The sequence below is a fragment of the Flavobacterium swingsii genome, from assembly GCF_900111965.1.
In the GTDB taxonomy this organism is placed as follows: Bacteria; Bacteroidota; Bacteroidia; order Flavobacteriales; family Flavobacteriaceae; genus Flavobacterium; species Flavobacterium swingsii.
In genome coordinates this window covers 519043-576713 of the sequence record NZ_FOJT01000001.1, presented here as the reverse complement: position 1 = coordinate 576713, position 57671 = coordinate 519043, and the positions used below count along the sequence as shown (strand labels likewise).

The 57671-nt window shown below is 33.3% G+C and carries 53 protein-coding genes (2 of these 53 only partly in view); 28 read left to right on the top strand and 25 right to left on the bottom strand.

Annotated features, from left to right (window positions below; all coding sequences use genetic code 11):
* Positions 1-54: the 3' end of a DUF6702 family protein gene (locus BM053_RS02650; protein WP_091473693.1), read on the top strand. It extends 450 nt beyond the left edge of the window; only the last 54 of its 504 coding nucleotides appear in the window; the start codon falls outside the window, past its left edge; the stop codon is at positions 52-54.
* 59 nt (positions 55-113) lie between these two features.
* Positions 114-2357 (top strand): M1 family metallopeptidase, encoded by a 2244-nt coding sequence (locus BM053_RS02645; RefSeq protein ID WP_091473691.1) that lies wholly within the window; start codon positions 114-116, stop codon positions 2355-2357.
* A gap of 91 nt (positions 2358-2448) precedes the next feature.
* Here the strand turns inward: BM053_RS02645 and BM053_RS02640 are convergent, their stop codons facing one another.
* Entirely contained in the window at positions 2449-3894 is a 1446-nt protein-coding gene (locus BM053_RS02640) for an APC family permease (protein ID WP_091473689.1), read from the bottom strand.
* A 101-nt stretch (positions 3895-3995) separates the two neighbouring features.
* Between BM053_RS02640 and ruvB the strand changes: the two genes are divergently transcribed.
* From ruvB to BM053_RS02595, 9 genes are all read left to right on the top strand, one after another.
* The gene (gene ruvB / locus BM053_RS02635; RefSeq protein ID WP_091473687.1) at positions 3996-5018 is read left to right on the top strand and encodes a Holliday junction branch migration DNA helicase RuvB; all 1023 of its coding nucleotides are present in this window, start codon (positions 3996-3998) and stop codon (positions 5016-5018) included.
* An 81-nt stretch (positions 5019-5099) separates the two neighbouring features.
* On the top strand, positions 5100-6026 hold the full coding sequence (gene queG, locus BM053_RS02630) for a tRNA epoxyqueuosine(34) reductase QueG (RefSeq protein ID WP_091473685.1): 927 nt from the start codon (positions 5100-5102) through the stop codon (positions 6024-6026).
* Positions 6027-6089: 63 nt separating this feature from the next.
* A complete protein-coding gene (locus tag BM053_RS02625; protein ID WP_091473683.1) occupies positions 6090-8405 on the top strand; it encodes an NADP-dependent malic enzyme in 2316 nt (771 codons plus the stop codon).
* A 72-nt stretch (positions 8406-8477) separates the two neighbouring features.
* Entirely contained in the window at positions 8478-9059 is a 582-nt protein-coding gene (gene ruvA / locus BM053_RS02620; RefSeq protein ID WP_091473681.1) for a Holliday junction branch migration protein RuvA, read from the top strand.
* Positions 9060-9062: 3 nt separating this feature from the next.
* Positions 9063-16286: a T9SS outer membrane translocon Sov/SprA gene (sov, locus tag BM053_RS02615; protein WP_091473679.1), complete on the top strand. Its 7224-nt coding sequence runs from the start codon at positions 9063-9065 to the stop codon at positions 16284-16286.
* A 68-nt stretch (positions 16287-16354) separates the two neighbouring features.
* The gene (gcvH, locus tag BM053_RS02610; RefSeq protein ID WP_091473677.1) at positions 16355-16735 is read left to right on the top strand and encodes a glycine cleavage system protein GcvH; all 381 of its coding nucleotides are present in this window, start codon (positions 16355-16357) and stop codon (positions 16733-16735) included.
* A complete protein-coding gene (locus BM053_RS02605) occupies positions 16707-17111 on the top strand; it encodes a VanZ family protein (protein ID WP_167357269.1) in 405 nt (134 codons plus the stop codon). The genes gcvH and BM053_RS02605 overlap by 29 nt, the downstream gene beginning before the upstream one ends.
* A gap of 74 nt (positions 17112-17185) precedes the next feature.
* Complete coding sequence (deoC, locus tag BM053_RS02600) at positions 17186-17929, top strand: deoxyribose-phosphate aldolase (protein ID WP_091473675.1); 744 nt, start codon at positions 17186-17188, stop codon at positions 17927-17929.
* A gap of 10 nt (positions 17930-17939) precedes the next feature.
* The gene (locus BM053_RS02595) at positions 17940-20057 is read left to right on the top strand and encodes a gliding motility protein RemB (protein WP_091473759.1); all 2118 of its coding nucleotides are present in this window, start codon (positions 17940-17942) and stop codon (positions 20055-20057) included.
* Positions 20058-20110: 53 nt separating this feature from the next.
* Here the strand turns inward: BM053_RS02595 and BM053_RS02590 are convergent, their stop codons facing one another.
* Together BM053_RS02590 and BM053_RS02585 are read right to left on the bottom strand one after the other, a co-directional pair.
* A complete protein-coding gene (locus BM053_RS02590; protein WP_091473673.1) occupies positions 20111-21448 on the bottom strand; it encodes an efflux RND transporter periplasmic adaptor subunit in 1338 nt (445 codons plus the stop codon).
* Positions 21449-21454: 6 nt separating this feature from the next.
* Positions 21455-22897: a TolC family protein gene (locus BM053_RS02585; protein ID WP_091473671.1), complete on the bottom strand. Its 1443-nt coding sequence runs from the start codon at positions 22895-22897 to the stop codon at positions 21455-21457.
* 147 nt (positions 22898-23044) lie between these two features.
* Here BM053_RS02585 and BM053_RS02580 point away from each other — a divergent pair, with 147 nt between their 5' ends.
* Positions 23045-24439: a DUF4403 family protein gene (locus tag BM053_RS02580; protein ID WP_091473669.1), complete on the top strand. Its 1395-nt coding sequence runs from the start codon at positions 23045-23047 to the stop codon at positions 24437-24439.
* Here the strand turns inward: BM053_RS02580 and BM053_RS02575 are convergent, their stop codons facing one another.
* The 8 genes from BM053_RS02575 to cyoE form a co-directional block, all read right to left on the bottom strand.
* A complete protein-coding gene (locus BM053_RS02575; RefSeq protein WP_317040199.1) occupies positions 24440-24733 on the bottom strand; it encodes a hypothetical protein in 294 nt (97 codons plus the stop codon).
* Positions 24723-25262, bottom strand: a complete 540-nt coding sequence (locus BM053_RS02570; RefSeq protein WP_091473667.1) for a DUF420 domain-containing protein — start codon at positions 25260-25262, stop codon at positions 24723-24725. Before BM053_RS02570 ends, BM053_RS02575 begins: the two co-directional genes overlap by 11 nt.
* A 2-nt stretch (positions 25263-25264) precedes the next feature.
* Positions 25265-25948, bottom strand: coding sequence for an SCO family protein (locus BM053_RS02565; RefSeq protein WP_091473663.1), 684 nt, complete (start codon positions 25946-25948; stop codon positions 25265-25267).
* A 3-nt stretch (positions 25949-25951) separates the two neighbouring features.
* A complete protein-coding gene (locus BM053_RS02560; protein WP_091473661.1) occupies positions 25952-26626 on the bottom strand; it encodes a hypothetical protein in 675 nt (224 codons plus the stop codon).
* 78 nt (positions 26627-26704) lie between these two features.
* Complete coding sequence (locus tag BM053_RS02555) at positions 26705-27055, bottom strand: cytochrome C oxidase subunit IV family protein (protein WP_091473659.1); 351 nt, start codon at positions 27053-27055, stop codon at positions 26705-26707.
* Positions 27056-27085: 30 nt separating this feature from the next.
* Entirely contained in the window at positions 27086-28063 is a 978-nt protein-coding gene (locus tag BM053_RS02550; RefSeq protein ID WP_091473656.1) for a cytochrome c oxidase subunit 3, read from the bottom strand.
* A 40-nt stretch (positions 28064-28103) separates the two neighbouring features.
* The gene (locus BM053_RS02545) at positions 28104-28688 is read right to left on the bottom strand and encodes a cytochrome c oxidase subunit 3 (RefSeq protein ID WP_091473654.1); all 585 of its coding nucleotides are present in this window, start codon (positions 28686-28688) and stop codon (positions 28104-28106) included.
* Positions 28689-28693: 5 nt separating this feature from the next.
* On the bottom strand, positions 28694-29596 hold the full coding sequence (gene cyoE / locus BM053_RS02540; protein WP_091473651.1) for a heme o synthase: 903 nt from the start codon (positions 29594-29596) through the stop codon (positions 28694-28696).
* A gap of 180 nt (positions 29597-29776) precedes the next feature.
* On the opposite strand from cyoE, the gene tsaB reads away from it, so the two are divergent.
* Complete coding sequence (gene tsaB, locus BM053_RS02535) at positions 29777-30445, top strand: tRNA (adenosine(37)-N6)-threonylcarbamoyltransferase complex dimerization subunit type 1 TsaB (RefSeq protein WP_091473648.1); 669 nt, start codon at positions 29777-29779, stop codon at positions 30443-30445.
* Here tsaB and BM053_RS02530 read toward each other — a convergent pair whose 3' ends face one another.
* The 4 genes from BM053_RS02530 to BM053_RS02515 form a co-directional block, all read right to left on the bottom strand.
* A complete protein-coding gene (locus tag BM053_RS02530) occupies positions 30446-30799 on the bottom strand; it encodes a YtxH domain-containing protein (RefSeq protein ID WP_091473645.1) in 354 nt (117 codons plus the stop codon). It lies immediately after the preceding gene.
* 50 nt (positions 30800-30849) lie between these two features.
* Positions 30850-32970 (bottom strand): thioredoxin domain-containing protein, encoded by a 2121-nt coding sequence (locus tag BM053_RS02525; RefSeq protein WP_317040198.1) that lies wholly within the window; start codon positions 32968-32970, stop codon positions 30850-30852.
* A 51-nt stretch (positions 32971-33021) separates the two neighbouring features.
* The gene (locus BM053_RS02520) at positions 33022-33222 is read right to left on the bottom strand and encodes a dodecin family protein (RefSeq protein WP_091473641.1); all 201 of its coding nucleotides are present in this window, start codon (positions 33220-33222) and stop codon (positions 33022-33024) included.
* 66 nt (positions 33223-33288) lie between these two features.
* Positions 33289-34185: a NifU family protein gene (locus tag BM053_RS02515; RefSeq protein WP_091473639.1), complete on the bottom strand. Its 897-nt coding sequence runs from the start codon at positions 34183-34185 to the stop codon at positions 33289-33291.
* Positions 34186-34431: 246 nt separating this feature from the next.
* Here BM053_RS02515 and BM053_RS02510 point away from each other — a divergent pair, with 246 nt between their 5' ends.
* Together BM053_RS02510 and BM053_RS02505 are read left to right on the top strand one after the other, a co-directional pair.
* A complete protein-coding gene (locus tag BM053_RS02510; RefSeq protein WP_091473636.1) occupies positions 34432-35430 on the top strand; it encodes a PorP/SprF family type IX secretion system membrane protein in 999 nt (332 codons plus the stop codon).
* Positions 35431-35475: 45 nt separating this feature from the next.
* Positions 35476-35991: a gamma carbonic anhydrase family protein gene (locus tag BM053_RS02505; protein ID WP_091473634.1), complete on the top strand. Its 516-nt coding sequence runs from the start codon at positions 35476-35478 to the stop codon at positions 35989-35991.
* A gap of 4 nt (positions 35992-35995) precedes the next feature.
* Here the strand turns inward: BM053_RS02505 and murI are convergent, their stop codons facing one another.
* The 8 genes from murI to BM053_RS02465 form a co-directional block, all read right to left on the bottom strand.
* Positions 35996-36775, bottom strand: coding sequence for a glutamate racemase (gene murI / locus BM053_RS02500; protein WP_091473633.1), 780 nt, complete (start codon positions 36773-36775; stop codon positions 35996-35998).
* Between the two features lie 69 nt (positions 36776-36844).
* Positions 36845-37342 (bottom strand): OmpH/Skp family outer membrane protein, encoded by a 498-nt coding sequence (locus tag BM053_RS02495; protein WP_167357274.1) that lies wholly within the window; start codon positions 37340-37342, stop codon positions 36845-36847.
* Between the two features lie 48 nt (positions 37343-37390).
* Positions 37391-38368 (bottom strand): OmpH/Skp family outer membrane protein, encoded by a 978-nt coding sequence (locus BM053_RS02490; RefSeq protein ID WP_091473629.1) that lies wholly within the window; start codon positions 38366-38368, stop codon positions 37391-37393.
* A gap of 40 nt (positions 38369-38408) precedes the next feature.
* Positions 38409-41126: an outer membrane protein assembly factor BamA gene (gene bamA / locus BM053_RS02485; protein WP_167357268.1), complete on the bottom strand. Its 2718-nt coding sequence runs from the start codon at positions 41124-41126 to the stop codon at positions 38409-38411.
* Positions 41059-41799 (bottom strand): isoprenyl transferase, encoded by a 741-nt coding sequence (locus BM053_RS02480; protein ID WP_091473627.1) that lies wholly within the window; start codon positions 41797-41799, stop codon positions 41059-41061. Before BM053_RS02480 ends, bamA begins: the two co-directional genes overlap by 68 nt.
* Before the next feature lie 6 nt (positions 41800-41805).
* A complete protein-coding gene (gene porG, locus BM053_RS02475; RefSeq protein WP_091473625.1) occupies positions 41806-42489 on the bottom strand; it encodes a type IX secretion system protein PorG in 684 nt (227 codons plus the stop codon).
* 135 nt (positions 42490-42624) lie between these two features.
* Positions 42625-43509, bottom strand: a complete 885-nt coding sequence (locus BM053_RS02470; protein ID WP_091473623.1) for an NAD kinase — start codon at positions 43507-43509, stop codon at positions 42625-42627.
* Between the two features lie 76 nt (positions 43510-43585).
* Positions 43586-44245: a CBS domain-containing protein gene (locus BM053_RS02465; protein WP_091473622.1), complete on the bottom strand. Its 660-nt coding sequence runs from the start codon at positions 44243-44245 to the stop codon at positions 43586-43588.
* 94 nt (positions 44246-44339) lie between these two features.
* Here BM053_RS02465 and BM053_RS02460 point away from each other — a divergent pair, with 94 nt between their 5' ends.
* The 9 genes from BM053_RS02460 to BM053_RS02420 all read left to right on the top strand — a co-directional run bounded on the left by BM053_RS02460 (position 44340) and on the right by BM053_RS02420 (position 51703).
* The gene (locus BM053_RS02460; protein ID WP_091473620.1) at positions 44340-45068 is read left to right on the top strand and encodes a pyridoxine 5'-phosphate synthase; all 729 of its coding nucleotides are present in this window, start codon (positions 44340-44342) and stop codon (positions 45066-45068) included.
* Positions 45069-45084: 16 nt separating this feature from the next.
* Entirely contained in the window at positions 45085-45630 is a 546-nt protein-coding gene (locus BM053_RS02455; RefSeq protein WP_091473618.1) for a LemA family protein, read from the top strand.
* Between the two features lie 101 nt (positions 45631-45731).
* Positions 45732-46496 (top strand): alpha/beta fold hydrolase, encoded by a 765-nt coding sequence (locus tag BM053_RS02450; RefSeq protein WP_091473614.1) that lies wholly within the window; start codon positions 45732-45734, stop codon positions 46494-46496.
* A gap of 157 nt (positions 46497-46653) precedes the next feature.
* A complete protein-coding gene (locus BM053_RS02445; protein WP_091473612.1) occupies positions 46654-46998 on the top strand; it encodes a phage holin family protein in 345 nt (114 codons plus the stop codon).
* 85 nt (positions 46999-47083) lie between these two features.
* Entirely contained in the window at positions 47084-48409 is a 1326-nt protein-coding gene (locus BM053_RS02440) for a trigger factor (RefSeq protein ID WP_091473610.1), read from the top strand.
* Positions 48410-48675: 266 nt separating this feature from the next.
* Entirely contained in the window at positions 48676-49350 is a 675-nt protein-coding gene (gene clpP, locus BM053_RS02435; protein ID WP_091473607.1) for an ATP-dependent Clp endopeptidase proteolytic subunit ClpP, read from the top strand.
* Between the two features lie 46 nt (positions 49351-49396).
* Positions 49397-50629, top strand: coding sequence for an ATP-dependent Clp protease ATP-binding subunit ClpX (gene clpX, locus BM053_RS02430; protein ID WP_091473605.1), 1233 nt, complete (start codon positions 49397-49399; stop codon positions 50627-50629).
* Between the two features lie 136 nt (positions 50630-50765).
* On the top strand, positions 50766-51134 hold the full coding sequence (locus tag BM053_RS02425; RefSeq protein ID WP_091473603.1) for a Sec-independent protein translocase subunit TatA/TatB: 369 nt from the start codon (positions 50766-50768) through the stop codon (positions 51132-51134).
* The gene (locus BM053_RS02420) at positions 51134-51703 is read left to right on the top strand and encodes a phosphatase PAP2 family protein (protein WP_091473601.1); all 570 of its coding nucleotides are present in this window, start codon (positions 51134-51136) and stop codon (positions 51701-51703) included. The genes BM053_RS02425 and BM053_RS02420 overlap by 1 nt, the downstream gene beginning before the upstream one ends.
* Before the next feature lie 74 nt (positions 51704-51777).
* Here BM053_RS02420 and BM053_RS02415 read toward each other — a convergent pair whose 3' ends face one another.
* Positions 51778-52419, bottom strand: a complete 642-nt coding sequence (locus BM053_RS02415; RefSeq protein ID WP_091473599.1) for an O-methyltransferase — start codon at positions 52417-52419, stop codon at positions 51778-51780.
* A 77-nt stretch (positions 52420-52496) separates the two neighbouring features.
* Here BM053_RS02415 and rlmN point away from each other — a divergent pair, with 77 nt between their 5' ends.
* A complete protein-coding gene (gene rlmN, locus BM053_RS02410; protein WP_091473597.1) occupies positions 52497-53540 on the top strand; it encodes a dual-specificity RNA methyltransferase RlmN in 1044 nt (347 codons plus the stop codon).
* A 56-nt stretch (positions 53541-53596) separates the two neighbouring features.
* Here the strand turns inward: rlmN and BM053_RS02405 are convergent, their stop codons facing one another.
* A complete protein-coding gene (locus tag BM053_RS02405) occupies positions 53597-54478 on the bottom strand; it encodes a hypothetical protein (RefSeq protein WP_091473595.1) in 882 nt (293 codons plus the stop codon).
* A 122-nt stretch (positions 54479-54600) separates the two neighbouring features.
* Between BM053_RS02405 and BM053_RS02400 the strand changes: the two genes are divergently transcribed.
* From BM053_RS02400 to BM053_RS02390, 3 genes are all read left to right on the top strand, one after another.
* Entirely contained in the window at positions 54601-55578 is a 978-nt protein-coding gene (locus BM053_RS02400; protein WP_091473593.1) for a polyprenyl synthetase family protein, read from the top strand.
* A 173-nt stretch (positions 55579-55751) separates the two neighbouring features.
* A complete protein-coding gene (locus BM053_RS02395; RefSeq protein WP_091473591.1) occupies positions 55752-56993 on the top strand; it encodes a hypothetical protein in 1242 nt (413 codons plus the stop codon).
* A gap of 169 nt (positions 56994-57162) precedes the next feature.
* On the top strand, positions 57163-57671 hold the 5' portion of the coding sequence (locus BM053_RS02390; RefSeq protein WP_091473589.1) for a hypothetical protein. It continues 772 nt past the right edge of the window; the window shows 509 of its 1281 coding nt (coding positions 1-509); the start codon lies at positions 57163-57165; its stop codon lies beyond the right edge, outside the window.

The window sequence follows — 57671 nt, the reverse complement described above, 5'->3', positions numbered from 1 at the left end:
AAGCAAAGTTTGTTGTTAACGCCTGATAATGTGAAAGCTATGTTAAAACCTTAAGATTTCTCTTTTCTGTAATAAAAATAATTACTTTTATAACTTGAAAATTAAATCAGGTTATGAAAAAAATCACTACTTTTTTACTGTTTTTTATCACTTTTTCTTCGGCAATATTAGCTCAAGAAACGGCAAAAGCTAAAGAACAAGGGCATGAAGACAAAAACAAATTTCGTCAAATGTACGATTTGTTAGCAACTCCAAATATGTACCGTACCGCATCTGGTGCGCCTGGACCAGAATATTTTCAGCAGCAAGCGGATTATAAAATGGATATTGAATTAGATGATAAAAACACCAAATTATTTGGTACAGAAACCATCACTTATACAAATAATGCTAAAGAATCTTTAGATTATTTATGGATTCAATTAGATCAAAATTTGATGGCAAGAACATCAAAAACACCATTGGTCGAAAATTCTAAAATAGACCCAGCCATTAGTGCAGCTGGTTTTTCAAGAAAATATTTAGAAGAAAAATTTGATGGCGGTTTCAAAATCGATTATGTAAAAGATATAAAAGGAGCGCCAATTTCTTATACTATCAATGAAACCATGATGCGTATCAATTTGGCAAAACCATTAGCACATGGCGAAAAATATGTCATGAATATCAAATGGAATTACAACATTAATAATTATATGATTGATGGTGGTCGTTCTGGTTATGAGCATTTCAAAGACGGAAATAATCTATACGTTTTAGCGCAATTTTATCCAAGAATGGCGGTTTATAACGATGTAGAAGGCTGGCAAAATATGCAGTTTTGGGGAAGCGGAGAGTTTGCTTTGCCTTTCGGAAATTTTGAAGTAAACATTACAGTTCCAGCCGATCACGTGATGGAAGCAACAGGGAATCTTTTAAATAGAGCCGAAGTTTTCACGCCAGAACAAGTAAAAAGATATGCATTGGCACAAAATTCTTTCGACAAACCAGTCGTAATTGTTACACAAGCCGAAGCAACTGAAGCCGAAAAAGGTTTTTCTGATAAGAAAAAAACTTGGAAGTTTAAAGCAGAAAATGTTCGTGATTTTGGAATTTCAACTTCAAGAAAATTCATCTTAGACATGATGGCTGTAAAGTTGGATACAAAAACTGTGATGGCCGTTTCTTTATATCCAAAAGAGGGAAATCCGCTTTGGGAACAATATTCTACAAAAGCTGTGGCGCATACTTTAAAGAGTTATTCGAGTTATACTTTCGATTATCCTTATCCAAAAGCAGTTTCTGTAAATGCGCAAGATCAAGGAATGGAATATCCGATGATTTGTTGGAATTTTGGTCGTCCAGAAGCTGATGGAACATTTTCTGACAGAGTAAAATACGGAATGTTAGGAGTGGTTATTCACGAAGTGGGACACAACTTTTTCCCAATGATTGTTAATTCGGACGAGCGTCAATGGACTTGGATGGACGAAGGTTTGAATACATTTATGGAATATCTTGCAGAAATTACTTTCGATAAAAATTTCCCAATAGACCGCGGACCAGCAAACTTAATTGTTCCTTATATGAGTGGTGACCAGTCAGGTATCGAGCCAATTATGACTAATTCTGAAGCAATAAAACAATTTGGAAATAATGCTTACGGAAAACCAGCAACGGGTTTAAATATGCTGAGAGAAACAATTATGGGACACGAATTGTTTGATTATGCTTTCAAAACCTATGCAAATCGTTGGAAATTTAAACACCCAACTCCAGAAGACTTCTTTAGAACTATGGAAGATGCATCGGGAACCGATTTAGATTGGTTTATTCGTGGTTGGTTTTACACTACAGACTTTACGGATATTGGGATTAAAGAAGTAACTCAATATTACGTGAGTAATGACGCACCAAAAGAGTTTAAAGCTCCTGATGTAACTAGAAGAAATCGACGCAAAATGTCTGGACCATTAGTATATATGATTTCTAGTACAAGTCAGGATTTGTCAGCAAAAAACAAAAAAGCATTAAATACAAAAGATATTACAACTTTAGATGAGTTTGTGCAAACGAATTTCAAACCAGAAGAAATTGCAAAATTAGCTTCTCCAAAATATTTTTACGAAGTAACGTTTAACAAACCCGGAGGATTAGTAATGCCAATTATTGTAGAGCTAACTTTTGAAGACGGAACCACCGAAAATCAGACATTTCCAGCACAAATTTGGAGAATGAATGATGCTGAGGTTGTAAGAACATTTGCTACACAAAAAGCAATTTCTAAAATTGTAGTAGATCCGAAATTAGAAACTGCCGATATTGATGTAACCAATAATACTTGGCCAGTAATAGTTGAGAAATCTAAATTTGATTAATTTTTTTTAATCAATTAAGTATAAAAAAAAGAGAAGAAACTTGTCATGTTTCTTCTCTTTTTTTTATTTTAATAAAGGAAATGGTTTAAAATTACACTTCTCTTTTAGTCAAATAATAAACAGGAACTCCCAAACCAACTATCAATAATCCCAAGCCAGTACTTTTAGTATCATAAATTAATAAAGTGATACATATTAAAGCTGTAAGAATAATATAAATTGCAGGAATTATAGGATAACCAAAAGCTTTATAAGGACGTTCAGCATTAGGTTCTTTTTTTCTAAGAATAAAAATTCCGTAAATAGTCAGAATATAAAATAACAAAGAAGCAAAAGTAGAATAGGTTAATAAATCGCCATATTTTCCAGAAATACACAATACACAAGCCCAAATACATTGAAACCATAGTGCTTTTGCAGGAACATCATTGTTGTTTAATTCGCCAGCTTTTTTAAAGAACAAACCATCTTTAGACATCGCATAAAACAACCTTCCGCCAGAAAGTACCAATCCTGAATTACAACCAAAAGTTGAAACCATAATTAGTCCAGCCATAACAAAAACACCAATATTTCCCATAATTACATTGGCTGCCGCCGCACCAACTCGATCTTGACTGGCAAACATAATCCCGTTATTCATCACCGATTCTCCAACTGGAGTTCCTTGCATAGGCAATAATGCTAAATAAGCGATATTTGCCAAAATATAAATGATAGTCACAATCAGCGTTCCTAAAAATAAACTTCTCGGAATATTTTTCTTAGGATCTTTTATTTCTCCAGCAATAAATGTCACATTATTCCAAGCATCACTCGAAAATAAAGAATTAATAATTGTGGCTCCCATAGCGCCAAGTAAAGCAACTCCGGCTAATTTTGTTACAGTTACCGTTCCGTCAGTATTCAAAACTGTTTTGGAAGCTTCCCACATATGGGAAAAATTATTCGACAAAACATCGGTTTGTAAACCAACATACAATCCTAAAATAATCAATGCAAAAAGAGCAAACATTTTGGCCATTGTAAATATCAACTGAATGGTTTTTCCGCTCTGAACGCCTTTGGTATTAATATAAGTAAGCAAAACAATACTTGCCATCGCCAGAATTTGCTTGTTCGAAAAAGCATAGCTTTCGCCAATGGTGAATAATTTATTTTCTAAAACAGGAAAAAACACTGCCGAATAATTAGCAAAAGCAACTGCAACTGCAGCAATAACTCCTGTTTGAATCACTGTAAAAACCGTCCAACCGTACAAAAATGACATTAATTTTCCGTAAGCACGCTGAATGTATACAAATTGTCCGCCCGCATTAGGCATCATTCCTGCTAATTCGCCATAACTTAAAGCCGCCGACATCGTTAATAATCCTGTTACCAACCAAATTACCAAAAGCCAAGCTGCAGAACCTACATCTCGAGCCATCTGGGCTGTAACTATAAAAATTCCCGAACCAATCATAGAGCCAGCAACTATGCTTGTCGCATTAACCAGCCCTAATTCGCGCTTAAAAGTGTGTTTTTCTTCTTGCATAAAAGTGTTTTTTGAAGGCTAATATAACATTTTTATTAAATATTGTGAGTTACAAATGAACAAAGCCTCAAATCCACGAATAAACTTTTTATATTTGTAAAATGAATGAAAATTTAGATCCTACCAATCAAAACTACAATCCAGAAGAACTCGATTTAGAAAAAAAATTGAGACCACTCTCGTTTGATGATTTTACAGGACAAGAACAAGTTTTAGAAAATCTAAAAATATTTGTACAAGCAGCAAATCAGCGTGGCGAAGCACTCGATCATACACTTTTTCATGGTCCTCCGGGATTAGGAAAAACCACTTTAGCAAATATTTTGGCAAACGAATTGGGAGTAGGAATCAAAATTACTTCGGGTCCAGTTTTAGACAAGCCGGGGGATTTAGCGGGTTTGTTAACGAATCTTGACGAACGTGATGTTTTGTTTATTGATGAAATACACCGATTAAGTCCTATTGTCGAAGAGTATTTATATTCTGCAATGGAAGATTTCAAAATTGATATTATGATCGAATCTGGGCCAAATGCCCGTTCGGTTCAAATTAATCTGAATCCATTTACATTAGTAGGAGCAACCACACGTTCAGGATTGTTAACCGCGCCAATGCGTGCTCGTTTTGGAATTCAAAGCCGTTTGCAATATTATAACACAGAACTTTTAACGACCATTGTTCAACGAAGTTCATCGATTTTAAAAATGCCCATTACTATGGAAGCCGCTATCGAAATTGCTGGTCGTAGCCGTGGAACGCCACGTATTGCCAATGCAATGTTGCGTCGTGTTCGTGATTTTGCCCAAATAAAAGGAAACGGAAGTATAGATATCGAAATCGCAAAATTTGCTTTAAATGCTTTAAATGTTGATGCTCACGGTTTGGATGAAATGGATAACAAAATTCTAACGACAATTATCGATAAATTCAAAGGTGGACCGGTAGGATTATCCACTTTGGCGACAGCCGTATCCGAAAGCAGCGAAACTATTGAAGAGGTTTATGAACCATTTTTAATCCAAGAAGGATTCATCATGCGAACGCCTCGTGGTCGTGAAGTTACCGAAAAAGCGTACAAACATTTAGGTAAAGTAAAAACGAATATTCAAGGAGGTTTGTTTTAGGGCATTTCCCTTCGGGTCGGGCTTTCCGCTTTATCTTTTTTCGTGCCTCAAAAAGGATATCGCTTCAATCCCTAATGCAAAATGATAAACAACAAATCAAAATATACGCAACTCATAAAAACCGAAGCACAACGCCTCGGTTTTTTGTCTTGCGGTATATCCAAAGCAGGATTTTTAGAAGAAGAAGCGCCACGTTTGGAAAATTGGCTCAACAAGCAAATGCATGGTGAGATGTCCTACATGGAAAATAATTTTGATAAAAGATTAAATCCAACCTTACTCGTCGATGATGCTAAAAGTGTGATTTCATTATTGTTGAATTATTATCCATCGGAAATTCAAAACTCAGACTCTTATAATATCTCAAAATATGCCTACGGACAAGATTATCATTTTGTCATCAAAGAAAAATTAAAAGAATTATTACATTTTATTCAAACAGAAATCGGTGAAGTTTCTGGTCGTGCTTTTGTAGATTCGGCACCAGTTCTCGACAAAGCATGGGCAGCAAAATCAGGATTGGGTTGGATTGGAAAAAACAGCAATTTATTAACCAAACAAGTCGGCTCTTTCTACTTTATTGCTGAACTCATCGTCGATTTAGATTTAGAATATGATTATGCGACGACCGACCACTGCGGAAGCTGTACCGCTTGTATCGATGCTTGTCCTACAGAAGCCATTGTGGCGCCTTATGTTGTAGATGGGAGTAAATGCATTTCTTATTTCACCATCGAACTCAAAGAAAATCTTCCAATAGAAATGAAAGGAAAATTCGATGATTGGGCTTTCGGTTGTGATGTTTGTCAAGATGTTTGCCCTTGGAATAAATTTTCGAAACCACACAACGAACCACTTTTTAATCCAAACCCTGAAATTTTATTATTCACAAATAAAGACTGGGAAGAAATTACTGATGAAACCTTCAAAAAAGTATTCAAAAATTCAGCAGTAAAAAGAACAAAACTGGAAGGATTGAAAAGAAACATAAACTTTCTAAAAGAATAGCAATAAAAATTTCATTGTTCCAATGCATATTTTAACTTTGTAAATTCATAGTAATTTTAAAATATGCCAAAAGATAACAAAAGAAGAGAAGCATTACTATATCACGCTAAACCTACACCAGGAAAAATTCAGGTTGTTCCTACAAAAAAATACGCAACGCAACGTGATCTGTCATTGGCTTATTCGCCAGGGGTGGCAGAACCTTGTCTTGAAATCGCAAAAGACGTTAATAATGTTTATAAATATACAGCTAAAGGAAATCTAGTTGCCGTAATTACCAATGGAACGGCCGTTTTAGGGCTCGGAAATATTGGTCCAGAAGCTTCGAAACCAGTAATGGAAGGAAAAGCTTTATTGTTTAAAATTTTCTCAGATATTGATGTTTTTGATATCGAAGTTGATGCTACAGATATTGATAAGTTTGTAGAAACAGTAAAAGCTATTGCGCCAACATTTGGAGGAATTAATTTAGAAGATATCAAAGCGCCGGAATCTTTCGAGATAGAGAGACGATTGGTCGAAGAACTCAATATTCCGGTCATGCACGATGACCAGCACGGAACGGCTATTATCTCATCAGCAGCTTTGTTAAACGCATTAGAACTTGCCGATAAAAAAATTGAAACAGTTAAATTAGTTGTTTCTGGAGCAGGTTCCGCTGCATTGGCTTGCGCTAATTTATACGTGCTTTTAGGAGTAAATCCAGACAATATTATCATGTTCGACAAAGATGGCGTGCTTTCTTCGGAAAGAACCGATTTGTCTGATTTGCAAAAAAGATATTCTAAAGCAAAACCAAATATCAATTTGCATCAAGCATTAATTGGTGCTGATGTTTTCTTGGGACTTTCTGCAGGAAATATTCTTACGCCAGAAATGTTGTTAGGAATGGCAAACGATCCAATCGTTTTTGCCATGGCAAATCCAACACCAGAAATCGATTATAATCTTGCCATTGCTACTCGTAAAGACATTATCATGGCAACGGGTCGTTCTGATTTTCCTAATCAAGTAAATAACGTTTTAGGATTTCCTTATATTTTTCGTGGCGCACTCGATGTGAGAGCTACAAAAATTAATGAAGCTATGAAAATGGCTGCTGTAAAAGCTTTGGCTTGTCTAGCAAAACAATCGGTTCCGGAGCAAGTAAATATCGCTTACGGAGAAACCAAATTGAATTTTGGTAGAGATTATATTATTCCAAAGCCTTTCGATCCAAGATTAATAACTGAAGTAGCGCCAGCCGTAGCAAAAGCTGCAATGGAAAGCGGTGTTGCCCAAATAGAAATCACCGATTGGGAAAAATACAAAGAAGATTTATTAGAACGATTGGGATCTGATAATAAAATGGTTCGTTTGTTGGCCAATAGAGCTAAAACCGATAAAAAACGAATTATTTTTGCCGAAGCAGATCATCTAGATGTGTTGAAAGCAGCTCAAATTGTACACGAAGAAGGCATAGGAATTCCAATTTTATTAGGAAACAAAGAAATTATTTTAGAGTTAAAAGAAGAAATAGGTTTTGATGCCGAAGTCGCTATTTTTGATCCAAAAACAAAAGAAGAAGACGCCAGAAGATTGCATTTTGCCGAAATATACTGGAAATCTCGTCGTCGCAGAGGAATATCATTATTAGACGCTCAAAAATGGATGCGAGAACGCAACTATTTTGCCGCAATGATGGTCAAGGAAGGCGAAGCAGACGCATTGGTTACAGGTTATTCTCGAAGTTATCCAACCGTAGTAAAACCTATGATGGAACTCATCGGAAAAGCACCTGGAGTTACCCGAATTGCTACTACAAATATGATGATGACCGCTCGTGGGCCTATGTTTTTGTCGGACACAGCGATAAATCCAAATCCAAGTTCTGACGATTTAGCAAAAATTGCTTTAATGACTGCGAAAACGGTAAAGATGTTTGGTATGGAACCAATAATCGCAATGGTTTCTTTTTCAAATTTTGGTTCTTCAAATAACGAAAGCGCAGCAAAAGTCCGTGAAGCAGTTTCGTATCTTCATAACGAATATCCAGATTTGATTGTTGATGGTGAGATCCAGACAGATTTTGCCTTAAATCCAGATATGCTAAAAAGTAAATTTCCGTTTTCTAAATTAGTGGGACACAAAGTAAATACACTTATTTTTCCAAATTTAGAATCGGCAAACATTACCTATAAAATGCTAAAAGAATTGTACAAAGTAGATTCAATAGGACCTATAATGTTAGGAATGGACAAACCAGTTCACATTTTTCAATTAGGCGCAAGCGTAGAAGAAATGGTAAATATGGCTGCTGTTGCCGCTGTTGATGCACAAGAAAAAGAGAAGAAATTGAAATCTAACAAGAAAAATGAAAATAATAGTTTAATCGAATAATCAAGTAGTTGGTCTGAAAAGTTAATTAAAATTCGAGAAAATTAGTATATTTGAAGGTTTACGATTTTATTTATGATAGCACACATTCAAGGGAAATTAGTCGAAAAATCACCAACCGAAGTTGTAATAGACTGTAACGGTGTTGGTTATATTGTAAATATTTCGCTACACACTTATGGATTATTGCCTGCGACAGATTTCATCAAACTTTTTACCCACCTAATAATAAAGGAAGACAGTCATTCGTTATACGGTTTTGTCGAAAAATCTGAAAAAGAAATTTTTAAATTACTCATTTCGGTTTCGGGAATAGGAGCTAATATTGCACGTACAATGTTATCATCAATCGAGCCAAAACAAATTATCAATGCCATTGGTTCTGGCGATGTAGGAACGATTCAATCGATTAAAGGAATTGGCGCAAAAACTGCCCAACGAACCATTCTCGATTTGAAAGAAAAAGTGTTAAAACTGTATGATTTAGACGAAGTTTCTATGTCACAAAACAATACAAATAAAGATGAAGCGTTATCTGCATTAGAAGTATTAGGATTTGTCAGAAAATCGGCAGAAAAAGTTGTCGAAAAAATCGTCGCAACAATGCCAGATGCAACTGTAGAAACTATTATCAAACAAGCCTTAAAAAATTTATAATCGTTGAAACAATTTAGTTCATATTATTCGGGTTTATTCATTAAAAACAGTATTTTTCTACTGCTTTTTTTCGTTTCAATTACTGTTAATGCGCAAATAACTCCAGAAGTTCAAGATACCGTAAAAGGATATAATACAGGAAGTTTGCAACTCCAAAATCCGAATAGTATTCTAGAAGCTTACACTTACGATCCAATTACCGATAGGTATATTTATACCAAAACATTTGAAGGATTTAACATAAATTATCCGATTGTTTTAACACCAAAAGAATATCAAGAATTAATCTCGAGAGAAGCCATGCGAGATTATTTTCAAAAAAAATCTGATGCAATTGATGGTAAAAAGGCAGCAAGTAAAGATGCTCAAAAAGATTTATTACCAAGATATTATATAAAATCAGGATTGTTCGAATCTATTTTTGGAAGTAATACCATCGATGTAAAACCAACTGGAACTGTCGAAATCGATTTAGGAATGCGTTATTCTAAACAAGATAATCCGTCATTTTCGCCAAGAAACAGAAAAAGTACCACGTTCGATTTCGACCAACGAATTAGTTTAAGCTTATTAGGGAAAATAGGAACAAGATTAAAAGTAAATGCAAATTATGATACCGAATCTACTTTTGCCTTTCAAAATTTAATAAAATTAGAATACACGCCAACGGAAGATGATATTCTTCAAAAAATAGAAGTTGGTAACGTAAGTATGCCACTAAACAGTACGTTAATTCGTGGTGCACAAAGTTTATTTGGTGTAAAAGCACAGTTTCAATTCGGAAAAACAACTGTTACAGGTATTTTTTCTGAACAAAAATCTCAAACAAAAACTGTTGTTTCTGAAGGAGGCGGAGCAATCTCAGAATTTAATCTTTTTGGATTAGATTATGATGCCGACAGACACTTTTTCTTATCACAATATTTTAGAAGCAAATATGATGATGCATTAAAAAATTATCCAGTTATCGATTCGAGAGTGCAAATTACCCGAATGGAAGTCTGGATTACCAACAGGCAAAATCGAGTAAATACATCGTCTGACGGGAATAATTTAAGAAATGTTGTTGCCTTACAAGATTTAGGAGAAGCTAGACTTACAGGATTTACAGATGCTCAGATTGTTGGAATAACACCGCCAGTCACATTTTTTAACGCCACACCAGACACACCATCAAATAATGCAAATAATAATTTCGACCCCTCAAAAATAGGCATTGGAAATAGTAATTTAAACTCATTAATTAGAGAAATTGCAACCGCTGGTCAGGGTTTTAATGGTGTTTCGCCATCGCCATCTGAAGGAACAGACTATGCTAAATTAGAAAATGCAAGAAAATTAACACCCAACGAATATACGTTCAATACACAATTGGGTTATGTGTCGTTAAACCAAAGATTGTCTAACGATGAGGTTCTTGCCGTGGCGTACCAATATACGATTGGCGACAAAGTATATCAAGTAGGGGAATTTGGAACCGATGGTGTAGATGCAACAAATGTAAGCGGAACAGGAGTTCCTACCACGAAAAGTTTGATTCTTAAAATGCTAAAAGGAAATTTAGCCAGTGTAACCAAACCAGCTTGGAACTTGATGATGAAAAATATTTATCAAATACCAGGGGCATATCAGTTAGATGCGAAAGATTTTAAATTCAATATCTTATATTCTGATCCATCACCGTTAAATTATATTTCTGAAGTAGCCGGAAATCCTTTTCCCGCAAATCCATTACCGGAAAATGAGGTTACAAGAACGCCTTTGTTAAGGGTTTTTAATATGGATAGATTAGATTATAATAACGATCCTCAGAAAAAAGGAGATGGTTTTTTCGATTTTGTATCTGGTCTAACGGTCGATGCTCAAAACGGTCGAATCATTTTTACAACCAAAGAACCATTTGGAGAACTTCTTTTTGATAAATTAAAAAATCCAGCTTCTTTAGAAGACTATACAGATGTAAATACTTATAATGCCAATCAAAAAAAGTATGTTTTCTCAAGTTTGTATCGCAAAACGCAAACACAAGCTTTGCAAGAAAGTGATAAAAACAAATTCCAGCTTAAAGGAAAATACAAATCTAGTGGTGGGGAAGGAATTTCTCTTGGTGCTGCAAATGTGCCTCGTGGTTCTGTAGTAGTTACTGCTGGCGGAAGAGTCTTACAAGAAGGAGTCGATTATAGTGTTAATTATCAGGCGGGACGTGTGCAAATTCTCGACCCATCATTACAGGCTTCAGGAACGCCTATCAGTGTTTCGGTCGAAAATAATGCAGTTTTTGGTCAGCAAACCCGAAGATTTATGGGGATTAATGTAGAACATAAATTTTCTGATAAGTTTCAAATTGGTGCCACATATTTAAAAATGACCGAAAGGCCATTCACCCAAAAAACAAATTATGGTCAAGAATCTATAAACAATACTATTTTTGGAGCTAACGGGAATTTTTCAACCGAAATTCCGTTTTTTACCAGATTAGTTAATAAATTACCTAATTTAGATACCGATGTTCCTTCTAATTTATCCTTCAGAGGAGAGGTTGCTTTCCTAAAACCAGGAACACCAAAAACAGATCAGTTTGAAGGAGAAGCAACCGTATATGTTGATGATTTTGAAGGTTCGCAATCTACAATAGACATGAAGTCGCCTTTTGCTTGGAGTTTGTCCAGTTCGCCAGTAGGATTTGGTGGAGAAATACCAGAAAATAATTTGACATACAATGACAAGAGAGCAAGAATGTCCTGGTATTCTATCGATCCTACTTTTTATACAGGAGAGCGACCAGCAGGATTAGATGATAATGATATTTCTAGAAATAATACCAGAAGAATTTATAGTACAGAATTGTATCCAAATACCGATATTGCAGTTGGAGAAACCACCGTCGTTTCTACATTAGATATGACTTATTATCCTGCCGAACGTGGACCATACAACTTTAATGCATCAGCAACAGGAAATACTTTGCCAACACCACAAGATAACTTTGGGGGAATTATGCGTTCTATTTCTTCAACAAATTTCGAACAAGCAAATGTAGAGTACATTCAGTTTTGGATGCTAGATCCTTATTTTGGTACAGCAAGCGATACAAATCCTGCTAATGTGGGAAAACTAACGTTTAATTTAGGTGAAATCTCTGAAGACGTTCTTAAAGATGGACGAAAATTATACGAAAACGGATTGCCAGCCGGCGGAGCTAACCCAAATGTAATCGATACAAATTGGGGTAAAGTTCCAGCATCACAATCATTAATTTATGCTTTCGATACAAACGAAGCCAATAGAGCACAACAAGATGTAGGTCTTAACGGATTGTCAGATGCCGAAGAAAATGCAAAATATCCAACTTTTGCAGGGCCAGATCCAGCACAAGACAATTACCAATATTTCCTAAGTGCTTCGGGTTCTATTACCGATAGATATAAAAGTTATAACGGATTAGAAGGCAATTCGCCAGTAAATGTTTCGGATACCAATAGAGGTTCTACCACCGCGCCCGACGTAGAAGATATTAACAGAGATAATACCATGAATACGATTGATGCGTATTATAAATTTTCGGTAGATATTAAACCAAATATTCAAGTTGGAGATACTTATGTTGTTGATGAAAGAGTAACACAAGTTGCACTTCCAAACGGAAACACTACAGAAGCAAGATGGATACAATTTAAAATTCCTATTCTAGAAGCAACGGCAGCAAATATTGAAGGCGGTATTTCAGATTTTAGATCGATACGTTTTATGCGTATGTTTATGTCAGAATTTGCGGATAATGTTACTGTTCGTTTGGGTGCCTTAGATTTAGTTCGTGGCGAATGGAGAAGATATAATAATACACTTCAAGCTTCTGATATTGATCTCGCAGACGACCCAACAGGTTTCGATGTGACGGCTGTAAATATCGAAGAAAATAGTAGCAGATTGCCTATAAGATATGTTTCACCTCCAGCAGTAGAGCGTGAAGAATTATACAATAACAATTCAGTACTCAAACAAAATGAGCAATCACTTTCGTTAAAAGTTTATAACAAAGCATCTGCACAAACACTAAGCGACGGATTAGAAGCAGAAGATTCTAGAGCAGTTTTCAAAAATGTCGATGTAGATATGCGTCAGTACAAAAAACTAAAAATGTTCTTACACGCAGAATCTTTACCCGGAAATTCTGCCGATTTAAAAGACAATGACATGGTGGCTTTTATTCGTTTTGGAAACGATTTTACAAATAATTTCTATCAAATAGAAATGCCTCTAAAAGTAACACAACACGGAAGTTCATCACCAACGGATATTTGGCCAGCGATTAATGAAATAGACATACAAACTGCTTTGTTAACCCAACTTAAAATTTTAAAAATAAACGGGGGTGTTAATTCGCCACCAGATCCTAACGGAATTTTTTATCAAGATGTAGTTGGTGATGGACTTGTAAATCCTTCTTTGGTAGAAGATAAAATGCGAATAGGTATCAAAGGAAATCCAAACTTTGGTTATGTAAGAACATTAATGATGGGTATCAAAAACCCAAGTACAACCGATTATGCACGTGGTGAAGTTTGGTTTAACGAACTTCGTCTTGCCGATGTAGATAACAAAGGAGGTATGGCCGCTATTGCAAGTCTAGATACCAATTTTGCCGATTTTATGACGCTTTCTGCAACAGGAAGAATGAATACGATAGGTTTTGGCTCGCTAGAACAAAGTCCGAATGAGCGTAGTCGCGAAGATACCAAGCAGTATGATATTGTTACAAACATAAATTTAGGTAAATTGTTGCCTAAAAAATGGGGTATAAACTTACCATTTAATTATGGTATTGGCGAAGAAATAATTACGCCAGAATATGACCCTTTTAACCAAGATATTAAGCTAAAACAACTGCTAGATGTAACCACTGATGCTGAAGACAAAGCAGAATACAAAAACAGAGCAATTGATTTTACAAAAAGAAAAAGCATCAACTTTATTGGGGTAAGAAAAGACCGTGGAGCCGAACAAAAACAGCACGTTTATGATCCAGAAAACTTAACTGTTTCCTATTCGTTTAACGAAATCGAACACCATGATTTTGAAATAGAAGGATTGTTAGACCAACAAGTAAGAACCTCTGCCGATTATGCGTATACGTTTCAACCAAAAGCAGTAGAGCCATTCAAAAATAAAAAATTCGTAAAGAAAAGCACTTATTGGAAAATGCTAAGCGATTTTAATTTTAATTATTTACCAACAAGTATCAACTTTAGTTCTACTATTTTACGACAATATAATAAGCAACAATACCGACAAATTGAGGTGCAAGGAATCGAACTTTCGCCATTGTACAAACGTAATAATATGTTCAATTATAATTATGGATTCAATTATAATTTGACTAAAAGTTTGCGAGTTAATTATACGGCAACGACAGCAAATTTGGTTAGAAATTATTTAGATGCAAATAATGATCCTATCGATAGTTTTACCATTTGGGACGATTATTGGAATATTGGAGAACCAAACCAACATTCGCAACAGCTAACAGCTAATTACGAATTGCCTATAAATAAAATTCCAGCTTTAGCATTTATAAAATCTGATTATACTTATACCGGAGATTATTCTTGGCAAAGAGCAACATTGGCATTACAATCATTTCAGGCGAGTGATGGTAATACTTACGATTTAGGAAATACAATCCAAAATGCAAGTTCACACAAACTGAATACAGCGTTCAATATGGATACATTTTATAAATATATTGGATTTACAAAAAGAGGTGATAAAAAGAAAGCTTCAAAAGCAATAGCTCCACCACCAGCTACTCCGAAACCAGGAGAAAAAGTAGTAGCAAAACCAAAGGTTAAAGAAATAAAACCTAATGTTTTTGTAGATGGATTAATAGGATTGGCTACAAGTATCAAAAATATTCAGATAAATTATAGTGAAACCAGCGGAACAATGCTGCCAGGTTATTTACCATCGGTAGGATTCTTGGGTTCATCTAGACCAACATTAGGATTCGTATTCGGGATGCAAGATGATGTGCGTTTCGAAGCAGCTAAAAACGGATGGTTAACAAATTATGGTGAGTTCAACCAGAATTTTACACAAGTAAAAAGCAAGCAAATCACTGCAAATGCAAATATCGAATTGTTTCCAGATTTAAAAATAGATTTAATTGCCGACAGAACTCATGCCGATAATTTCTCAGAACAGTTTGATGCAGTTGGTGGTGTTTACAACTCACATTCGCCATATAATTCTGGAAATTTCTCAATCTCGACTGTTCTAATAAAAACGGCATTTTCCGCAAGTGACGAAATAACATCGTCAGCATTTGATAATTTCAGAGAAAACCGACTTGTAGTAGCTGATAGATTGGCTACGATTTCTTACGGAACTCCAGATTTTCCTAGGGTTACAGATGTTAATAATCCAAATTATGGTTATCCAGTAGGTTTCGGAAAAAATAATCAGGCCGTTTTATTACCATCATTCTTGGCAGCTTATTCAGGAAGTGATGCTTCTGGAGTGTCGTTGGGAGCGTTCAAAAACATTCCAATTCCTAACTGGACTGTAAAATATACGGGTCTTATGAGATATAAATTTTTTAAAGACAAGTTCAAAAGATTCTCATTGCAACACGCATACAAAGCAGCTTATACAATAAATTCGTACCGTTCTAATTTCAAATATACAGATCCCGCATCTACCGATACTGGAGGGAATTTTGAAAACAAAAATATTATTGGTAACGTAAATCTATCAGAACAATTTAGTCCATTGGTTAGATTGGATTTCGAAATGAAAAGTTCTATAAAAATTCTTGCCGAAATGAAAAAAGACCGAACCATGTCGTTAAGTTTCGATAATAATTTGCTAACCGAACTAAAAGGTGTCGAGTATGTTGTTGGACTAGGATATCGTATAAAGGATGTAAGGATAAAATCACGATTGGCAGACAATCCGACGGGAGAAATAAAAAGTGATGTAAATATAAGAGGAGATGTGGCTTTTAGAAACAACAAAACAATAGTTAGAAATTTAGATTACAATAACAACCAATTAGCAGGCGGACAAAACATTGTTTCGGCTAAGCTAACTGCCGATTATTCTTTTAGCAAAAATCTAACAACACTTTTCTTTTTCGATTATTCGTTCTCGAAAGCGGTTATTTCGACTTCATTTCCATTAACAACAATTCGTGCCGGATTTACAATTAGATATAACTTTGGAAATTAATTATTAAAAAAATAAGATTATTACAGTAATAATTTTACTTTTGTTTCAAATTAAAATTAAACAACAAAATGAACATACCAGCTAACTTAAAGTACACAAAAGACCACGAATGGATAAGCATTGATGGAGACATCGCTACGGTAGGAATTACCGATTTTGCTCAAAAAGAATTAGGAGATATCGTATATGTTGAAGTAGAAACATTAGATCAAACTTTAGCACAAGACGAAGTTTTTGGAACAGTGGAAGCTGTAAAAACAGTATCGGATTTATTCTTACCACTTTCTGGCGAAATTATCGAATTTAACGAAGAACTTGAAGTAACTCCAGAAGTTGTAAATGCAGATCCTTATGGAAAAGCTTGGATGATTAAGGTGAAAATTTCAAATCCATCTGAAATCGAAAACCTACTTTCTAGTGATGACTATAAAAAACTTATTGGCGCCTAATAAAAACGCTATTTGGATTGCTCTTCTTTGGACGTTTTTGATACTTTATCTGAGTTTAAAAACTACGGTAAATGCTCCAAAATTTAATTTTCCAAATGCAGATAAAGTAGTTCATTTTACTTTCTATTTTGGTTTTGTTATTTTGTGGTATCGCTATTTAGTATTTAAAAATAGTGTGTTGTTGAATAATAAAATCGTTTTAGTACTCATTTCGATAGGGTTAGGAATAGCCATCGAGTTTGCCCAAAAAAGTATAACAACAACTCGACAAGCAGATTTTTGGGACGTTGTTGCTAACAGTACAGGAACTTTAGTAGGGATTTTTGTAGCAACAAAATTCTTTAAAGAAAATAAAAACATCGGAAGTATTCGATAAATAAATATTATAAGAAAAACATCCCATTTCGGTGGGATTTTTCTATTTTTATACTTTAATCTGTCATTCATATTATGAATATTAAGCAATATCTAGATTCTACTTACCTAAAAACAGCATTGCAAGCCAATTTGTCTGAAATTGAAAACACAAAAGTGGTCGAAAATTTCATTCATGAAGCCATTAGCGAGGAATTTAAGTTGGTTATGATTCGTCCTGATAAAGTACAATTGGCTAAAAAAATGATAGAAAAAGCCAATTCGAAAGTGTTAATAGGAACAGTTATCGATTTTCCTGAAGGAAATTCTAGTTTAGACAAAAAACTGGAAGAAGCACAGGAAGCGATAAACAATCACGCAGATGAACTTGATTATGTAATAAACTATGAAGCCTTCAAAAGAGGAGAAACAACATTAATAAAACAAGAAATTATTGCTTGCACACAATTGGGATTGTCGCATAAAAAAGCAGTCAAATTTATTATCGAAGTGGCGGCGCTTACAAACCATCAGATTATTCAGGTTTCGGCATTGATAAAAAATACAATTATTGCCAATTTCAAAGAAGAGAATTTTGTGCATATATTTGTAAAATCATCGACAGGTTTTTATAAAACAGAAGATAATTTGCCAAACGGAGCTACAATTCCTACCATTATTTTAATGTTGGAAAACTCAAATCCGCTTCCTGTAAAAGCAGCTGGTGGTGTAAGAACGCTAGAGGAGGCTTTGGCAATGATTAGATTGGGTGTGAAAAGAATAGGAACATCGGCAGCAAAAACCATTGCAGACGGAAATGTTTCTACAGGAAATTATTAAAAAATATACAATGAAAAAATACCTTTTACTAATTATAGTTTTTTTCTTCGTGCAAAATTCATTTTCGCAAGTGAGTAATCAAGAAAAATTCCCAGTTTTTCCGGCTTGTGAAAACACAATGAATCAAGAATTAGAAACTTGTTTTAACAATCAATTACAAGATTTTGTTTATAATAATTTTCAATTGCCAGAAGTTGTAAAGCAAGATAATTTCAAGGGAAAAATCATCACATTGTTTGAAGTAGATAGCACAGGAACATTCAAAGTATTGTACGCAGATGCAATGTACTCGGAGCTAATAACCGAAACAAAAAGGGTTTTTTCGGCTTTTCCAAAAATTACGCCACCAACTTATAACGGAAAACCAACCTATGCAAAATATACATTTACAATAGCCATTCCGTTGCAAAGTGCTGCCGAAATTGCTGCCGAAAAATTATTACTAGAAAATAAAATTGCAAATTCACCTTCGGTTTTAGCAAATAAAGAAAATCCAGAATTCGAATCTGTAAAATTAAATTATAAAGAATTTAAGAATCCACAATTCAAAAGTCATCTTAATATTCCTTTCTCACATAATTTATACACCAATTTTGATGGTGAGATGAACCAAGTTGGTACTAATAATCATACGGCATCAAAACCATATACTTACTCCGAAGTTGCAAAATATCATAATTTTGATGCGGCTTATGATGCAATCAAAATTAAGAAAGAAGGTTGGTGGGGACGAAAATTGTTTAACGAAAACTTAGTTGCCATACAAGGAGAAGATTATTGGTTTGCACTAAATCCTATTTTCGATTTACGAATGGGAAAAAGTAATCCAAGCACCGAAGATTATACTTATGTAAATACGCGTGGTTTGCAAATACAAGGAGGATTGGGCGAACAATTAGACTTTACCACAACCATTTACGAAAGTCAAGGTGTTTTTGCTGATTATTATAATAGATACGCAAATTCTATTCAGCCATCAGGCGGAAATCCAGCAATAATTCCAGGAATTGGTATTGCAAAAGATTTTAAAACTACAAAATACGATTTCCCTTCTGCCGATGCAAATATTACTTACACGCCAAGCAAACACCTTAACTTGCAGTTGGGTTACAGCCGAAATTTTATAGGAGATGGTTATCGTTCTTTGTTGGAAGGCGATGGTGCGAGTCCGTATCCGTTTGTTAAAATAAACACCACATTCTGGAAAATAAAATACACCAATACGTATATGTGGCTCAAAGATGTTCGCAAAGACGTAACTTTAGATAGAACGTATGCTACAAAATATATGGCAAACCATTATTTGAGTTGGAATGCTTCAAAGAGGTTGAATATTGGTTTTTTCGAATCGGTAATTTGGACAAATGACAACAATCGTGGTTTTGATCTTAATTTTGTAAACCCAATTATTTTTTATCGTTCGGTCGAATTTTCTTCATCAGCAAGAAGCGGAAACGCAGTTTTAGGAATTACTTCAAAATACAAATGGAATAATAATATTAATTTATACGGACAATTCTTGCTCGACGAATTCTCACTTGGTGATATGAAATCTGGCGAGAAAAGTTGGAAAAACAAATACGGTTACCAATTGGGAGCCAAATATTTTAATGCTTTTGGGATGAAAAATCTATACCTGCAAGCAGAATATAATCATGTGCGCCCTTATGTTTACGGACATAGCAACGCAATTACAAATTACGGTCACAACAACCAAAGCATGGGTCACAATTGGGGTTCTAACTTTAAAGAGCTAACAGGAATTGCGCGTTTTCATAAAAACAGATTGTTTGCCGATGCAAAAATAAGCATGGGAGTTCGTGGTTTCGATTTTGATACAGCAACCGATGCAAAAAACTATGGTTCTAATATTTACAAAGACTACGACGATTCAAGAGCTTATGAAAAAGGTGTTGCAATAGGACAAGGGAATAAAACCAATGTTTTTATTGCGGATATTCAGGCGGGATATTTACTAAACCCGAGTACAAATCTGAAACTTTTTGGAAATTTAATTTACAGAGATTTTTCGCCACAAGAAAATACTACTGCAATATTCAAAGAAAGCACTACTTGGTTTTCGATAGGATTGCGTGCCGATGTGTTTAACTGGTATTTAGATTATTAAAAAAGTGTTCAAAGTATAGTAATAAAAAAAGCTCCTAAACGGAGCTTTTTTTATTAATCGTCTTTACGATCTCTTTCTTTTTTCTTTTCGGCAGCAATTTCTTCCTTGGTTTTTACATAAACTACATCGTCAGGATTTAGTTCTTTGGTAACCGTTGTATAAGGTCCAGTTACAATAGTTTCTCCTTTTTTTAGACCAGATAGCACTTCTATATAAGTATCATCTTGGATTCCTGTCGTTACGATGCGAAGTTTTACTTTATCACCCACTTTTACAAAAACGCATTCGTATCTTTTTTCATTTTTTACTTCTGGTGTTTCATCTGAATTGTCTGAGTTTTCGCCTTCAATAATAAGTTCTTTACGTGAAGAAGTCGTATCGGTTCTCATAACAACGGCGCTAATTGGGATTGCAATAACGTTTTCTTTACGAGTGGTAATAATATCGACAGTTGCTGTCATTCCTGGACGAAAAGGAGAAAAACTAGTTGGTTTTCCTACCATTAAATCTTGGTAAGATTCTTTAAGAATTCTAACTTTCACTTTAAAATTAGTTACTTGATCGGCAGAAAGTGTTGCGCTGGCAGAATTTGAAATACTCGTTACAATTCCTTGAAATTCTTTCTTCAAATAAGCATCTACTTCAACTTTTGCGGCATCTCCAATAGCAATTTTTACAATATCATTTTCATTTACATCTACTTCAACTTCCATATTATTTAGGTCGGCAACACGCATCATTTCGGTTCCTGTCATTTGTTGCGTACCTAAAACACGTTCGCCTAATTCTACGTCTAATTTAGAAATCGTTCCATCAATAGGTGCATAAATTGCAGTTTTTCCTAAGTTTTCTCTAGACTCATTTACCGTTGCCGAGGCACTTTGTACGTTATAATACGCTCCTTGTTTGGCCGCTTGTGCACCTTCGTAAGTAGCTACAGTTTTGTCCCATTCTGCTCTAGAAATTATACCTTTATCATATAATTTTTTACTTCTCTCATAACTTGCTTTTGCTTCTTTAAACTGAGCATCGGTTTGACTCAAACCAGCTTTAGTATTAGACAAACCAGCTTGCGAACGATTTAATCCTTGTGTATATAATTTTGGATTTACTCTTACTAATAAATCTCCTTTTTTGACAATTTGGCCTTCTTTTATAGGAAGTGCAATAATTTCTCCCGAAACTTCCGATGAAATTTTGACTTCAATTTCTGGCTGAATTTTTCCAGTTCCAGAAACGGTTTCAGTTACAGTTCGTTGTGCTATTGTTGCAATTTCGACTTCTTTACCTTTATTATTGCTGCCTATAACACCTGAATTTATAAGATAATATGCTCCTATAGCTGCGGTAACAACTAATCCTAATAAAATATATTTTGTCTTTTTTGTCATGATAACTTATTGTTTTTTAATAATTGGAATTCCGAAATAAAACTCTAAAATTTTAGTTCTAAAAATATAATCGTATTTGGTTCTTAAAGCTTCCGATTGGGCATTTACAAATAAAGTTTGAGCTTGATTGAAATCGAAAACATTCATGAGTCCTACTTCATATCTTTCTTTTGCATAGTTGAATGATTGTTGTCTTGCTTCTAATGTTGAAACGGCTGCTTCATGAGTTTTTTGTGCACCTTTTGTGTCGGTATAAGCTGTAAAAACGGTTCTTTCTAAATCTAATTCTTGTTGTTGCAAAGTTATTTTCGAACGATCTAGCGCAATTTTAGAACGAGCCACATTATTTCTTACTGAAAATCCGTTAAAAATCGGAACATTCAAATTTAATCCAAAACTTTGTCCTTTATTATCACTAAACTGATTAAAAACTGCATCTGGTTTACCTAAAATGGTAGAGAAATTAGGCTGCAAAACTTTTTGGCCTGTACCATCTACATAACCAATTGCCGATGTCGGATTACTAGTATTTGGCTCAAACCCCACGACTCTATCCGAATATCCTGCGCGTGTACTAAAACTGTAAAAACCTTGTAATGTTGGCTGATAAGCACCACGAGCAATTTTGACATCTTTTTCAGCAATCTGTACATTCGTTTGGGCGATTTTTAAATCGGTCCTAGTTTCTTTTGCTTTGTCTAAAATCACTTTTGGATCTTGCATCAAAACGGTGCTTTCTTGAACAGGAATTTCTGCATCAGCAATATCAAATTCTTGAAAATCATCAATTTGCAACAACTGTGCTAAACTTAATTTAGATAAAAACAATGCGTTTTCGGCAGCAATCAATCGCTGATTATCTGTAGCAACAGTCGCTTTCACATCGAGTAAATCGCCACGAGGTGTTACTCCAGCATCAACCAGTTCGTTGGTTCTTTCTAATTGTTTGTTATCGTAAGCCAATTGTTGCTGTTGCACTTTTAGATTTTCTTTGTTAAAAAGTATTTGCAAATAAGCATTTACAACATTTAACGAAACATCTTCTTGCATTTTTGTTAGCTGATATTGAGAAGCAATTCTAGTAAGATTTGCTTTTCGCAACTGATTTTGGTTTTGCAGTCCTTTATAAATATCAATCCCAACATTTAATCCTGCTGAAGTAAATTGTGTTGTCTGGTTTTCTAACAAACCTGTGGTAATATTCTGATTTAAACCAATATTCCAAGAATGAGAACCTTGTGCATTTACCGAAGGTAGAAATTTCCCTATGGCATCTTTTTTAGAAATATCGGACAATTCTTTGTCTAAAGTAGATTGTTTTATCGAAATATTATGCTCGACAGCATAAGTCACACATTCTTCGAGTGTCCATTTTTTGGCTTGACCAAAGGAAACAAAAGAACAGAATAATGTTGTGGTTATTAAAAATAAGTATTTTATATTTTGCATTTTATATAATATGGGAATTTTATGTTTAGCGAATTTAATTCTTTTCTAATTAAATTTACAATAAGACTCTTGCTTTAACAATTTGTTACAATTAATGAATGAAAGTTTCTAAAAAATAATTTTACATTTGCTCAAATTATTTTTTTGATGAAAAACATTTTTTGGATTATTGGATTATTTGCGATGGCGATTTTTTATACTGGTTGTTCGTCAACTCAAAAAATAGAACTCATGAAGCCAGAACCAGATGAGGCGACGCCTATAAACTATTCTGTAACTTCTTCATATATTAGTTTCCCTGTAAATTTGACATTAAAAGATATTGAAAATCAAACCAATAAAGCTTTGGTCGGATTAATTTATGATGATCATAATATTGATGATGATAAAACCGAAATGAAAATCTGGAAAAATGCTTCCATACTAATTTCGGAAGAAGACAACAAACTAAAAACAATTGTTCCGCTAAAAATTTGGGCAAAAGTCAGATATGGAACGTCGGCTTTAGGAATGAATTTATATGACACTCGCGAATTAAACCTAAACGGAACTGTTACTTTCTTGAGTGATGTAAAAATGAGTAATTGGAAAATTACCACTACAACCGAACTGCAAGATTTTGAATGGCAAGAAAGTCCAACGATTATCATTGCTGGAAAAGAAATCCCCATTACTTATTTAGTAAATCCGACGATTCGGATTTTTAAAAGTAAAATCGAAAAAACTATTGATGAATCATTAGAAAAATCACTCGATTTTAAATCTAATATTCTCGAAATGATGCAAAAAGCAAGCGAACCATTCGAGATGAGTCCAACGTATCAGACTTGGCTAAAAGTAACGCCGCAAGAAATATATGCTACCGAAGCTACTCTAGAAAAAAAAGCCGTTTCAATGACTGTTGGTCTTAAATGTTTAATGGAATCCTATATAGGTCAGAAGCCAAAGCCTAATTTTACCAAAGAAAAAATGGTGCTAAAACCCATTTCAAATTTACCCGAAAAAGTAGTGGCAAACATTGCAGCAGTTTCTACTTATCAAGATGCTTCGAGAGTAATGACAGCTAATTTTAAAGGAAAAGAATTTGGTTCAGGAAAACGAAAAGTAACCATACAAAATGTAGAAATTTGGCACAAACAAGGCAAAATGGTTATTGCATTAGACATGCTCGGAAGCTTAAACGGACGCATTTATTTATCCGGTTTCCCGCAATATAATGCAGAAACAAAAGAATTGTTTTTTGATGATTTAGATTATGCCTTAGAAACCAAAAGTAAACTTATGAAAACTGCCAATTGGTTTGCACAAAGTTTAATATTAAACAAAATAAGAGCCACTTGTCGTTACTCGATACAGCCTAATTTAGAAGAAGGAAAACAAAATATCCTAAAATATTTGAATAACTATTCGCCTATGACTGGCGTTTTTGTAAACGGAAAACTAAACGATATTGTTTTCGAGAAAGTGCAATTGACTAATAATGCTATCGTTGCTTTTTTGAATATAACTGGAAATGTGAAAGTAAATATAAATGGAATGTAATTATTTTTTCTTCCTATACATTCTATAAACTGCAAAGGCAATAAGAGCCACAAGAACATACGGAATAATCATTAAGTATACAATCCCATCATTTACCGCTTCTGCTTGCGATACGTTTCCTGTGCTTTCTAGCGAAGCGCGACACATGGCGCATTGCGCATTTGAAGCAATAGGCAATAGGCAATAAGCAATAAGCAAAAGAAACATAATGCTTCTATTTTGCCTTTCGACTTTCGACTTTGCTTCGCCAGTTCGCTTTTCAAGCTCGGGTCGACTTTCGACTCTATTTAACATAGTAAGGGGAAATCATTAGATAAACAATAACTCCAGTAACGGCAACATACAACCAAATAGGAAAAGTAATTTTTGCTATTTTCTTGTGTTTGTCAAATTTTTCTGCCAATGCACGAACATAAGTTACTAAAACCAAAGGAATAGTAACAATAGATAGTGTAATGTGGGTGATTAATATAAAAAAGTAAATTGCTTTCAAAGTACCTTCGCCACCATATTTTGTAGCTTCCGATGTCATGTGATAAGCAACATACATTGCTAAAAATGCTACCGAAAGTGCAATAGCCGTTTTCATTAAATTCTCGTGCAATTTTCGTTTTCCATTTTTGATAGAAATAACCGCCCAAACTAATACTACGGCTGTAATCCCATTGATTGTTGCGTAAATAGGTGGCAAGAACGATAATGGTTTTACATCGAAACCTAAATCTCTTAGTTTTACTTTAAATAAAATGGCTACCACAAGCGGAATCGCAATTGATAATATCGTAATCCAAACGTTGTACTTTTTTTCGATGTTATTTTCCATTTTTATTCTGCTAATAATTTAGTGATATCTTGTTTTATTGCTGTTACGCCTTCTTCTTTTAATCCGTCATAATAAATAATCGGATTGCCAAATTCATCTTTTCTAGAACGAATATTTCCGCTTTTATCGATTAATGCAAAGAATCCTGAATGTTCGAATCCTCCATTTACTTTTTTATTTTCGCCAGCAAATAAATTATAACCTTTATTGGCTATCTCGAAAATTTTAGTTTTATCACCAGTAAGAAAGTTCCAATTTACTCCTTTTGCACTTATTAATTCAGCGTGTTTTTTTAGTACTTCGGGCGTATCGTTTTCTGGATTGATTGTTATTGATGCAATTCCGAAATTAGAATTTGAAGCAAATGCTTCCTGAACCAACTTCATATTTCTATTCATAATTGGACAAATAGACGGGCATGTAGAAAAGAAAAATTCGACAACATATACTTTACCTTTATAGCTTTCGTCAGAAATTGTTGCTTTGTCTTGATTTGTTAATGAAAATTTAGGTGCTTTTCCAATAGTCATCAAATCGCTTTTAGTCGATGTTGTTGTTCCTTCAATATTTAATCTGTCGCCTTTTACAATATCATTATTTTTTATTCTATCGATAATTTTTGGAACAAAATAAATCCCAAAAACTAGAATAATAAAAGCCGTACCTATGTATGATTTATTTTTCATTATTTATTTTTTAACGTGTAAACGAAAATCTTCTTGATTCTTGTTTCGCTTCAAAGCCAATCGATATTCTCGAAGTATAATTTTCACATCGTCGGACATATCATTATGCAAATCGGCAGCCGAGTTTGTGTTGTAACTTTCTTTATATTCGTTTTTACCTTCTTTATTTTTTCCTTTTCGTCCGCGATGATTTTTATCTTTATCTATAATAATAACCTTTGTTGTGCTTAAGTTTTCATTAAGATTGTCATGCAATTTAAATGCATCATAATAAGATTGAATCTCATTTGGTTTTGCAAAAACAAACTTCCAGCCAGATAAATTGTCAGAAAATCTAGTTAGCTTTTCTAATAAATTTTTTACTTGTGCCTCGGATCCTTCTTGAGCTATCATTACCAATTGGAAATCATCAAAACCTTCGTATTTCCCGTATATTTTTTGGTTCAGATTAAATAGATTCTCTTCATTTTTTAAAATGTCATTGCCTACAAATCCCAAAACTGTAATTTTATTGATAAGAGAAACTGGTTTTCCATCAAGACTTTTCCATTTAGGCAATTCCTTATTATTTCTAGAAATTGTTGGTAGAAAAAGTGAGTTATGCGTTGCCGTTGCAAATATTAAATAAATTAAAACAGGAAGTATTAGAAGGGCAATTAGGACTAATTTATTTCTCATAAGAAGAAGTGTAATTTATTTGAGTACAAAAATAAAAAAAGCTCCTGTAATAGGAGCTTTTTTTTGAATTAATATGTTTTAAAAATTCCATTTTATGGTAGAATTTTTAAAAATCTCGAATATATAATCAGCTTCAACCAGCAAAATAAATACTAAATAAATAATTAAGAACACCAATGTTCCTACAACTGCCCAACGCAAAGAGGCAGCTTCTCCCTCAAGGTGCATAAAAGCCCACATAATCCAGTATGCTTTATATACAGTTAAGATGATGAAAATCCAGTTTAACAATCCCATACTTAAGAAAGTATTAAATTGTAAAACTTCGGGCTTAACAATTCCTAAAATAACCTCAACTATTGTAATTATTGATAACAATCCGAAAACTTTCCAGATTCTACCTACGTTTGATGCGTGTTCGTGTGACATAACAATATATGTTTATTTATTAAAAAAAAATTAAACTAAATAGAAGAATGTAAATACAAACACCCAAACTAAATCGACAAAGTGCCAATATAATCCCACTTTTTCGACCATTTCGTAACTTTTTCTCTTGTCGTAAGTTCCTAAAAGGATATTGAAGAAGATTAAAACGTTAATCATTACTCCAGAAAATACGTGAAAACCGTGAAATCCTGTGATAAAGAAGAAGAAATCGGCAAATAATTTTTGTCCGTATTCGTTACGAATTAAGTTTGCTCCTTCCACAACATATTGTGTTCCTTCTATTCTTTTTAGAGATTCTTCACGAGATAAAGTGATTTTTTTCTTTGTTTTCGGGTCAATAACTTCAGTACGAATTAGTACTTCTGGATGCGCTTTGAATCCTTCTACCACTTCTTCTACTGAATAAGTTGGTAATGTTTCGTTTCCAAAGAACCAAATTCCTTTGCTTTTTGTATCAGCTACTCTTTCGCTAGGAATATCGGCAGCAAATTCGCCAAGTGCAATTCTTTTTCCATCTTTATCAATAAATTGTAAGATAGAACCACCTTTAGTTTCTACAGCTCCATATTCTCCTTTGATGAAGTTTTTCCATTCCCAAGCTTGTGAGCCTACGAATATAAAACCACCAATAATGGTTAGAAACATATAAAGGATTACTTTATTTTTTTTCATTTGATGACCAGCATCAACTGCTAGAACCATTGTTACCGATGAAAAAATCAGTACAAATGTCATAAATGCCACATAATACATAGGTGCTGAAACACCATGCATAAACGGAAAGTGGGTAAAAACCTCATCGGCCAAAGGCCAAGTTTCGATAAATTTAAATCTTGAAAAACCGTATGCTGCCAAGAATCCTGAGAATGTTAGCGCATCGGAAACGATGAAAAACCACATCATCATTTTTCCGTAGCTTATGCCCATTGGCTCTTTTCCGCCTCCCCAAGTTTTGCCTTCAGCACTAGTAGTAACTGTCGTTGCCATAGAATTGTGTTTATAAAGTTGTCAAATTTACAATATTTTATTATTTTACGAAATATAAAAATAAAAACAAATATACCCAAAGAATATCTAAAAAATGCCAAAACATCGCACCAAGCTCAATACCAGTGCTTTGAGTGGAATTGTATTTTTGTTTAAAATGATTATAAATTATAATTAATAGCGAAATTAATCCTGCTACGAGATGTGCAAGGTGCAAAATCGTTAAAACATACAAGAAAGAAGAGGTAACTGTACTCTCGCTACCTGTAAAAAAATAGCCCATTTCGACTACTTGACTAAATCCTTTAAATTGAAAGAAAATAAATGCAATTCCTAAGACTAATGTCCCCAAAAGGAATAGAGTTGTATTTTTTCTATCATCTCTTTGTATAGCTTTTTTTGCCAAATGAATCGTGATACTGCTCAAAACTATCAGAATAGTACTTATTGTAAATGCTGATGGCAAAACCATAGTGTGTATCCAATCTTTTCGAGAAGAACTTACCAAGTAAGCGCTCGTTAATCCTGCAAACATCATAAACATACTAATCATAGCAAAAAGAAGCAGTAATTTGTATGATCTTGCTTTTCTTTCGTTATGTTCCTGAATAGTCATTCCTTCCATAATTATTATCTTAAAAATTTATCTGAAATATATACCACCTGTATGAGTGATATGTAGGCAACGCTTACCAACATTAATGTTTTTGCAGATTTATCGGTTTTATTTTTGTACAATTTGATTGCATAGAAAAGCATCCATATGCCTAGTAAGCCAACAATTACTGTCGAAACAGTCGTTAAATAAAGTCTTCCTGTATAACCAAAACTTGGTAAAATCGAAGCGGCTGTTAACCAAAGCGTGTATAAAATAATCTGCATCGCAGTTCCTTTGTCCCTTTTTCCTGTCGGTAACATATAAAACCCGCCTTTTTTGTAATCTTCAAATAAGAACCAACCTATGGCCCAAAAATGTGGAAATTGCCAAAAAAATTGAATTAAAAATAAAGTTCCAGCTTCGATACCAAAATCATTGGTGGCAGCAACCCAACCTAACATGAACGGAATTGCTCCAGGAAAAGCACCCACAAAAACCGACAATGAAGTTACTGTTTTAAGTGGAGTATAAACGCAAGTGTATAAAAATATCGAAATCGCTCCAAACATTGCTGATTTAGGATTTATCATATATAAAATCACCAAACCTATAATGGTTAATATTGTTGCAATGGTAAAAGCTGTATTTACTGACATTCTTCCGGATGGAATAGGACGATTTTTAGTCCTGTCCATCAAAGCATCTAAATCTTTTTCGATGATTTGATTGTAAGCATTTGAAGCGCCAACCATGCAATATCCGCCAATGGCAAGCATAATAAGAACATATACGCTCGACGTGTTAAACTCATGAATTCCCAACAAGTATCCAGCCAACGAAGAAAAAACCACGCTAATAGCCAAACCAGCTTTGGTAATTTCTTTGAAATCGTTGAAAATAGACTTTAAGGAAGGTAATGTATTTGTTGCACTCAAGGCAGAAATATTTATTTTTTAAAACTTTGCAAAGATAGGAATAACCAATAGGAATATTCAAATCTAATTCTTTATTTTTTTAATATGTTAACCTGTGATGATAAATCTTCAGTATATAATAGGTTGTCATAATTATTTAGGGCATATTATTTTCTAATTTTGTAACTTCGCCACGCAAAAATGACATATATATTAAATATAGAAACCGCTACAAGAAACTGCTCCGTTGCTTTATCGCAAAACGGAAATGTTCTTGCTTGCAAAGAAATTGCTGAAGCTGGTTATTCTCACGCAGAGAAATTGCATGTTTTTATTGATGAAATTCTAAAAACAAACAAACTCACTTTTAAAGACTTATCGGCCATTGCAATTAGTCAAGGTCCTGGTTCTTATACAGGTTTAAGAATAGGAGTTTCGGCGGCAAAAGGGCTATGTTATTCGTTAGATATTCCACTCATTGCGATTGATACTTTAGAAATTTTGGCTAGAAAACTGATTGTCGGAAGCGGAATAATTATTCCCATGATTGATGCCAGAAGAATGGAATGTTACACTGCAATTTTTGATGCCAAGCACGAAAAAACACGAGAAGTAAAAGCCGAAATTATCGATGAAAATTCTTTTCAAGAGATAACCGAAACGATATATTTTGTTGGTGATGGCGCTCCTAAATGTAAAGAAATATTAACTGACGCGAAATTTATTTATCATGACGATATAGAATTTCCTTCGGCAAACGAAATGTGTAAAATCGCTTATGATAAATACAAAAAAAACGACATCGTTGATGTCGCTTATTTTGAACCTTTTTATCTAAAAGATTTTATGATGACTGTGTCGTCAAAATAATTAGTCAGCCATTTCGTCTGCTGCTTTTTCAGTAGTATCGGCCGCAAAATTACTAGCTTTTTCTTCAGCAGTTTCAACAGCTCCATGTGCCATTTCTTCCGCTTTATCCATTAAATCTCCTGCTTTTTCTTTTACAGTTTCTACAACATTGTCAATTGTTTCCGCTGCTTGCGGAACATATTCTTTAATTTTATCTCCTGCTTGATCAGCAAAATCTTCTACTTTATCCATAAGTGGTGCTGCACTTTCTTTTGCTTTTGCAATTGCATCGTCAGCGAAATCTCCTGCTTGGTCAATTATTTCGTCTACTTTTTTTGAACCAAATATGTTCTTAAAAAAACTTGCTACTCCCATTTTGTTTAAATTTTTATTTATTCATGTAAAACTACATAATTTTGTTTGAATTATATTTCTAAATTGTTAAAAGTTTCTTCAATTGTAGTTTTTGGAAGCAAACAAGCTTTGTTTTGACAAACGTAAAATAAATTTTCATTTTCGATAAATCGATTTTCTAAAAACGGTAATTCCGATTTTTTTGTGCTTCCGGCAATCATAATGTGAGGCAAATACTTGGTATTTATTTTTTGACTATTTACTAATGCATTTTCGCCACAAATGGCTAGCTCTTTGTTGTCTTCAGACAAATTCATCCATAAGTTTAGCCAGTTCGAATAAGCTGATGCATAATCGATATTTGGAATCATATGATGCAACATTTGAAGCGCTATTTTTTCGTAATAACTATTGTTAAATAAAATACTCAAAATATATAAATTATTTGCCATAACCGAATTGGAAGCTGGCATGACATTATCTTCAGTTTCGAAATGTTGCGCAATAAGTTGTGCAGAATTCCTAGAATTGAAAGCAAAAAACTGTTGTTTTTCGTCATAAAAATTGTCAAAACAATAATCAGTCAGTTGTTTGGCTTGATGCAAATATTGTTCTTCTAAAGTGGCTTGGTATAAGCTTATAAATGCATCAATTGTAAATGCATAATCTTCTAGAAAACCTTCAATAGTACTTTTGTTGTTTTTGTATGAACGATGTAAAAAACCTTCTGGCGACCATTGTTTTTCGATAATAAATTGGGCATTTTTTTTAGCAATAGCTAAATAATTTCCATCTCCCAAGGCATTGTGCGCCTCAACATATCCTTTTAGCATAATGGCGTTCCAGGAAGTGAGTGATTTGTCGTCGAGTCTTGGTTTTGCTCGTTTTTCTCTTTCGGTAAAAAGTAATCGTTCCCAGGTTTTCTTTTTATTTTGTAATTCGTTTTCGGTCAAGCCAAATTGCGAAGCAACACTTTCCGAAGTTTGACTTTGTATTAAAACATAATTGTTGTGTTCCCAAAAACCGAAATCATTCACATTATATAAATGACTGAAAACTTCGAAATCATTTTGTAAAATTTCTTGTAACTGGTCTTTTGTCCAAACATAAAAAGCCCCTTCTTCGAGTCTGTTATTTTGGTTTAAACTATCAGCATCGAGCGCCGAATAAAAGCCATCATCTGAATTTAAAAATTCTCTTTCTACGAAAGTTAATGTTTTTTCGATGACTTCTTTATACAGCGGATTTTGGGTTCTTTTGTACGCTTGAGCATATAACGAAATGAGTTGTCCGTTATCGTATAACATCTTTTCGAAATGCGGCACATGCCAACGAATATCGACTGAATAACGCGAAAATCCGCCATCTATTGTGTCGAAAAGTCCACCGTGAGCCATTTTTGTAAGCGTTAAATCGACAAAATTGAGCAAATCTTGGGATTGTGTTTGAAAGCCATAACGTTGTAAAAACAAATAATTATTTGGCATCATAAATTTAGGAGCACGAGCGTAACCGCCATATTCCCAATCGAAACTTTTAGACCATTTTTCGACTAATGGTTTTATATTATTGGTGTGATTTTGTTCTTGAGAAGTATTGTGTTCGATAATGCCTAAAACTTGAATGCCTTGATGTAATTTCTCGGCATATTCGATGATTTTTTCAGGTGATGAAACATACATTTCGTGCAATTGTTGCAAAGTATTTGTCCATTCTTCTTTCTGGAAATAGGTTCCGCCCCAAACTGGTCTCCCGTCGGGAAGGCAAACCACATTTAGCGGCCAGCCACCACGATTGGTCATCATCTGGACGGCTTTCATATATATTGCATCTACATCTGGGCGTTCTTCTCGATCTACTTTTATAGATATAAAGTTTGGATTCATTACTGATGCGACTTCTTCGTTTTCGAAACTTTCGTGTTCCATTACGTGACACCAGTGACAGGCGGAATATCCGATGCTTATAATGAGGAGTTTGTTTTCTTTTTTGGCTGTTGCCAATGTTTTTTCTGACCAAGCTTTCCAATGTATTGGATTGTTGGCGTGTTGTAGTAAATAAGGACTGGTTTCTAAATTTAGCTGATTCATACTGGTTGGTTTAGCCCTGATGGTCGAATTACTCTCGTAATTACCTTTTTCTTGCTTCTTTAGTAAGGAAAAGATATAGCGAACAGCAGGAAATGGCTTCAAAAAAAAAGCGTTTCAAAATATTGAAACGCTAATTTATGATTTAATGAGGATTTATTCTAGTTCGAACGTGATTTTTAGATTTACTCTAAATTCAGTTACTTTTCCTTCTTTTACTGAAGCGCTTTGGTCTTGAACATAAACTGAACGAATGTGTTTTACCGATTTTGATGCTTTTTCGACTGCTTTTTTTGTTGCATCTTCCCATGAAGTTTCAGAACTTGATAATACTTCAATAACTTTTAATACTGCCATAATTATAGTTTTTTTAGTTGTTAATTTGATTAAAATTACAATTTTTAAACTAGAAATAAAACTTATTTACGCATTTAAAGCTTCGACTTTTAACTCAGGTTCGTTTAGCATGTCTTTTAGCATACTTTCTATTCCGTTTTTTAGGGTAAATGTCGACGATGGGCAACCGCTACAAGCTCCTTGGAGGATTACTTTTACTTGTTTTGTGTCTTCAGAATAGGAATCGAAAAGTATGTTTCCGCCATCGGCAGCAACGGCTGGACGGATATATTCTTCAATAATATTGATGATTTTTTGTGAAGTAACATCGAGATTATCAAAATTTGTAATTTGTTGTTTTTCTTCGTGTTTTGTCGCTACGATTTTAGTTTCGTCGACCGAAATATTTCCATTTTCGATAAATTCTTTGATGAATGTACGCAATTCGAGCGTGATCTCTTGCCATTCGGCCACAGCATATTTAGTTACCGAAATATAATTTTCGTCGATAAAAATTTCTTTTACGAAAGGAAAATTAAATAATTCTTTGGCTAGAGGCGAAGCATAAGTTTCGTCGATATTTTTGCATTCGACAATGGTTTTTGTTAGTTTTTTGCTTGCTACAAACTTCATAACTGCAGGATTTGGTGTGCTTTCGGCATAAACCGTTACAGCTGATTTTTTTGGAGTTTCAGTTTGTTTTACCACTTCGCCACCATTGCTTACAAAAGCTTCCATTTGCTCTGCAACGTCGTATTTTACATCTTCCCATTCGACAATATTGTACTTTTCGATAGCTACAAAATTTCCAGAGATATATACGGTTTTTACAAATGGTAAGTAAAATAATTGTTGCGCAAGTGGCGATTGACTGGCTTCGTCTATGTTTTTGTATTCATAACTTTGATTGGGTGTTATGAAATATGAGAATTCGAATTTTTGAATATTCGGATTGTTCGTGTCTTTTATAGTGATAAGTTTCATGTTCTTTTTATTTTATGCAAAATTAAGAAACGTAATTGGTTTATAATAAATTACTTTTTTAATTATAGATTAATTTAACTTTTGATAAACTGTTAATTTATGCATCTGTCAATGTAAAAATATTGTGTAAGTTTAAAAATCTTACACAAAAAATTATATCTTTGAGCGTTTTGAAAAATATATTGGTTTGTTCGTATGTTTTTTTAAAATTGCTTGAACCAATTCGTACCAAAAAGATAATAAAAAATGAATTTTAAAAAAATAATATTAGCATTAACTTTTATTTCGACGCAATTTGCTTTCTCTCAAGAAGGTATTGCGGTTTACTCGGATTATTTATCGGATAATTATTATTTATTGCACCCATCGATGGCGGGAGCTTCTAGTTGTGATAAAGTAAGATTAACTGCGCGTAAGCAATGGTTTGGTAGTAACGATGCGCCATCATTGCAAACTTTAAGTTACAATGGTTCTCTTGGCGAAAGCGGAAAATCAGGTCTTGGAGTAATTCTTTTTAGTGATAAAAACGGGTATCACTCACAAAAAGGAGGGAAAGTAACTTATGCACATCATATCATGTTTTCTAGAAGCACGACCGATTTGAACCAGTTGTCATTTGGATTAAGTGCTGGATTGGTACAAAATCAGCTAGATGAAACTAGTTTCGATTTGAATGATTTTGACCCAATTATTGCAGGAGTTCTTCAAAAAGCATCTTATCTTAATGTCGATTTTGGAGCGTCATATAATTTTTTAGATTTTTATGCACACGCAACTGTTAAGAATGCATTGTTTCAAAGTAGAGACATTTATACTGAATATGAATCAGATAATTTAAGAAAGTATCTTTTTAGTGTTGGTTATACTTTTGGAGATTCAAAAAAATTACTTTGGGAACCTTCAGTATTGTTTCAACTAACAGACAGAACTAAGGAAAAAGCACTTGATGTAAACCTTAAAGTTTATAAAGCGGTCGATTTTGGTAAAATTTGGGCAGCGTTGTCATATAGAAGAAGTTTTGATGGTTCTCAATATGTAGATGGTACAGAATTGAAAAATCAATATTTACAATACATTACGCCAATTGTTGGTGTAAATTATAAGAAATTTATGTTTGCTTATACTTATTCTAACGTTACAGGAAAAGTTAAGTATGACACAGGAGGTTACCATCAAATTACTTTAGGATTTGATTTTGGTTGTAAAAAAGAAAGATACGATTGTAACTGTCCAGCACTTAATTAATTATAAAACTTGTCCCGATTATTTCGGGACTATTTTTTTATCAATATGGTTATTAAAGAAGTAAACGGAAAATATCCGCAAATTCCAGAAGATTGTTTTGTTGCCGAAAATGCTACGATAGTTGGCGATGTTACTTTTGGCGCAAATTGTAGTGTTTGGTTTAACGCTGTAATTCGCGGAGATGTAAATTTTATCACTATTGGAAACAAAGTAAATATTCAGGATGGTGCGGTTATACATTGTACTTATCAAAAACATCCAACAATTATTGGTAATAACGTTTCGATAGGTCACAATGCCATTGTGCATGGTTGTACTGTTCACGATAATGTGCTAATAGGAATGGGTGCTATTGTGATGGATAATTGTGTTATAGGAAGTAATTCGATAATAGGAGCAGGCTCGGTAGTGACACAAAACACAGTGGTCGAATCTGGAACTATTTATGCTGGAATTCCTGCCAAAAAGGTAAAAGATATTGACCAAAGTGATTTTGCTGGTGAGATTGAGCGTATTTCTAATAATTATGTAATGTACTCGAGTTGGTTTAAAGAGGAATAATTTCCTAAAAATCTTTCTCAAACACATTTTCTGAAAATCCCAATATGTTTTTTAAAACTTCAGGATCACTATTTGCATAAAATATTTGTTGACTATTTTTTGTAGTAGTATTTAGTAAATTATTTTTCTCTAAAATGGTTTTTGTTTGCCTTGCTACGGCTTCGCCAGAATCGATTATTTTGATGTTTTCGGGAATTATTTTTTTGATTGCTGGAACCAAATACGGATAATGACTACAGCCCAGAACCAGATAATCGATGTTTGCCATTATCATGGGTTCGAGATAGGAGGTGAGTAGTTTTGTCATTTCTGGGGATTCTATTTCTCCATCTTCTATGAGTTCTACGAGTCCGTAACCTATTTGTTCGATGATTTTTACGTTGGTATAACTTTCCACTTGTTTGTTAAACAACTCACTGTTTATTGTGCCTTTTGTAGCCAGAATTCCTATGATTTGTGTTTCGGTATTGTTTGCAGCTGTTTTTATAGCTGGTTCTATTCCTATAATTGGAATTTTGTATTTTTCTCTAATTTCGGTAATTGCATTTGTTGTAGCAGTATTACAGGCAACTACAATCATTTTGCAATTTTGTGATAACAGAAAATCGATGTTCTTGTAACAGAGTTGTATGATTTCTTGTTTGGTGCGTTTTCCGTAGGGTGCGTTCTTACTGTCTGCTAGGTAAATAGTGTTTTCGTTGGGAAGTAATTGATGAATTTCCTTCCAGATTGATGTGCCGCCTATTCCTGAATCGAATAATCCTATTGGGTTGTTGTTGCTCATAAAACAAATGTAAAAAAAAACTGTCTCGTTTTTTATAACGAGACAGTTTTTTAATTTATTTTGAAAATATTAGAATTTTAATTCTTTTTTCACATCTTCAAATATGCTTGGCCCGTCAGCAAGGATTAAACTTGCAGAATCCATAACGTATTGGTATCCTTTTGCTTTTCCTACTTTTATGATGGCAGCTTTAGCTTTGTCCATAATAGGTTTTACAATTTCTTGTTCTTTTTCTTGCAATTGTTTTTGTGCAGAGTCTCTGTATTGTTGAATACGTTGTCCCATATCTTGCATTTCTTTTGCACGAGTTTCGTTGATAGCTTCAGTTGTAGTTGTAGCTTCACCTTCGTATTTTTTCATTTTTGTTTGGTATTCAGTTACCATGGTACCGTATTCAGTATCGAAAGTTTTGCTTAGTTTGTCTAACTGTGCTTTTGCAGATGTCATTTCTGGCATTTTAGCTAATAAATCTTGTACATCGATGTGAGCTACTTTTGTCTGAGCATTCATTGTGCTAGCACCAAAAAACATAACTGCTGCAATAAGTAAAGTTTTAATCTGTTTCATCATTTTTAGTATTAGTGTATTAATTAATTTTAAAGGTTTTGTTTTTAATTATTTTTTTGTTTTTGCAGCTTCTTTATCAGCTGCTATTTTTTTCTTCTTTTCTTCTAATGCTTTTTTGCGATCTTCGAGCGCTTTTTTGTTTTTTTCTATTGTTTTTAGACGGGCAATTTCTTTTGTATTTCTAATAGAATCTTGAGCTACTTTACGGTCTTCAATCTTATTAAAATTTTCAGAACCTGTTTTATTCGTTGCTGTAGAATCGATAGTTGTACCAGTTTTATTTCCTTTTTGGTCTTCTAACAATTTTTTGCGCCTGTCTTCAAAATCTTTTTTCTTTTGTGCAGCACTTTGTTTTCGTTCTTCGATTGCTTTTTCTCTTATTGCTTTCTTTTCATCAAGAATTTTTTGTCTTTCGGCTAATGCTGGATTGGCTTCTATTTTTTCTTTTTCCTCTTCTTTTTCTTCGTTGGCTTTAAGCTGTTTTTTGCTTACTTGCTCTCTCTTTTCGGATTGTGTTATGATTCTTACTACTCTGTCGCTGATGTCGAATGATTTTCTTGAGAAAAGCATCGTTAAGTCAGACGATTTATCGAAAATAAAATCATATCCTCTTGCTTCGGCAATGTCTTGAACGGCTGTAAAAACTTGGTCTTGTACAGGTTTTGCAATAGCTGTTTTCTGAATTATAAAATCACCGTTAGAACCAAATCGTTTTTGTTGGTAATCTATCAAATCACTTTCAAGGAACTTAATTTCTTCTTCTCTTTCGTCTATAAGTTCTTTTGTAAGCAGAGCTCTTTCGGACTTAAGAATATCTTTTAGTTTATTTATTTCGTTTTTTTTGACTTCAATGTCTTGCTTCCATTTTTGAGCTTTTTGTTCTAATTGAACATTAGCTTCTTTGTAATCAGGTACATTTTCTAGGATATAATCCATATCAATATAACCTATTTTAGCTCCTTTTGCTTGGGCATTACTGGTTAGAGTTGCTCCAAAAATTAGTAACAATAAAACAAACTTTTTCATAAACGTGTAATGTTAAGTTCAACTATCGTGCCAAATATAATTAAAATTGTTGACCTATTATAAAATGTGTTTCCCAACCATTCTTTATATTTGATCCTTGTGGTGCATCAAAACCATGTCCGAAATCTATTCCTAACAATCCAAATGCTGGCATAAAGACTCTTAATCCTACTCCTGCAGAACGTTGCAAAATAAATGGATTATAGCTTTGAAAATTATTATATGATCCTGCTCCTTCTACGAAAGTAAGTGCATAAATAGATGCGGTTTGCTTTAATGTAATTGGGTATCTTAATTCTAATGAGAATTTGTTATAAATTGGATCTCCATTGTTTCCATTTACAGATAAACTTCCGTTGTTTTTATATCCTCTTACTTGAATGTTTTCATTACTAGTCATGAAATTTCCACCTAATCCGTCTCCACCAACAACAAATCTTTCAAAAGGAACAACGCCTCGACCTTGATTATATGCTCCTAGGTAACCAAATTCTCCAAGAGTACGTAAAACCAATTTGCCATAAAGGGTTGTAAACCATTCTGCTTTAAATTTTATTTTGTAGTACTCTAACCAATTAAATTTTTTCTGGTCTACTTTTGCTCTATCAGCAGCAGCCAAGTTAAAATCGGTAACTTTATTTCCGTTGTTGTCTATGTAATCACCTATTTGAACGATGTTTCCGTTGCCGTCTAGTTCATTTGAGCGATTGGCTGTGTTTTTTAATTTATATTCTTCAAGGTTTTCTAGATTACCATAATTTAAACCGCTAAATGAAGAGTATGGCAAAGTGAATTTCCCTGTAAGGCTAAAATCTGAACCATAGGTAGGGAAAATAGGGTTGTTACCTTTGCTATTTCTACTTATTCCTAAGGTGTATGATAAGTTTCTTGAAGCTCCATTTCCAAAGGTAAATAATTGGGTATTGAAATCATTTAAATCATAATGTTGGTAACCAATAGCATGTGATAATACAAAATAATCATCTGGCACTTCTAGCTTTTTTGCAATACCTACAGAAGCAGAAAAAATATTCATGCTTTTTGATTTATCGGTTCTATATGATTCGTTGTAACCAAATTGTTTTGTATAAGACAATGATGTCGAAAAGCTTACTGGTTTTTTTCCTCCAAACCATGGCTCAGAAAATGAGACACTATAAGTTTGAAAATTTGTGCTTGCTTGTAAACGTAAAGACACTCTTTGTCCGTCACCCATTGGTAATGGCTTGTATGCGTTTTTCTTGAACATATTTCCAATCGAAAAATTGTTAAAAGAAAGTCCTAATGTTCCTATAAATCCACCGCCACCGTAACCACCTTGTAGTTCTACTTGACTGGCTCCTTTTTCGACTAAATTATATTTAATATCTACAGTTCCGGCTGCAGCATCTACGTTTTCGAAATCGGGTTTGATGGCTTCTGCATCAAAAAAGCCTAATTGTCCTATCTCACGAATGGTTCTAATTAGCGTTTCTTTACTGTAAATGTCTCCAGGTTTTGTACGAAGTTCTCGGTATATAACTTTATCGTTTGTTTTGTCGTTTCCTACAACAGATATTTTGTTGAAATAAGCTAATGGACCTTCTATTACACGAATTTCCATATCTATAATATTATTTGCTGTTCCTACTTCAACTGGGTTTATTGTAGAGAATAGATAACCGTTGTTTTGGTATAAATTGGTTAAATCTTCACCGTCTGGACTAGATTTATCTGCAATTCTTTTTTCTAATAAAACACCGTTGTATACATCTCCTTTTTTAATTCCAAGGATACTTCCTAAAAGTTGGTCATTGTAAACTGTATTTCCTAAAAATTTAATATCTCCAAAATAATATTTCTCTCCTTCTTCGATATTTAAACTGATGGCTACTTTGTTTTTTTCTTCATCAAAAGTTACAGAATCGGATACAATTCTTGCGTCACGAAAACCATTTTCCTTGTATTTGTCTACAATTGAGACTAAATCTTCTTTGTATTTTTCCTTAATGTATTTTGATGATTTAAAGATATGAAGAACACTTTGTTGTTTTGTGTTTTTCATTGCTGTTCGAATTTTCGAATCTTTTAATTCGTTGTTTCCGTTTATAGTGATTTTCGAGACTTTAACTTTTTGACCTTTATCTACATTTACAACCATGTTTACATGGTTTATTGTTGTAGTGTCTTGGGTGGTTACAATGTTTACTTTTGTGTTGTAATAACCCTCTTTTTTGTATTTATTTTCAATGTAATTTTTAGTGGTTGTAATAAGGTTTTCGTTAACTATTTTTTCAGGTGTTAGTTCCGTGTCTTTGGTTATACCTTCTAGTTTGCCTTTTTTGATACCGACAAATTTCACCTCTTTTAGTTTAGGAAGCTCATTGATATTTAGTTCAAGAGAAATACTATCACCTTCTATTTTATCTATATAAAAATTTACATCATTATAAAGTCCTAGTTTCCATAATTTTTTTATCGAGTTACTAATTTCTTCTCCAGGAATTGTAATGTTTTGCCCTTTTTCTAAGCCAGCAAAAGTTACGATAGTTTGTTCGTTATAGGTTATTTTTCCTGTAACACTCACTTTTTTTAATATATAAGTTTTACCTTGATCAAAAGGAAGTCTATCTTGAGCATTAACTTGTACTGCGGCACCTAAAAATAAAAATAACAGTACTAATTTTGTACTGTTTACTGCATTAAATAAATTATTTAATCTGTTCACTTGTTTTTCCAAATCTACGTTCTCTTTTTTGATAGCTAATAATGGCTTCATATAAATTGTCTTCACTAAAATCTGGCCACAACACATCGGTAAAATAAAATTCTGCGTAGGCTATTTGCCATAACAGAAAATTACTAATGCGGTGTTCGCCACTTGTTCTTATTACTAAATCTACGTCAGGTAGATTGTGCGTGTAAAGATGCTTATTTAATATTGAATCGTCAATAGAATCTATTGAAATTATATTATTTTTAACTTTATCACTAATTATTTTAACAGCATTTATGATTTCCTCTCTCGATCCGTAGCTTAATGCTAAGGTAAGTGTCATTCTGGTGTTGTTTTTTGTTTTTTCGATTACTTCTATCAATTCTTTTTGAACTGATTTTGGTAAATTTTCAAGGTTTCCTATCGAATTTAACTTGATATTATTCTTTACTAATGTTGCTAATTCTTTTTTTAAGGAATTAATTAGCAATTTCATTAATAAATCGACTTCTAATTTTGGACGGTTCCAATTTTCGGTCGAAAAAGCATATAGCGTTAGGTTTTCTATTCCTAATTTCGCACAAGCTTCGACTGTTACTTTTACCGATTTTGTTCCGTTTTCGTGACCAATAGCACGCAACAATCCTTGGTTTTTTGCCCAACGACCGTTACCGTCCATAATGATGGCTAGGTGTTTGGGAAGATTGTCGGTGTTTATATATTTTAGCAAGCTCATTTTCGATTATTCGTTACAATAACATGGTTTGTTTCCAAAGGTATAAGTTAGCGTAAGTCCAGTAAATACATACCAATCTTTACTATTTGTGTTACCAAATTTTAAGCTTTCTAAACTTCCGTTTTTGGGAAAACTTCCGTCAATATCATCGGAAAACGTATATCTAGCACCAGCTTCAATTCCTAAAACGAAACTATCTGCAATATGCATTTTTAAACCACCAATAATTGGTATTGCTACTCCTCCAGAATTTCCATCGGAAACATATTTGTCGTTTATTACATATAAATCATCAGAAGTAAAATAGCTTAAACCGGTATATAAATATGGTGTTGACATGAATCCGGATTTATGTAAATTAAAATCGAACCAGTTAAACTCAAATCCTCCAGAAAACTCAGTAATTGTGTTTTGGAAAGTATAATCTCTTTCCTGACGAGAGTTTAAATCGGAATTTGCATCGATTCCTTTTATCTTAGATTGAGTTACCGAAAATCGCCAAGAATACCTAGGGTTTTTATTCCATTTGTACAAAATCCCAATAGCAGGATCCTTTGGCGCAATGTATTGTGTGCTTCCTACATCGCCTATAAAATTGCTTCCTCCAGCAAAAACACCAATCTCATGAATTTGTGCATTTGCCATCTGAAACAGAAAGAATATGGTTAAAATGTAAGTCGTTTTTCTCATTTATTTTTAATAAGGGTGCAAATATACTAATTCTGAAGACTTAACAAAGTGAAAATTGTTATCCAGATCAAATAATTAGTTGTTTTTATTGATGTAAAAACGAAAAATAAAGAGTTGTAGTATTTTAAAAGAAGATTAATTTCGTTTGTCTTCTCCCCAAAGCAATTTGTTACGCAATGTTTTTAGGAATGTTTCCTCAGGAATCTCAATCATATTAATCTTAAAAGGCGTTTTTTTGATTGTCAAAATCGCTTCGTTTTTTACCGATGCAATTCTAGAATCTAACGAAACCAAGTAGTTTTCTTCACGACCAGAAATTTTAAGTTTTATTTCGGTATTGTCAGGAATCACAAGTGGTCTAGCGTTTAAATTGTGCGGTGCAATAGGTGTTATGACCAAACAATTTGCTTCTGGTGTAAGAATAGGTCCGCCGCAACTCATCGAATAACCTGTAGATCCTGTTGGTGTAGATATAATTAAGCCGTCAGCCCAATAAGAATTCAAATATTCTCCGTTCAAATAGGTTTCGATGGTAATCATCGAAGTGGTGTCTTTTCGACTTACTGTCACTTCGTTCATAGCGAAATTCAAATCTTTTATTTCTTCAATTTTACTAGAGCCTTTTAAACTTAATAAAGTGCGTTTAGAAATAGTGTATTTTTTTTCGAGAACCAATTGTAAGAAAGTTTCAATATTTTCTTGCTGAACCGTTGCCAAAAAACCTAATCTTCCTGCGTTTATTCCTAAAATTGGAATTCCTGAATTTCTAACTAATGTTGCGGCTCTTAAAAAAGTTCCGTCGCCACCAACGCTAATTAGTAAATCGAAACTTTTGTCTAAATCTTTGTGAGAGCTAAATTTTTGGTAAGTGTTTGCAATCGATTTATTTTCGACTAAAATGGCCGCAAATTTTTCTTCAATAACAACTTGAACTTTGTTTTTATTCAAAAAAGCAAACAGTCGCTCGATAATTGGCGAAGTAGAATTCTGATAAAATTGTCCAAAAACAGCTATTTTCATTTTTAATTTTGATTTGGTTATTTGTGGATTTGGTTATTCGGATAACAAATAACCGAATAACCAAATCCACAAATATCTATATGTTAAGGTATTTGTCTAAATATTCCGAACGTTCTTTTAGGTTGTTTATGTAATTATCTTCTTGATGTTCAGAAACTATTTCGTACTCGTAACGGCGAAAAGTTTGAATAATCTCATTTATTCCACCAAGAGCAATTTTAATTGTTATTTGTATTTTCCCGTTTGTAGAATCGGAAACAAATAAGCCTAAAATCCGACCATTATTACCTTCTACAATTTGTGAAATTTGACTAAAAGAATATTCGGTAATATTTTTTTCGACAATAATAATACCTCCAGATTCTTTTAGAAATGGCGTGTCATTAAGAAAACGAATAATATCTACAATTTCATAATAACCTAAATATTTGTGATTCTCATCGAGAACTGGTAAAATAGTGGTTTGACTTTTTGCGAAATCGTCTAAAACATCCAGCCAAATTGAATCGCTTTTAGTAAAAAAACCTTCGAGCGTATATTTGTAATCGATGATTTTTTTATCAAAATCGAAAGTTTCTACATCTTCGCTAGACAAATTTCCAACAAAAACGCCTTCTTCCATAACAGGAAAATGCGAAAATGGTGCTTCTACAAAAAAATCCTGCGCAACAGCAACACTTTCGTGAATGTCGAGCGGTTTGTAATCGTTATTTATATAGTCTGATAAAATATTCATAGCTAAAAATCTACTGCAAAATAATTAAAAAATAAGTTACTATGCTTGTTTTAGTTTGTATTTTTGTGATTTACAAATACAAATTAAGTTTATAATGACTCAAAATCAATGCAAGTTAAGTGTAAATATTAATAAAATTGCCACTTTACGAAATTCTCGTGGCGGAAATGTACCTGATTTACTAAAAGTTGCTGCGGATATTCAGAAATTTGGCGCACAAGGAATCACTATTCATCCGCGTCCAGACGAAAGACACATTCGTTATCAAGACGCACGAGATTTGAAATCGATAGTTTACACCGAATATAATATAGAAGGAAATCCGCTTGAACGTTCGTTTGTAGATTTAGTTTTAGAAACAAAACCAACGCAAGTTACTTTGGTTCCTGATGCAAATGATAATTTGACGTCGAATGCAGGTTGGAATACCATTAAAAACAAAGATTTTCTGGCGGAAATTACGCAAGAATTTCAACGAAATAATATTCGAGTTTCCATATTTGTAGATCCGGTTCTAGAAATGATTGAAGGCGCGAAAATTACGGGAACCGATAGAATCGAATTATATACCGAAGCTTTTGCACACCAATATGGTTTGGGAAATAAAAATGCTATAACACCTTATACAAAGGCCGCCATTTTAGCCAATGAATTAGGAATTGGTATTAATGCAGGACACGATTTAAGTTTAGATAATATTCAGTTTTTCAATCAAAATATTCCAAATTTGGTAGAAGTTTCTATAGGTCACGCTCTTATTTCTGAATCGTTATATTTAGGTTTAGAAAATGTGGTAAATATGTATTTGCAGAAGTTAAAATAGAAAAGAATAAGTTATTATGAAATACTTAAGAGGTTGCCTTGTCATATTCATTGGTTTTATTTTAATATTTACTGTAATCTATTTTTTTTATAAAAGCAACGTGATTTCTAGTTTAGAAACACGAAGCAAAAAAGTAGAATTGAATTGGAAAAATTATGTTGAAAGTATTAAAAGCAGAAATGTAAAATTGAAAAAGAGAAATATACAAAATGATAGTTTAATATATTTTATAAATATTTCTGAAAAGTCTAAATCAGATAAATTTACAGTCGAATTTGAATTTAATGAATATGAAATCAATCAAAATTTAATGATTGAAAATAGCAGAAATGAATTTAATGATGTGTTAAATAAAAATATTGAAATTTATAATCAATCGGTAAGAGAATACAATACTTATAGAGGGATTTTTCCAAATTTTATAATTGCTAAAAAAGCAAATTCCCCAAAATATTTTGATTATTTTGATATAATTAAATATGGAATTGAAAACCAAAATCCAAAAATAAAAAGAAAAAAAGTTGAAGATTGGATTAAAAATGGCGGAGACTTTCCTGAATAACAACCACTGCTAATAGTGGTTTGGAGTAGTTTGGGTTTTATAGTAAAAAAAACTTTGTGAATCTCCGTGTTTCTTTGTGAATCTCTGTGAAATTATAAAATATGTTATACTCAAAAATAGAAGGTCAAGGCAAGCCACTCCTAATTCTCCACGGATTTTTAGGAATGTCAGACAATTGGAAAACACTCGCTACAAAATATGTCGAGCAAGGATTTCAGGTTCATGCATTAGATTTGCGAAACCATGGAAAATCTTTTCACTCCGACGATTTCAACTACGAAATCATGGTGCAAGATGTGGTCGATTATTGTGCTTTTCATCATTTAACTTCCGTTGATGTTATTGGACATTCCATGGGTGGAAAAGTAGTTATGCTACTCGCTACGACTTATCCGGAATTAGTAAATAAATTGATTGTTGCCGATATTGGTCCTAAATTTTATCCTGTTCACCATCAAACGATTTTAGCCGCGCTTGGCGCGGTCGATTTTTCTAAAAAACCATCACGCGCAGAAGTTGAAGTCATAGTTTCGGAATATATTTCCGATTTTGGAACAAGACAATTTTTGCTTAAAAATTTATATTGGCAAGAGCCGGGGCAATTGGCTTTTCGTTTTAATTTGAAGGTTTTTAATGAGAAAATTGAAGCAATAGGAAAAGCTTTACCTTTTGATGATAAATTTGAAAAAGAAACGGTATTTTTACGTGGCGACAAATCTGATTATATATTAGATTCAGATTTCGAAACCATATTGCATCATTTTCCAAAAGCCGAAATAGAAACTATTCCAAACGCAGGACATTGGCTTCATGCCGAAAATCCTCTTGATTTTTTTGAGAAAACGGTACAATTTTTGAAGAAATAAAGTTAGTTGAAACAAAAAAATGCCACAGATTAAAAAGATTAAAAAAGGATTTTTTGATGGCAAATAAAAAAATCTGTGAGAATCTTTTTAATCTGTGGCTTTTAAATTCAATATATTTAACAATCAATAATTATCAATTTTAAACAAACAAAACACTATGAAATTACTTTTTCGTCTACTAATTACAACCATTATTGTACTGGCACTTTCTTATTTTATGGGAGGAGTTCAAGTTGATAATATTACAACAGCTATCAAGGTTGCTATTGTTTTAGGATTGCTAAACACTTTCCTGAAACCAGTTTTAGTGTTTTTTACATTTCCAATTACTGTCGTTACATTAGGATTATTTCTATTAGTCATCAATGCCGGAATGGTTTTATTGTGTGATTATTGGTTAGATGGATTTACTATAAGTTCGTTTTTAACAGCATTATTCTTCAGTATTTTACTGTCTATTTCTCAATCTATTTTATACAAATTTATAAAAGACGACAAATAGCAAAATTCGATAAGTTAAAAATTTGTTGGGTGGCAGAAATTTTGTAATTTTGCCACCCAATTTTATTATGTAAATTAAAGAGAAGATGGATATTAGAAGAATAGCAATAAACGCTGTAACCGAAATTATCGAAATTACAGTAATGCCTACAGATTACAAAGGTCAAGTAGCAAAACGTATCAACGAAAAAATGCCTTTAGCAACTGTAAAAGGTTTTCGTAAAGGTGCTGTGCCAAAAGATTTAGTCGAAAAACAATACGGAAAAGCGATAAAACAAGAAGAAGTTAAGAAAGTTGTTGAATTGGCTTTAGAAAGATTCATCACTGCCGAAAGATTAGCGCTTCTTGGAACTCCGTTAGAAATAGAAAAAGAAATTTTCAACTGGGAAGTAGAAGAACTAACTTTTCAATACGAAATAGGATTAGCGCCTTTCTTTACTTTAGATTTAGAAGCAAAAACTGACGTAGTAAAATATATTGTTACTGCTGATGACAAATTAATCGACGGACAAGTAACTCGTATCCAAAAGCAATTTGGAAAAGCAGTTCCTCAAGAAATTGTTTCAGAAAAAACAGACGTTTCAGGAGTTTTTACAAACGAAGAAAAAGGAATAAACAATCCTATTACTATTTCTTTAGATATTTTTAAAGACAAAAAAACTGCTCAAAAATTCATCGGAAAAAAATCTGGAGATGTAGTTACAGTAAATACAAAAGGTTTGTTCGAAGACGATCATCAATTAATGGATTTCTTAAAAGTAAGTCATGATGACGTACACGGATTAGAAGTTGATGTAAACTTTACTATCGAAAACATCAACGAAACGGAACCAGCAGAACTAAACCAAGAATTGTTCGATAAACTTTTTGGTGAAGGAAATGTAGCTTCATTAGCAGACTTGAAAGCAAAAATAAAAGAAGATGCTGAATCTCAATTTGCAGAACAAGCACAACAAAAATTAACAGACGATGTAGTTAACGCATTAATCGATAATACAAAATTCGATTTGCCAGAAGCATTCTTAAAAAAATGGTTGCAAACTGTAGGAGAGAAAAAATTATCACCAGCAGAAGCAGAAGCAGAATATTACCGTTCAGAAAAAGGATTGCGTTTCCAAATGATTGAAGGTCGTGCTTTAGCTCAAAGCGATATCAAAATCAATTTCGAAGATTTAAAATCATTCACATCAAGATCAATCCGTCAGCAAATGGCGCAGTTCGGACAAACAAATCCAACAGATCAAGAAGTAGAAGGAATTGTAGCAAGAGTTTTATCTAACCAAGAAGAAGTAAAAAGATTGTCTGAGCAAGTAACAAAAGACAAACTTTTACAAATGCTTGTAGAAAAAGCAAATCCTACTACAAAAGAAGTTACTTATGAGCAATTTGTTGCAGCAATGTACGGCGAATAAATAATAAAATAATTAGTATATTTGAAACGTCAGAAATTTATTTTTGGCGTTTTTTATTTGAAGCTATTCCCGCTATCCGTTACAATCTCGCCAAGAAAAATGGCGAGGATTTTCACTGCTATCGGGGCTAAAAATAGTAATTAATTCATATTACAGTAATCATTCAACAGACAGTTTGTCACAAAAAATAAAAGGTACGAACTTTGCTTTAAGATTAAAACAACAACATTAAATATCAAACCATCTAAACTCATAAACTTTTTAATATGAACTACGGAAAAGAATTTAAAAAATTTGCAACAAAACACCAAGGTGTAAACGCAATGTATTACGATAAAATAGTTGGCGCAATGACACCAACAAACATGACACCATATATTATAGAAGAACGCCAGTTGAATATTTCTCAATTAGATGTTTTTTCAAGATTAATGATGGACAGAATTATATTCCTAGGAACAGGAATAGATGATCAAATTGCAAACATCGTACAAGCACAATTGCTTTTCTTAGAAAGTGCCGATGCTAGTAAAGATATTCAAATTTATTTGAATTCTCCGGGCGGAAGCGTTTATGCAGGATTAGGAATTTATGACACAATGCAATACATCAAACCAGATGTAGCGACAATTTGTACAGGAATGGCGGCTTCTATGGGAGCAGTATTGTTATGTGCAGGAGCAGCAGGAAAACGTTCGGCATTACCACATTCACGAGTAATGATTCACCAGCCATCGGGAGGAGCACAAGGAGTTGCAACTGATATGGAGATTAACTTACGTGAGATGTTGAAACTAAAAGATGAATTATACAAAATCATATCACATCATTCAGGACAAGCTTTCGAGAAAGTACACAATGATTCTGAACGTGATTATTGGATGATTGCTGATGAAGCAAAAGAATACGGAATGATTGATGAAGTGTTGAGAAGAGGTTAAATTTAAGTTCAAAGGTTCTGCCTTTGTAACTTTGCAACTAGAAATAATGGCAAAAGAAAAATTAGAATGTTCCTTCTGCGGAAGAAAAAAACCAGAAACCAATTTGTTAATTGCTGGAATCGATTCACACATCTGTGACAAATGTATCGAGCAAGCACACGGAATTGTTCTGGAAGAATTAAAAACCAGTGGAGCTTCACGTCAGGTTTCGGATTTAGTTTTGCAAAAGCCAAAACAAATCAGAGCTTTTCTTGACCAATATGTTATTGGTCAAGACCAAACAAAAAAAGTAATGTCTGTAGCAGTTTACAATCATTACAAACGATTAATGCAACAAAATGATCATGACGAAGTAGAGATTGAAAAATCTAATATTATCATGGTGGGACAAACGGGAACAGGAAAAACACTAGTAGCAAAAACCATTGCAAAAATGCTCGATGTTCCTTTAGCAATTGTAGATGCAACTGTTTTGACAGAAGCAGGATATGTAGGAGAAGATGTAGAAAGTATTCTGACTCGTCTTTTGCAAGCTGCCGATTATGATGTAACCAAAGCCGAAAGAGGAATTGTTTTTATCGATGAAATAGATAAAATTGCACGTAAAAGTGATAATCCATCTATAACTCGTGATGTTTCGGGCGAAGGCGTGCAACAAGCATTATTAAAATTATTAGAAGGAACCGTTGTAAATGTTCCGCCAAAAGGAGGAAGAAAACATCCAGACCAGAAATTTGTTGAAGTAAATACTCAAGATATTTTGTTTATTGCTGGTGGTGCTTTCGATGGTATTGAAAGGATAATTTCAAAAAGATTAAATCGTCAAGCCGTTGGTTATAGCACTTCAAAAAATGTCGATAATATAGACAAAGACAATTTACTACAATATATTATTCCAAAAGACATTAAAGATTTTGGGTTAATTCCAGAAATAATCGGTCGTTTACCAGTATTGACACACATGGATCCTTTAGATAGAGAAACCTTGCGTGCAATTTTGACACAACCTAAAAATGCCTTAATTAAACAATATCAAAAATTATTTATGATGGATGATGTTGAATTTAATATCACCGATGAAGCACTAGATTTTATTGTCGATAAAGCATTAGAATACAAATTAGGAGCCCGTGGATTGCGTTCACTTTGCGAAGCGATCTTAACCGATGCTATGTATGAATTACCAAGTTCAGATGATAAAATTCTGAATATAGATAAGGAATATGCACACCATACATTAACAAAAAATTTATTGAAGCGACTAGAAATTGCTTCTTAAATAGAAACAAAAAAAGCAACTCGAATAGAGTTGTTTTTTGTTTTAAGTATTATTTTATAAGATAAAGTTAAACATTTGCTGTCAATCGACATCAATTTAAAAAACTTTGTAACTTTGTATTTTAAAATTCAAAAAAATGTTCGGAATAGGAGGAGGAGAATTAGTATTTATCATTTTTATAGCCTTGATGCTTTTTGGATCAGATAAGATTCCAGATATTGCTCGTACTATGGGGAAAGCTATGGCGCAGCTAAAAAATGCTACAAATGATATTAAAAGCGAAATCACAAAAAGTGCCGATTTAGATGGGTCAGATTTTAAAAATTTAACCAGCGGTTTCACTTCCGAAATTGACAACGTAAAACAAGGATTCAATAAAATGATTACCGATAACACATCGGATTCATCAGGAACAAAATCTATCACTGACAATATTACTTCCGAAATTGATAAGGTCAAAGAAAATTTAGACGATCTTACAGGGCCAATAAAACGTCAGTTATAATGTTAGAAAAAATAATCACAATAGACAAAGAATTACTCGTTTTTCTTAATGGTTTAGGCTCGGAAACTTTCGATCCGTTGTGGTTAATTATAACAAAACAATCCAGTTGGATTCCACTTTTTCTATTCTTATTGTATCTGGTTTATAAAAAATTGGGAACAAAACAAACAATTATTATCGTGCTTTTCGTTGCTGTTTTACTCACGATAAACAATACCATTACCGAATTATTTAAAGCTACATTTCAGCGATTACGCCCTTGTAATGATCTGGAAATTAAGGATATTATTAGAAACATAAAACCAAGTTCTAGTTTTAGTTTTTTCTCAGGACATTCCTCAAATACGATGGCAGTTTTCGTGTTTTTATATTCAATATTCAAAAAACAATACAAGTATTTTTGGGTACTAATTCTTTGGCCATTAATCTTTGCATACAGCCGTGTTTACTTAGGATTGCATTTTCCTACCGACATACTTGCGGGATATACTTGCGGAATAATTACAGGATATATAACATATATAAATTATCAAATACTTCAGTTAAAATATTTTAAGAAGGTTATTTAGGAGCTATTTCCAGCTGTACACTATATCTTTTCCTCGCTAAAGGAGCAAGAAAAAGGATGCCGTTCCCATCTGGGCTAGAGCACTCGGCTAACAGTCAACCCATCTCTTATAGGCAATAAAACCGTTTCAACTCTAGGATCATTCTTCAAAAGTAAATTATATTCCAACAAAATTTTGGTGCTCAAATCATTTTTTTCTAACGGTAAAACGACTTTTCCAGACCACAAAACATTATCAGACAAAATGATTCCGCCTTTATTCATTTTAGGGATAATGAGATTAAAATAATTAATATAATTTTCTTTATCGGCATCAATAAAAACCAAATCGAATTTCAAATCCAAATCAGGAATAATGTCAACAGCTTCTCCTAAATGTTGCACAATTCGATTTCCCCATGGCGATTTATCAAAATATTTTCGCTGAAAATCTATCAACTCTTCCTTAATATCTATCGTGTGTAATTGCCCGTTTTCTTGCATTCCTTCACACAAACACAAACCAGAATAACCAGTATAAGTACCTATTTCTAGAATATTTACCGGACGAATAAGTTTCGATAACATACTTAAAACACGACCCTGAAAATGTCCGCTCAACATTCTAGGTAACAAAATTTTCTGATATGTTTCTTTGTTAAGTTGCGCCAATAGCTCAGGTTCGTTTTCTGAATGTTGCTCGATATAATCTTCTAAATCTTGAGAAAGGAAATGCATTTGATAAAATTTTAAGCAAAAATACAAATTACCAAAACAAGAATAACGAAATCAACAAAATAACGTAAATTTGCACCATGCAAATCGAGAAAAAAGACATACGAGCATTATCTAAAGAACAATTACGTGATTTTTTTGTAACGAATAACGACAAAGCTTTTCGTGGTAATCAAGTGTACGAATGGTTGTGGAGCAAAGGCGCACACAGTTTCGAAGACATGACAAATGTTTCTAAAGAAACCAGACAAATGCTGGAAGGTAACTTTGTTATCAATCACATCAAAGTAGATACAATGCAACGCAGTAGCGACGGAACGGTAAAAAATGCGGTTCGTTTGCACGATGGCTTAATTGTCGAATCGGTTTTAATACCAACCGAGACTCGTACAACCGCTTGTGTTTCTAGTCAAGTTGGTTGTAGTTTAGATTGTAATTTTTGTGCCACAGCACGACTCAAACGCATGAGAAACCTAGAGCCTGGCGAAATTTACGACCAAGTTCTCGCTATTGATAGAGAAAGTAAATTATATTTCAACCGACCGTTGTCTAATATTGTATTTATGGGAATGGGAGAGCCGCTCATGAATTACAATAATGTGATTAAAGCGATCGACATGATAACTTCTAACGAAGGATTGGGAATGTCACCTAAAAGAATTACGGTTTCTACTTCGGGCGTTTCTAAAATGATTCGAAAAATGGCCGACGATGAGGTAAAATTCAAACTAGCAGTTTCCTTACATTCCGCTATCGAGGAGACTCGTAATCGAATCATGCCATTTACCAAAAGTTTTCCATTGCCAGAATTGCGTGAAGCTTTAGAATATTGGTACCACAAAACAAAAAGTAAAATTACTTACGAATATGTAGTTTGGAAAGGAATAAACGACAACAAAGAATCGGTAGATGCCTTAGTAAAATTTTGTAAATATGTGCCTTGTAAAGTAAATCTTATCGAGTACAATCCGATTGATGATGGCGAGTTCCAACAAGCATCACCAGAATCTATAAATGCTTATATAAAAGCACTAGATTCAAACGGAATCATTGCAAAAGTGCGACACAGTCGTGGTAAAGATATCGATGCAGCTTGCGGACAATTAGCCAATAAAGAAGTATAAAAAAATCCCTGAAAATAATTTTCAGGGATTTTTTTATTTAACAATCAAATCTTTATTTATTGCCCAATATTTATAGTAAATGAAACGCCATTTATGGTAAAAATTGCAAGATTATCACAATCTCCGTTTCCGTAGTCTAATGTTGCTGTGTGAGAATTTCTAACAAATGTTATAACTCCTTTAGATAAAGAACTGTTTGTAGGAACACAAGCTAGTTTTACAATAATTGGACTAGTAATTGTACTAGTTTGTGAAACTGTATTAGGGAAAGTTGTAGTCCAGTTTCCAGTAACACTATATACATTGTCTGTCCAGCTAGCAGGTGTGTTGTATCCAGCAATAATTTCGCTAGTTCTTGTTCCAACTCTTGTTAGGATTCTTCCGTCAGACAAAGTAATTGTAAGATTCATATTCATAACCCAAATTGGGTGACTTGGTGAAGATGCAGTTGCGGCAGTCATGGTTCTTGTAAATGTTTTTGTTCCTTCAATTCTTCTTGTGTTATGTTTAAAATTTTCGAAAGTACAATTTACAGTATGTGTAGTTGCGCTAGGATCATAAACAAAAGACATAATGATTTTTCCACTAAGAAAATTTCCGTTATTAATTTGACAACCAGTTCCAAAATCGATAGTTTTAGTAACTGTTTGACCTACTGTTGGAGCTGTTCCAAAAGCAGGAACTCTAGTGATTGTAGCACAAGTTGATAAATAACTTACTTGGGCATTAGAATCTTTGTAAGAAAGTACATTAGAATCAAAATTTTCATATTGATTATCAACGATATTATATACATCGTCATTTTCAACATCAATTTTTGCATTAATTCCAGCTTCATCAGCACTTATTGTCTCGTTGTCTTCGGCTTCGTCATTTTTAGAACAACCAATCGTTATTAATGTTAGAAATAATCCGAATAATAAAATTTTACTTTTCATAATTTATTTATTTAAATGGTTTGTAGGTAAGACCTTGTTTTTTGAAAAAGGTTTAATCAAATGTAAAAAAATAATTGACACTTCAAAATTTTAATTCTTAAATGCTATCTTTGAATCACAATATGGATATAACTTCACAAATAAAAAAACCGATTCTTGAGGAAATGGAGCTTTTCGAAAAAAAGTTTCAACAATCTATGACTTCAAAAATTGCGTTACTTAACAGAATCACTTATTATATTGTAAATAGGAAAGGAAAACAAATGCGTCCCATGTTTGTTTTTCTTACCGCAAAAATGATTTCTGATGGCGAAGTCCTTGAGCGAACTTATCGTGGCGCTTTAGTAATAGAACTCATACATACCGCCACTTTGGTGCACGATGATGTGGTTGATGATAGTAACCGTCGCCGCGGATTTTTCTCTATTAATGCGCTTTGGAAAAATAAAATTGCAGTTCTTGTAGGGGATTATTTACTCTCGAAAGGATTATTACTATCGATAGATAATGGCGATTTTGATTTACTAAAAATTATTTCGGTAGCTGTTCGGGAAATGAGCGAAGGCGAATTATTGCAAATAGAAAAAGCCCGAAGATTAGATATTACCGAAGCTATTTACTACGAAATTATCCGTCAGAAAACAGCAACACTTATTGCCGCTTGTTGTGCACTTGGTGCAAAATCGGTTTCTGAAGATGAAGTTCAAGTCGAAAAAATGAGAAAATTTGGTGAACTCATAGGGATGGCTTTTCAGATAAAAGACGATTTATTCGATTATACCGACGAAGCCATTGGTAAACCAACAGGAATAGATATCAAAGAACAAAAAATGACTTTGCCGCTTATTCATGTTTTAAATAATTGTACTTCAAAAGAAAAAAGTTGGCTCATCAATTCTATCAAAAACCACAATAAAGACAAGAAACGAGTAAAAGAAGTAATCACTTTTGTCAAAAACCAAAACGGATTGGCTTATGCCGAACAAAAAATGATTCAATTTCAGCAAGAAGCACTTTTCTTACTACAAGATTTCTCAAATTCAACCTATAAAGAGTCTTTAATCTTGATGGTAAATTATGTAATTGAAAGGAAAAAATAGTTTTTTAAAATTGGAAGGTGTTGGTTTTGTTGGTAATGAAAATTATTTACGAACTAAGTAACTCAGGATTTTTTGAAAATCTGATTTACTAACAAATAATTAACAAATTACTATTTGAAATGTAAGAGTATTTTTCGTTTCTTTGGACGTTAAACAAATAAATAAATAGCCCCATGAAAATTAAAATTTTATTGTTTCTTTTATCTACATTTTATGTTGCTAATGCACAAAACGGTCAAGGAATAGTTGGAGAGTCAAACTGGTTTAGTGGTTGGACAAACTTCAGACCCAAAGCCGCTGAATATAACCAAGCTACACAAATTTTGACAGGCGATATAAAAGAAAACATGACCCTTACAAAAAATAATGTGTATTTAATCATGGGTACAGTTCACGTAGCAAATAAAGCTGTACTAACTATCGAGCCAGGAACTGTAATTAGAGGAGATTTCGATACTACTGGAACACTAACAATAGTAAAAGGCTCGAGAATAATAGCAGAAGGAACAGAAACAAATCCAATCGTTTTTACTTCAAACAAACCAACTTCCGAAAGAAAACCAGGAGATTGGGGAGGAGTAATCCTTATGGGCGATGCTCCAATAAATAGATTTGGAGGAGTTACGTCATCATTTTACGAGCCAAATCCTTTGTATAGCCCTTTTGGAGGAACAAATGAAACTAGTGATTCTGGAATATTAAAATATGTAAGAATCGAATTTGCAGGTAAAAAAATTGATGCAAAAATTGCACTAAACGGATTAACTCTTGCTGCTTGTGGTAATAAAACAAAAATACAATACGTACAAATCAGTTTTTCAAGTGATGATTCAGTTGAAGGAGTTGGAGGAAATGTCGATTTAAGTAATGTGATATCTTACAGAGCAAATGATGATGATTTCGATTATTCTATGGGTATACAAACTACGATGACCAATAGTATTGCAATACGTAATCCTTATGCTTCAGACAACACACGATCTAGATGTTTCGAAATAGATTCGTATGATAAAATCGAAAATTATGATTCAACAAAAAAGAAAACTTACATTAAGTTAAATAATGTGACTATGACCAACGATGAAGAAAATACGATGGGCTTAGTAAAAGAAGCGATTTCGTTAAAAACAGATTCTTTTTTAGAAGTAAATAAATGTGTAGTGGCTGGTTTTTCTAGTTTCATTGCTTTAGATGATAAATATTTAGCAGGAGATAATTTCAAAAATATAAAAGTTTATAATTCAACAGTAGATAGTTGTTCGGAATTGTTTACTAATGAGGCTTTGCTTAAAGCTAAAAATGCAAATGATTGGTTCACGCAAAATGATAAATTGTTGTATGTAACAAGTACTGGAATAAATAACTTGTTTATGAATAATAATGTTAAGAAAAAACCAGATTTTAGACTAAAATAAGACTGCTTTTTTTTAAGATAAATTTTAAAAAGTGTTTCAGAAATGAAGCACTTTTTTTGTGATATATAACGAATAATAACAAATACATAATATGTAAGAATTAATGATTTAACATTCCGATTCTAATTTTGAACTGTAATAGAAAAAACAAATCTTTAATTACCTACTTATGAAAAAAGCAATCTTAATTATTATTAATTTAATTAGTGTTATTTCTTTAAATGCACAACAAATTAATGGAATTACAGGAACAGAAAATTGGTTTAATAACTGGACTGATTTCAAGCCAAAAACAACGGAGTATAATGAATCTACGCACATCTTGAATGGGATAATAGATACAAACACAACGCTTTCTAAAAAGAATACTTATCTCCTTATGAATGTTGTTTACATAACAAATAATGCCACGTTAACTATAGAGCCTGGCACAATAATAAGAGGAGATTTTGCAACTTGCGGTACATTAGTAGTTACAAAAGGAGCAAAAATAATTGCAGAAGGAACAGCAACTGATCCAATTGTTTTCACTTCAAATAAAAATGTTTCCGAAAGAAAACCAGGCGATTGGGGAGGTATAATAATGTTAGGAGATGCTCCAATAAATAAATTTGGAGGTGCCGGAGCATTAGATTTTAATCTGAATCCAAAATACAATACTTATGGTGGGTCAAACTC

Excerpts from the sequence above, each read along its gene's own strand:
- BM053_RS02645 (WP_091473691.1), top strand. The coding sequence starts at position 114 with ATGAAAAAAATCACTACTTTTTTACTGTTTTTTATCACTTTTTCTTCG.
- BM053_RS02640 (WP_091473689.1), bottom strand. The coding sequence starts at position 3,894 with ATGCAAGAAGAAAAACACACTTTTAAGCGCGAATTAGGGCTGGTTAAT.
- ruvB (WP_091473687.1), top strand. The coding sequence starts at position 3,996 with ATGAATGAAAATTTAGATCCTACCAATCAAAACTACAATCCAGAAGAA.
- queG (WP_091473685.1), top strand. The coding sequence starts at position 5,100 with ATGATAAACAACAAATCAAAATATACGCAACTCATAAAAACCGAAGCA.
- BM053_RS02625 (WP_091473683.1), top strand. The coding sequence starts at position 6,090 with ATGCCAAAAGATAACAAAAGAAGAGAAGCATTACTATATCACGCTAAA.
- ruvA (WP_091473681.1), top strand. The coding sequence starts at position 8,478 with ATGATAGCACACATTCAAGGGAAATTAGTCGAAAAATCACCAACCGAA.
- gcvH (WP_091473677.1), top strand. The coding sequence starts at position 16,355 with ATGAACATACCAGCTAACTTAAAGTACACAAAAGACCACGAATGGATA.
- BM053_RS02605 (WP_167357269.1), top strand. The coding sequence starts at position 16,707 with ATGACTATAAAAAACTTATTGGCGCCTAATAAAAACGCTATTTGGATT.
- deoC (WP_091473675.1), top strand. The coding sequence starts at position 17,186 with ATGAATATTAAGCAATATCTAGATTCTACTTACCTAAAAACAGCATTG.
- BM053_RS02595 (WP_091473759.1), top strand. The coding sequence starts at position 17,940 with ATGAAAAAATACCTTTTACTAATTATAGTTTTTTTCTTCGTGCAAAAT.
- BM053_RS02590 (WP_091473673.1), bottom strand. The coding sequence starts at position 21,448 with ATGACAAAAAAGACAAAATATATTTTATTAGGATTAGTTGTTACCGCA.
- BM053_RS02585 (WP_091473671.1), bottom strand. The coding sequence starts at position 22,897 with ATGCAAAATATAAAATACTTATTTTTAATAACCACAACATTATTCTGT.
- BM053_RS02580 (WP_091473669.1), top strand. The coding sequence starts at position 23,045 with ATGAAAAACATTTTTTGGATTATTGGATTATTTGCGATGGCGATTTTT.
- BM053_RS02575 (WP_317040199.1), bottom strand. The coding sequence starts at position 24,733 with ATGTTAAATAGAGTCGAAAGTCGACCCGAGCTTGAAAAGCGAACTGGC.
- BM053_RS02570 (WP_091473667.1), bottom strand. The coding sequence starts at position 25,262 with ATGGAAAATAACATCGAAAAAAAGTACAACGTTTGGATTACGATATTA.
- BM053_RS02565 (WP_091473663.1), bottom strand. The coding sequence starts at position 25,948 with ATGAAAAATAAATCATACATAGGTACGGCTTTTATTATTCTAGTTTTT.
- BM053_RS02560 (WP_091473661.1), bottom strand. The coding sequence starts at position 26,626 with ATGAGAAATAAATTAGTCCTAATTGCCCTTCTAATACTTCCTGTTTTA.
- BM053_RS02555 (WP_091473659.1), bottom strand. The coding sequence starts at position 27,055 with ATGTCACACGAACACGCATCAAACGTAGGTAGAATCTGGAAAGTTTTC.
- BM053_RS02550 (WP_091473656.1), bottom strand. The coding sequence starts at position 28,063 with ATGGCAACGACAGTTACTACTAGTGCTGAAGGCAAAACTTGGGGAGGC.
- BM053_RS02545 (WP_091473654.1), bottom strand. The coding sequence starts at position 28,688 with ATGGAAGGAATGACTATTCAGGAACATAACGAAAGAAAAGCAAGATCA.
- tsaB (WP_091473648.1), top strand. The coding sequence starts at position 29,777 with ATGACATATATATTAAATATAGAAACCGCTACAAGAAACTGCTCCGTT.
- BM053_RS02530 (WP_091473645.1), bottom strand. The coding sequence starts at position 30,799 with ATGGGAGTAGCAAGTTTTTTTAAGAACATATTTGGTTCAAAAAAAGTA.
- BM053_RS02520 (WP_091473641.1), bottom strand. The coding sequence starts at position 33,222 with ATGGCAGTATTAAAAGTTATTGAAGTATTATCAAGTTCTGAAACTTCA.
- BM053_RS02515 (WP_091473639.1), bottom strand. The coding sequence starts at position 34,185 with ATGAAACTTATCACTATAAAAGACACGAACAATCCGAATATTCAAAAA.
- BM053_RS02510 (WP_091473636.1), top strand. The coding sequence starts at position 34,432 with ATGAATTTTAAAAAAATAATATTAGCATTAACTTTTATTTCGACGCAA.
- BM053_RS02505 (WP_091473634.1), top strand. The coding sequence starts at position 35,476 with ATGGTTATTAAAGAAGTAAACGGAAAATATCCGCAAATTCCAGAAGAT.
- murI (WP_091473633.1), bottom strand. The coding sequence starts at position 36,775 with ATGAGCAACAACAACCCAATAGGATTATTCGATTCAGGAATAGGCGGC.
- BM053_RS02495 (WP_167357274.1), bottom strand. The coding sequence starts at position 37,342 with ATGAAACAGATTAAAACTTTACTTATTGCAGCAGTTATGTTTTTTGGT.
- BM053_RS02490 (WP_091473629.1), bottom strand. The coding sequence starts at position 38,368 with ATGAAAAAGTTTGTTTTATTGTTACTAATTTTTGGAGCAACTCTAACC.
- bamA (WP_167357268.1), bottom strand. The coding sequence starts at position 41,126 with ATGAAGCCATTATTAGCTATCAAAAAAGAGAACGTAGATTTGGAAAAA.
- BM053_RS02480 (WP_091473627.1), bottom strand. The coding sequence starts at position 41,799 with ATGAGCTTGCTAAAATATATAAACACCGACAATCTTCCCAAACACCTA.
- porG (WP_091473625.1), bottom strand. The coding sequence starts at position 42,489 with ATGAGAAAAACGACTTACATTTTAACCATATTCTTTCTGTTTCAGATG.
- BM053_RS02470 (WP_091473623.1), bottom strand. The coding sequence starts at position 43,509 with ATGAAAATAGCTGTTTTTGGACAATTTTATCAGAATTCTACTTCGCCA.
- BM053_RS02465 (WP_091473622.1), bottom strand. The coding sequence starts at position 44,245 with ATGAATATTTTATCAGACTATATAAATAACGATTACAAACCGCTCGAC.
- BM053_RS02460 (WP_091473620.1), top strand. The coding sequence starts at position 44,340 with ATGACTCAAAATCAATGCAAGTTAAGTGTAAATATTAATAAAATTGCC.
- BM053_RS02455 (WP_091473618.1), top strand. The coding sequence starts at position 45,085 with ATGAAATACTTAAGAGGTTGCCTTGTCATATTCATTGGTTTTATTTTA.
- BM053_RS02450 (WP_091473614.1), top strand. The coding sequence starts at position 45,732 with ATGTTATACTCAAAAATAGAAGGTCAAGGCAAGCCACTCCTAATTCTC.
- BM053_RS02445 (WP_091473612.1), top strand. The coding sequence starts at position 46,654 with ATGAAATTACTTTTTCGTCTACTAATTACAACCATTATTGTACTGGCA.
- BM053_RS02440 (WP_091473610.1), top strand. The coding sequence starts at position 47,084 with ATGGATATTAGAAGAATAGCAATAAACGCTGTAACCGAAATTATCGAA.
- clpP (WP_091473607.1), top strand. The coding sequence starts at position 48,676 with ATGAACTACGGAAAAGAATTTAAAAAATTTGCAACAAAACACCAAGGT.
- clpX (WP_091473605.1), top strand. The coding sequence starts at position 49,397 with ATGGCAAAAGAAAAATTAGAATGTTCCTTCTGCGGAAGAAAAAAACCA.
- BM053_RS02425 (WP_091473603.1), top strand. The coding sequence starts at position 50,766 with ATGTTCGGAATAGGAGGAGGAGAATTAGTATTTATCATTTTTATAGCC.
- BM053_RS02420 (WP_091473601.1), top strand. The coding sequence starts at position 51,134 with ATGTTAGAAAAAATAATCACAATAGACAAAGAATTACTCGTTTTTCTT.
- BM053_RS02415 (WP_091473599.1), bottom strand. The coding sequence starts at position 52,419 with ATGCATTTCCTTTCTCAAGATTTAGAAGATTATATCGAGCAACATTCA.
- rlmN (WP_091473597.1), top strand. The coding sequence starts at position 52,497 with ATGCAAATCGAGAAAAAAGACATACGAGCATTATCTAAAGAACAATTA.
- BM053_RS02405 (WP_091473595.1), bottom strand. The coding sequence starts at position 54,478 with ATGAAAAGTAAAATTTTATTATTCGGATTATTTCTAACATTAATAACG.
- BM053_RS02400 (WP_091473593.1), top strand. The coding sequence starts at position 54,601 with ATGGATATAACTTCACAAATAAAAAAACCGATTCTTGAGGAAATGGAG.
- BM053_RS02395 (WP_091473591.1), top strand. The coding sequence starts at position 55,752 with ATGAAAATTAAAATTTTATTGTTTCTTTTATCTACATTTTATGTTGCT.